The sequence below is a fragment of the Ciceribacter sp. RN22 genome, from assembly GCF_024054295.1.
Classification (GTDB): Bacteria; Pseudomonadota; Alphaproteobacteria; order Rhizobiales; family Rhizobiaceae; genus Allorhizobium; species Allorhizobium lividum.
The window spans coordinates 1,330,921-1,386,332 of sequence record NZ_JAMXLD010000001.1; the positions used below are offsets into that span (position 1 = coordinate 1,330,921).

55 protein-coding genes (2 of these 55 only partly in view) are annotated in these 55,412 nt (G+C 64.3%); 29 read left to right on the forward strand and 26 right to left on the reverse strand.

What is annotated here, in order from left to right; genetic code table 11:
• A protein-coding gene (locus NHF53_RS06645) for an SDR family oxidoreductase (protein WP_252833587.1) crosses the window boundary here: on the reverse strand, positions 1–668 show its 5' portion. 97 nt of this gene lie to the left of the window's left edge; only the first 668 of its 765 coding nucleotides appear in the window; its start codon is at positions 666–668; its stop codon lies beyond the left edge, outside the window.
• 368 nt (positions 669–1,036) lie between these two features.
• Between NHF53_RS06645 and NHF53_RS06650 the strand changes: the two genes are divergently transcribed.
• Entirely contained in the window at positions 1,037–1,678 is a 642-nt protein-coding gene (locus NHF53_RS06650) for an outer membrane protein (protein WP_252833588.1), read from the forward strand.
• An 81-nt stretch (positions 1,679–1,759) separates the two neighbouring features.
• On the opposite strand, the gene NHF53_RS06655 is transcribed toward NHF53_RS06650, so the two are convergent.
• The 4 genes from NHF53_RS06655 to NHF53_RS06670 all read right to left on the reverse strand — a co-directional run bounded on the left by NHF53_RS06655 (position 1,760) and on the right by NHF53_RS06670 (position 4,389).
• Positions 1,760–2,356, reverse strand: coding sequence for a glutathione S-transferase (locus NHF53_RS06655; protein WP_252833589.1), 597 nt, complete (start codon positions 2,354–2,356; stop codon positions 1,760–1,762).
• 20 nt (positions 2,357–2,376) lie between these two features.
• Positions 2,377–3,048: a ribonuclease T2 gene (locus NHF53_RS06660; RefSeq protein WP_252833590.1), complete on the reverse strand. Its 672-nt coding sequence runs from the start codon at positions 3,046–3,048 to the stop codon at positions 2,377–2,379.
• A 4-nt stretch (positions 3,049–3,052) separates the two neighbouring features.
• Positions 3,053–3,457 carry a hypothetical protein gene (locus NHF53_RS06665; protein WP_252833591.1) on the reverse strand — a complete coding sequence of 135 codons (405 nt, stop codon included), beginning with the start codon at positions 3,455–3,457 and terminating at the stop codon, positions 3,053–3,055.
• An 80-nt stretch (positions 3,458–3,537) separates the two neighbouring features.
• Positions 3,538–4,389: a 23S rRNA (adenine(2030)-N(6))-methyltransferase RlmJ gene (locus NHF53_RS06670; protein WP_114362013.1), complete on the reverse strand. Its 852-nt coding sequence runs from the start codon at positions 4,387–4,389 to the stop codon at positions 3,538–3,540.
• 76 nt (positions 4,390–4,465) lie between these two features.
• On the opposite strand from NHF53_RS06670, the gene NHF53_RS06675 reads away from it, so the two are divergent.
• Together NHF53_RS06675 and NHF53_RS06680 are read left to right on the forward strand one after the other, a co-directional pair.
• On the forward strand, positions 4,466–6,586 hold the full coding sequence (locus tag NHF53_RS06675; protein ID WP_252833592.1) for a molybdopterin-dependent oxidoreductase: 2,121 nt from the start codon (positions 4,466–4,468) through the stop codon (positions 6,584–6,586).
• Positions 6,583–7,206 carry an NUDIX domain-containing protein gene (locus NHF53_RS06680; protein WP_252833593.1) on the forward strand — a complete coding sequence of 208 codons (624 nt, stop codon included), beginning with the start codon at positions 6,583–6,585 and terminating at the stop codon, positions 7,204–7,206. Before NHF53_RS06675 ends, NHF53_RS06680 begins: the two co-directional genes overlap by 4 nt.
• Positions 7,207–7,251: 45 nt before the next feature.
• Here the strand turns inward: NHF53_RS06680 and NHF53_RS06685 are convergent, their stop codons facing one another.
• Positions 7,252–8,202: an omptin family outer membrane protease gene (locus NHF53_RS06685; protein ID WP_252833594.1), complete on the reverse strand. Its 951-nt coding sequence runs from the start codon at positions 8,200–8,202 to the stop codon at positions 7,252–7,254.
• Between the two features lie 238 nt (positions 8,203–8,440).
• Here NHF53_RS06685 and NHF53_RS06690 point away from each other — a divergent pair, with 238 nt between their 5' ends.
• Positions 8,441–9,241, forward strand: a complete 801-nt coding sequence (locus NHF53_RS06690; protein WP_252833595.1) for an SDR family oxidoreductase — start codon at positions 8,441–8,443, stop codon at positions 9,239–9,241.
• Between the two features lie 20 nt (positions 9,242–9,261).
• Here NHF53_RS06690 and purN read toward each other — a convergent pair whose 3' ends face one another.
• Together purN and purM are read right to left on the reverse strand one after the other, a co-directional pair.
• Positions 9,262–9,918, reverse strand: a complete 657-nt coding sequence (purN, locus tag NHF53_RS06695) for a phosphoribosylglycinamide formyltransferase (RefSeq protein ID WP_252833596.1) — start codon at positions 9,916–9,918, stop codon at positions 9,262–9,264.
• Complete coding sequence (gene purM, locus NHF53_RS06700) at positions 9,915–10,988, reverse strand: phosphoribosylformylglycinamidine cyclo-ligase (protein WP_252833597.1); 1,074 nt, start codon at positions 10,986–10,988, stop codon at positions 9,915–9,917. Before purM ends, purN begins: the two co-directional genes overlap by 4 nt.
• Positions 10,989–11,208: 220 nt before the next feature.
• Here purM and queC point away from each other — a divergent pair, with 220 nt between their 5' ends.
• The 7 genes from queC to ppx all read left to right on the forward strand — a co-directional run bounded on the left by queC (position 11,209) and on the right by ppx (position 18,771).
• Positions 11,209–11,919 (forward strand): 7-cyano-7-deazaguanine synthase QueC, encoded by a 711-nt coding sequence (gene queC, locus NHF53_RS06705; RefSeq protein WP_252833598.1) that lies wholly within the window; start codon positions 11,209–11,211, stop codon positions 11,917–11,919.
• On the forward strand, positions 11,919–12,275 hold the full coding sequence (queD, locus tag NHF53_RS06710) for a 6-carboxytetrahydropterin synthase QueD (protein ID WP_114362025.1): 357 nt from the start codon (positions 11,919–11,921) through the stop codon (positions 12,273–12,275). The genes queC and queD overlap by 1 nt, the downstream gene beginning before the upstream one ends.
• On the forward strand, positions 12,272–13,006 hold the full coding sequence (gene queE, locus NHF53_RS06715) for a 7-carboxy-7-deazaguanine synthase QueE (RefSeq protein WP_252833599.1): 735 nt from the start codon (positions 12,272–12,274) through the stop codon (positions 13,004–13,006). Before queD ends, queE begins: the two co-directional genes overlap by 4 nt.
• A 136-nt stretch (positions 13,007–13,142) precedes the next feature.
• Positions 13,143–14,267 (forward strand): AI-2E family transporter, encoded by a 1,125-nt coding sequence (locus NHF53_RS06720; protein ID WP_252833600.1) that lies wholly within the window; start codon positions 13,143–13,145, stop codon positions 14,265–14,267.
• Complete coding sequence (gene hdaA, locus NHF53_RS06725; RefSeq protein WP_252833601.1) at positions 14,268–14,981, forward strand: DnaA regulatory inactivator HdaA; 714 nt, start codon at positions 14,268–14,270, stop codon at positions 14,979–14,981.
• 87 nt (positions 14,982–15,068) lie between these two features.
• Positions 15,069–17,240 carry an RNA degradosome polyphosphate kinase gene (locus NHF53_RS06730; protein WP_112687278.1) on the forward strand — a complete coding sequence of 724 codons (2,172 nt, stop codon included), beginning with the start codon at positions 15,069–15,071 and terminating at the stop codon, positions 17,238–17,240.
• Between the two features lie 10 nt (positions 17,241–17,250).
• Positions 17,251–18,771 (forward strand): exopolyphosphatase, encoded by a 1,521-nt coding sequence (gene ppx, locus NHF53_RS06735; RefSeq protein ID WP_252833602.1) that lies wholly within the window; start codon positions 17,251–17,253, stop codon positions 18,769–18,771.
• 8 nt (positions 18,772–18,779) lie between these two features.
• Here the strand turns inward: ppx and NHF53_RS06740 are convergent, their stop codons facing one another.
• Positions 18,780–19,571 (reverse strand): AraC family transcriptional regulator, encoded by a 792-nt coding sequence (locus NHF53_RS06740; protein ID WP_252833603.1) that lies wholly within the window; start codon positions 19,569–19,571, stop codon positions 18,780–18,782.
• A 112-nt stretch (positions 19,572–19,683) separates the two neighbouring features.
• On the opposite strand from NHF53_RS06740, the gene NHF53_RS06745 reads away from it, so the two are divergent.
• Both NHF53_RS06745 and NHF53_RS06750 read left to right on the forward strand, forming a co-directional pair.
• Positions 19,684–20,091 (forward strand): DUF2000 family protein, encoded by a 408-nt coding sequence (locus tag NHF53_RS06745; RefSeq protein ID WP_252833604.1) that lies wholly within the window; start codon positions 19,684–19,686, stop codon positions 20,089–20,091.
• Between the two features lie 145 nt (positions 20,092–20,236).
• Positions 20,237–20,506 (forward strand): hypothetical protein, encoded by a 270-nt coding sequence (locus NHF53_RS06750; protein ID WP_252833605.1) that lies wholly within the window; start codon positions 20,237–20,239, stop codon positions 20,504–20,506.
• Positions 20,507–20,592: 86 nt separating this feature from the next.
• On the opposite strand, the gene NHF53_RS06755 is transcribed toward NHF53_RS06750, so the two are convergent.
• The 6 genes from NHF53_RS06755 to NHF53_RS06780 form a co-directional block, all read right to left on the reverse strand.
• Positions 20,593–21,603, reverse strand: coding sequence for a small ribosomal subunit Rsm22 family protein (locus NHF53_RS06755; protein ID WP_252833606.1), 1,011 nt, complete (start codon positions 21,601–21,603; stop codon positions 20,593–20,595).
• A gap of 9 nt (positions 21,604–21,612) precedes the next feature.
• Positions 21,613–22,095, reverse strand: a complete 483-nt coding sequence (locus NHF53_RS06760) for a GNAT family N-acetyltransferase (protein WP_252833607.1) — start codon at positions 22,093–22,095, stop codon at positions 21,613–21,615.
• Between the two features lie 3 nt (positions 22,096–22,098).
• On the reverse strand, positions 22,099–23,244 hold the full coding sequence (rnd, locus tag NHF53_RS06765; protein WP_252833608.1) for a ribonuclease D: 1,146 nt from the start codon (positions 23,242–23,244) through the stop codon (positions 22,099–22,101).
• A gap of 135 nt (positions 23,245–23,379) precedes the next feature.
• On the reverse strand, positions 23,380–24,264 hold the full coding sequence (locus NHF53_RS06770) for an MBL fold metallo-hydrolase (RefSeq protein WP_252833609.1): 885 nt from the start codon (positions 24,262–24,264) through the stop codon (positions 23,380–23,382).
• 35 nt (positions 24,265–24,299) lie between these two features.
• Complete coding sequence (locus NHF53_RS06775; RefSeq protein WP_252833610.1) at positions 24,300–25,712, reverse strand: multicopper oxidase family protein; 1,413 nt, start codon at positions 25,710–25,712, stop codon at positions 24,300–24,302.
• Between the two features lie 104 nt (positions 25,713–25,816).
• Positions 25,817–27,052 carry an MFS transporter gene (locus NHF53_RS06780; RefSeq protein ID WP_252833611.1) on the reverse strand — a complete coding sequence of 412 codons (1,236 nt, stop codon included), beginning with the start codon at positions 27,050–27,052 and terminating at the stop codon, positions 25,817–25,819.
• 221 nt (positions 27,053–27,273) lie between these two features.
• Between NHF53_RS06780 and aspS the strand changes: the two genes are divergently transcribed.
• Positions 27,274–29,064: an aspartate--tRNA ligase gene (gene aspS, locus NHF53_RS06785; protein ID WP_114362042.1), complete on the forward strand. Its 1,791-nt coding sequence runs from the start codon at positions 27,274–27,276 to the stop codon at positions 29,062–29,064.
• Between the two features lie 70 nt (positions 29,065–29,134).
• Here the strand turns inward: aspS and NHF53_RS06790 are convergent, their stop codons facing one another.
• From NHF53_RS06790 to NHF53_RS06800, 3 genes are all read right to left on the reverse strand, one after another.
• Positions 29,135–30,142: a lysophospholipid acyltransferase family protein gene (locus tag NHF53_RS06790; protein ID WP_252833612.1), complete on the reverse strand. Its 1,008-nt coding sequence runs from the start codon at positions 30,140–30,142 to the stop codon at positions 29,135–29,137.
• Between the two features lie 12 nt (positions 30,143–30,154).
• Complete coding sequence (locus NHF53_RS06795) at positions 30,155–31,564, reverse strand: cytochrome P450 (RefSeq protein ID WP_252833613.1); 1,410 nt, start codon at positions 31,562–31,564, stop codon at positions 30,155–30,157.
• 158 nt (positions 31,565–31,722) lie between these two features.
• Positions 31,723–32,916 carry a hypothetical protein gene (locus NHF53_RS06800; protein ID WP_252833614.1) on the reverse strand — a complete coding sequence of 398 codons (1,194 nt, stop codon included), beginning with the start codon at positions 32,914–32,916 and terminating at the stop codon, positions 31,723–31,725.
• Between the two features lie 217 nt (positions 32,917–33,133).
• Here NHF53_RS06800 and parC point away from each other — a divergent pair, with 217 nt between their 5' ends.
• Complete coding sequence (gene parC, locus NHF53_RS06805; protein WP_252833615.1) at positions 33,134–35,410, forward strand: DNA topoisomerase IV subunit A; 2,277 nt, start codon at positions 33,134–33,136, stop codon at positions 35,408–35,410.
• Positions 35,411–35,412: 2 nt separating this feature from the next.
• On the opposite strand, the gene NHF53_RS06810 is transcribed toward parC, so the two are convergent.
• Both NHF53_RS06810 and NHF53_RS06815 read right to left on the reverse strand, forming a co-directional pair.
• Positions 35,413–35,802: a type II toxin-antitoxin system death-on-curing family toxin gene (locus tag NHF53_RS06810; RefSeq protein ID WP_114362050.1), complete on the reverse strand. Its 390-nt coding sequence runs from the start codon at positions 35,800–35,802 to the stop codon at positions 35,413–35,415.
• Complete coding sequence (locus tag NHF53_RS06815; protein ID WP_114362052.1) at positions 35,799–36,020, reverse strand: AbrB/MazE/SpoVT family DNA-binding domain-containing protein; 222 nt, start codon at positions 36,018–36,020, stop codon at positions 35,799–35,801. The genes NHF53_RS06810 and NHF53_RS06815 overlap by 4 nt, the downstream gene beginning before the upstream one ends.
• Positions 36,021–36,272: 252 nt before the next feature.
• On the opposite strand from NHF53_RS06815, the gene NHF53_RS06820 reads away from it, so the two are divergent.
• A complete protein-coding gene (locus tag NHF53_RS06820; RefSeq protein WP_252833616.1) occupies positions 36,273–37,388 on the forward strand; it encodes a nitroreductase family protein in 1,116 nt (371 codons plus the stop codon).
• Between the two features lie 236 nt (positions 37,389–37,624).
• Here the strand turns inward: NHF53_RS06820 and NHF53_RS06825 are convergent, their stop codons facing one another.
• The 4 genes from NHF53_RS06825 to hemB all read right to left on the reverse strand — a co-directional run bounded on the left by NHF53_RS06825 (position 37,625) and on the right by hemB (position 41,972).
• Positions 37,625–38,383, reverse strand: a complete 759-nt coding sequence (locus tag NHF53_RS06825) for an arginyltransferase (protein ID WP_252833617.1) — start codon at positions 38,381–38,383, stop codon at positions 37,625–37,627.
• A gap of 27 nt (positions 38,384–38,410) precedes the next feature.
• Positions 38,411–40,240, reverse strand: a complete 1,830-nt coding sequence (locus NHF53_RS06830) for an SLC13 family permease (RefSeq protein WP_252833618.1) — start codon at positions 40,238–40,240, stop codon at positions 38,411–38,413.
• 180 nt (positions 40,241–40,420) lie between these two features.
• Positions 40,421–40,879 (reverse strand): RDD family protein, encoded by a 459-nt coding sequence (locus tag NHF53_RS06835; protein ID WP_252833619.1) that lies wholly within the window; start codon positions 40,877–40,879, stop codon positions 40,421–40,423.
• A 79-nt stretch (positions 40,880–40,958) separates the two neighbouring features.
• Positions 40,959–41,972, reverse strand: a complete 1,014-nt coding sequence (gene hemB / locus NHF53_RS06840; protein ID WP_252833620.1) for a porphobilinogen synthase — start codon at positions 41,970–41,972, stop codon at positions 40,959–40,961.
• Between the two features lie 209 nt (positions 41,973–42,181).
• Here hemB and NHF53_RS06845 point away from each other — a divergent pair, with 209 nt between their 5' ends.
• The 7 genes from NHF53_RS06845 (at position 42,182) to NHF53_RS06875 (ending at position 48,581) form a co-directional block, all read left to right on the forward strand.
• Positions 42,182–42,619 (forward strand): DUF6163 family protein, encoded by a 438-nt coding sequence (locus NHF53_RS06845; RefSeq protein WP_114362312.1) that lies wholly within the window; start codon positions 42,182–42,184, stop codon positions 42,617–42,619.
• Positions 42,620–42,750: 131 nt separating this feature from the next.
• Positions 42,751–43,260, forward strand: coding sequence for a transcriptional regulator LdtR (gene ldtR / locus NHF53_RS06850; protein ID WP_112687282.1), 510 nt, complete (start codon positions 42,751–42,753; stop codon positions 43,258–43,260).
• Positions 43,261–43,573: 313 nt separating this feature from the next.
• Positions 43,574–44,911 (forward strand): murein L,D-transpeptidase, encoded by a 1,338-nt coding sequence (locus NHF53_RS06855; protein ID WP_252833621.1) that lies wholly within the window; start codon positions 43,574–43,576, stop codon positions 44,909–44,911.
• Between the two features lie 167 nt (positions 44,912–45,078).
• Positions 45,079–46,368, forward strand: a complete 1,290-nt coding sequence (gene glyA / locus NHF53_RS06860; protein ID WP_114362063.1) for a serine hydroxymethyltransferase — start codon at positions 45,079–45,081, stop codon at positions 46,366–46,368.
• 9 nt (positions 46,369–46,377) lie between these two features.
• Positions 46,378–46,854 (forward strand): transcriptional regulator NrdR, encoded by a 477-nt coding sequence (gene nrdR, locus NHF53_RS06865; protein WP_112687028.1) that lies wholly within the window; start codon positions 46,378–46,380, stop codon positions 46,852–46,854.
• A 3-nt stretch (positions 46,855–46,857) separates the two neighbouring features.
• On the forward strand, positions 46,858–47,943 hold the full coding sequence (gene ribD, locus NHF53_RS06870) for a bifunctional diaminohydroxyphosphoribosylaminopyrimidine deaminase/5-amino-6-(5-phosphoribosylamino)uracil reductase RibD (protein WP_308218634.1): 1,086 nt from the start codon (positions 46,858–46,860) through the stop codon (positions 47,941–47,943).
• Positions 47,943–48,581, forward strand: a complete 639-nt coding sequence (locus NHF53_RS06875) for a riboflavin synthase (RefSeq protein ID WP_252833622.1) — start codon at positions 47,943–47,945, stop codon at positions 48,579–48,581. The genes ribD and NHF53_RS06875 overlap by 1 nt, the downstream gene beginning before the upstream one ends.
• Positions 48,582–48,672: 91 nt before the next feature.
• Here the strand turns inward: NHF53_RS06875 and NHF53_RS06880 are convergent, their stop codons facing one another.
• Positions 48,673–49,014 (reverse strand): hypothetical protein, encoded by a 342-nt coding sequence (locus NHF53_RS06880; RefSeq protein WP_252833623.1) that lies wholly within the window; start codon positions 49,012–49,014, stop codon positions 48,673–48,675.
• Positions 49,015–49,315: 301 nt separating this feature from the next.
• Here NHF53_RS06880 and NHF53_RS06885 point away from each other — a divergent pair, with 301 nt between their 5' ends.
• From NHF53_RS06885 to NHF53_RS06900, 4 genes are all read left to right on the forward strand, one after another.
• A complete protein-coding gene (locus tag NHF53_RS06885) occupies positions 49,316–49,774 on the forward strand; it encodes a 6,7-dimethyl-8-ribityllumazine synthase (RefSeq protein ID WP_114362068.1) in 459 nt (152 codons plus the stop codon).
• 3 nt (positions 49,775–49,777) lie between these two features.
• Positions 49,778–50,263 carry a transcription antitermination factor NusB gene (gene nusB, locus NHF53_RS06890; protein WP_114362070.1) on the forward strand — a complete coding sequence of 162 codons (486 nt, stop codon included), beginning with the start codon at positions 49,778–49,780 and terminating at the stop codon, positions 50,261–50,263.
• Positions 50,264–50,285: 22 nt separating this feature from the next.
• A complete protein-coding gene (locus NHF53_RS06895) occupies positions 50,286–51,509 on the forward strand; it encodes an MFS transporter (protein WP_252833624.1) in 1,224 nt (407 codons plus the stop codon).
• A 179-nt stretch (positions 51,510–51,688) separates the two neighbouring features.
• Positions 51,689–53,827, forward strand: coding sequence for a sodium-translocating pyrophosphatase (locus tag NHF53_RS06900; RefSeq protein ID WP_114362072.1), 2,139 nt, complete (start codon positions 51,689–51,691; stop codon positions 53,825–53,827).
• A 116-nt stretch (positions 53,828–53,943) separates the two neighbouring features.
• Here the strand turns inward: NHF53_RS06900 and NHF53_RS06905 are convergent, their stop codons facing one another.
• The gene (locus NHF53_RS06905; RefSeq protein ID WP_114362314.1) at positions 53,944–54,438 is read right to left on the reverse strand and encodes an outer membrane protein assembly factor BamE; all 495 of its coding nucleotides are present in this window, start codon (positions 54,436–54,438) and stop codon (positions 53,944–53,946) included.
• Between the two features lie 195 nt (positions 54,439–54,633).
• On the opposite strand from NHF53_RS06905, the gene NHF53_RS06910 reads away from it, so the two are divergent.
• Both NHF53_RS06910 and NHF53_RS06915 read left to right on the forward strand, forming a co-directional pair.
• A complete protein-coding gene (locus tag NHF53_RS06910) occupies positions 54,634–55,242 on the forward strand; it encodes a ubiquinol-cytochrome C chaperone family protein (protein WP_252833625.1) in 609 nt (202 codons plus the stop codon).
• Positions 55,239–55,412: the beginning of a DUF177 domain-containing protein gene (locus NHF53_RS06915; protein WP_252833626.1), read on the forward strand. Its footprint extends 390 nt past the window's final position; only the first 174 of its 564 coding nucleotides appear in the window; the start codon lies at positions 55,239–55,241; its stop codon lies beyond the right edge, outside the window. Before NHF53_RS06910 ends, NHF53_RS06915 begins: the two co-directional genes overlap by 4 nt.

Sequence of the window (55,412 nt, forward strand, 5' to 3'; positions counted from 1 at the left end):
AAGCGGATCGTTCGCCCGAATTCCGCAAGCTCCGGTCCGCGGCCGAGCGGCAGGGCATCGATCTGCGCCTGGAAGTCCGCTTCCTCCTGCCGGGTGCTCCGGAAGGTCGGCCCCGGGCCGATGCCGTTGACGCGGACCTTCGGTGCGAAAGCCTGCGCCATCGTGCGAGTCGCCGCAAGCAGGGCCGATTTCGACAGCGTATAGGAATAGAAGGAGGGCGTGGGTGCCAGCACCCGCTGGTCGACGATGTTGACGATCAGCCCCTGTGCGTCGTCCGGCACCTGCCGGAAGAAGGCCGCGCCGAGGATCGACGGTGCGCGGACATGCAGGTCGAAATGGGCGGAGAAGCTCTCCGCATCGAAGGTGTGGGCCGCGTCTTCCAGGAACACCGAGGCGTTGTTGACGAGCAGTCCGATCGGGCCGAGAGCGGCATTGGCGGCACCCATGAGCGCGGTCGTCTGTCCGATGTCGCGGAAGTCGGCGGCAAGTACTGCTGCCCGCGCGCCGTCGCGCCGCAGGGTGTCTGCAAGCGCTTCGGCTTCGTCCACCGAACCGTTGACGTGGATGGCGACGGCGAAACCTTGGCGCGCCAGATCCTCGACGATCGCGCGGCCAAGTCTTTTTCCCGAACCGGTGACGAGGGCGGTCTTCGCTATGCCTTTTTCCATTTCCGCTCTGCTTTCGACTTCCGATGAACTGCCTCGCATATATGTCGTATCGCTCACTCTTAAATAGGGACTGCAGATTCTTTTCGGCATCCCGTCATTCGTTCTACTTGGTAAGACTGGAGATGTTTTTCGACGTTAATCAGTATTAATCGAAATCACAGCAAACATAGTTAACAAAAAGTTTGTTGCTGATTAGCAACATCTAATTTCTGTCATTTCTGTGCCACAATGAATTCACAATTCGGCTCTTTCAATTCCTCAATTGGCCGCCACATTTACTCTCAGGACGGGCGAGATAACCCGCTCAATTGTTCCAGCCGCCACTTCGATATGTTCGCCTGCGGCAACGGACTGAAAAGGAGACTAGTATGCGTAAACTCGTTATGATCCTCATGGCAACCGCCGCCGGTGTCGCGGCGTTCTCGACCGCTCAGGCCGCCGACGCCGTCGATCAAATCCCCGAGGCTCCTGCCGCGACCGAAAGCTACAGCGCGCCCGTCAGCAACTGGGCCGGTGCCTATGTCGGTGCGACCGCCAACTACGACTGGGGCCGCTTCGGCAGTGGCGACTACAACGCCAAGGGCTTCGGTGGCTCGCTCTATGGCGGCTACAACTTCCAGAACGGTCAGATCGTCTACGGTGCGGAAGCCGACATCGGCTACACCGGTGAAGACGGCAGCGCAGGCACCGGCCTGACCGGCAAGCAGGGCGTGAACGGGTCTGTCCGTGGCCGCGTCGGCTACGACATGAACCCCTTCCTGATCTATGGTACGGCCGGTCTCGCACTTTCGAACAACAAGCTCGAGAGCGCCACGGACTCGGATGAGAAGATCGCTGCCGGCTACACCGTCGGTGCCGGTGTCGAAGCCAAGGTCACCGACAACATCATCGCTCGCGTCGAGTACCGTTACAGCGACTACCAGAAGCGTGACTTCAGCCTCGACGGCACGACCGTTTCGCGCGGTTTCGACGATCACAGCGTCAAGGTCGGTATCGGCGTCAAGTTCTGATCGCTGAAAGACGACATCACGAGAAAAGCCGGGCCCAGCGCCCGGCTTTTTTGTTCTGCGTTGGCGTTGTCGCCGCCGGCACTATACCTGCGGCTTCAGCTCCGCATAATCCTCGAAACGCTTCTCGAACTTCTGCGGCCAGGCGGCAAGTGCCGTGCGTCCATCCTCCCACTCGCCGGGGAAGCGGAGCATCAGGTAGCCGATCAGCGCGGCGAGGGAAAAATGCCCGCCATGGAGCGACTTGCCGGTCTTCGGCAGGTTGGCGTTCAGGTAATCAAGCCCACGGCTCACCTTCTGCCATTGCCTGTCGATATGGGGCTGGTGCACGCGCTCTTCCGGGCGCTGCCGCCGCTCGTAGACGATCGCGACGAGGCAGTCGGTGATGCCGTCGCAGAGCGCCTCCAGCACCTCGGCCTCGGTACGCTTGCGGTTCTTGCGGGGGTAGAGGCCGCCCTTCGAGCGACGGTCGAGATAGTGCATGATGGCGCGGCTGTCGAAGATCGGGCCGTCCTCGCCGGTGAGAAGCGTCGGGATCTTGCCGAGCGGATTGTTGTCGATCAGTTCCGGCGGGTCCTCGGTGGCGGCGACCCGCACCACCTCTGCTTCCATGTCGAGATAGCGGAGTGCCATGCGCACTTTCGAGGAATAGGGCGAGGTGGAGGAGCAGAGGAGCTTCATCGTTCTTCCAGTTCGGTTGTTCACCGTGCCGGCGGCACGGTGACGGAGGGGAGGGAGCAGGCCTGTGCGTCGATCGCCGGGCAATCGCGGAAGGCAAGCTCCGGTGTCAGGCAAACGCGGATTTCCGAGAGCTTGCCGCGTTCGCAGGTGATCGCCAGTGCCTGGCGAGAGAGGCCGGCATTGGCGCGCGTGAACTGCGTTTCGATCGCATCGACGTCGACGGTCATCGTTTTCTCCGCCGCTTTCAGCGCGTCGGGGATCCGGATGCGTTCGTAGGCCGCGCGGGTGAGTGCGAAATAGTCCATCTGGCTGAGTCCGGAACAGGTGCCGTGCTTGCGCCACTGGTGGCCGATCAGTCCCATGCTCGGCATGATGTCGAAGAGCGTGCGTCCGAGCTTGTCCGGCACGCGCCGCGGCTGGTCGGTCGGGCAGTTTTCGGGATAGCCGCGTTCGTTCTGCGGCCAGAGCCCGTGCACAACGAGCCCGTAGCGCTTTCCGTCACCGCACTGGTCCCGGTTGCCGGCGGCCTTGGCGCTTGCGCAGAAGGTCGGCGACCAGGAGAGCGCCAGCACATAGAAGTCGAAACGGGAAGGCTTCGGAGGCCCGTCCGCTCCCGCACCGTTCGGGAGGATGACGATGGCACCGGCGAGAGCGGCCGCGCGCAGCACGTTCAGTCGAGCTGACGTTCGCATCGATTCAGCGCAGGGACGCACAGCGGGCGCCGTAGACGTGCCACGGGTCGAGGCCGTCGGTGCAGAACTCGACGGACGAACCGAGACCCGCAAAGCCCCATGTGCTTTCGATCAGATACCAGAGATTGCGGCCGAGGCCGTCGCTGGTGGTGACCGTCGCATGGCAGAAGCGCCGTTCGACGCGATGTGTCTCGTCGGTCGGCCGGAAACCGGTCTCGCGGATGATGCCGAAGTCGGCGATCGAGAGATCGATCTTCAGGAATTGCCGGTTGTTGCGGGTGAACCGGCTTTCGACCGACCCGACGACGGCGGCGTCGTCGCAACGCGGTGTCGCGGCCTGGCTCTCGGTTGCCGAAAGCGCCGTGGCGACGACCGCGAGGCATGCGCTGACGAGGATTTTCGCACCCATGGCTCTCTCCCGTTTGCGGCAAGAATGTTGTCAAACCGGCAAGAGGTCAAGGGCGATCGACGCCGCAGGAAGCGGCTTCCTCAGTTCTCTCCGCGCAGCCAGAAGCAACGTTGCGAGGCGTAGCGATCCTGCGCGAGGACGCGCTTCAGTTCGGGCAGCAGCAGATGCAATTCGTCCTTCAGCGTGAAGGGCGGATTGACGATGACGAGGCCGGAGCCGGAGAGCCCCGTCGTCTCGCGGTCGCTGCGCACCGAAAGCTCGGCACAGAGCATTTTCGGGATTTCGAGGGCTTTCAGCGCCTCGTGGAATTCGGCGACCGGCGCGCCCTTCTTGATCGGATACCAGAGGCAGTAGGTGCCGGTCGCGAACCGGCGATAGGCCTTGGCGAGGCCGTCGACCAGCCGCTCGTATTCGCCCGCCTCCTCGAAGGGCGGATCGACGAGCACGATGCCGCGCTTTTCCTTCGGCGGCAGGTGCGCCCCGAGCGCGAGCCAGCCGTCGAGTTCGGTCACCCGCACCTGGTAGTCGCCCTCGAAGAGGCGGGCGAGCGCGCGGTTGTCGTCTGGATGGAGCTCCATCGCCGAAAGCCGGTCCTGAGGACGGAAGAGCATTCGCGCGAGCTTCGGCGAGCCGGGATAGAGGGTGATCGGTCCTTGCGGATTGAGCGTGCGGATGGCGTCGAGATAGGGTGCGAGCAGGGCCGCGACGCCCTCCGGAAGATCGGCCTCCATCAGCCGACCGATGCCGTCCCGCCACTCGCCTGTCTTCTGTGCCTCCTCGGAGGAGAAGTCATAGAGCCCGATGCCGGCATGGGTGTCGAGCACGCGGAAGGCCTTGTCCTTCTGCTGCAGATAGACGATCAGGCGCGCCAGCACGGCGTGCTTCAGCACATCGGCGAAATTGCCGGCGTGGTAGATGTGGCGGTAGTTCATCTGTGTTTCCGATGGTTCTTATGAATTCTTGGAATGGACCTTTAAGGCGCCTGCCGCTTGCCATATACATGCGGGCATGAACTTAGCGAGCCCCATCCGAACCCGTTCCGTCGGTCATACGGCCTGTCCGCACGACTGTCCATCCACCTGCGCGCTCGACGTCGATATCGACGAAAACGGCCGCATCGGACGCGTCCGCGGGGCCGCCGACAACGATTACACCGCCGGCGTCATCTGCGCCAAGGTCGCCCGCTACGCCGAGCGGCTCTACCATCCGGGCCGCCTGCTGACGCCGAAGCGGCGCAAGGGCAGCAAGGGCGAGGGCGCCTGGCAGGAGGTTTCCTGGGACGAGGCGCTCGACGAGATCGCCGACGCCTTCGTCAAGGCCGAGCAGGCGTACGGCGGCGAGGCGATCTGGCCCTATTTCTACGCCGGCACGATGGGGCAGGTGCAGCGCGACTCGATCGAGCGCCTGCGCCATGCCAAGCGCTATTCCGGCTTCATGGGCACGATCTGCACCAATATGGCCTGGACCGGCTATGTGATGGGCACCGGGGCGCTGCGCGGCGTCGATCCGCGCGAGATGGCGAAGGCCGATTGCGTCGTCATCTGGGGCACCAATGCGGTCGCCACCCAGGTCAACGTGATGACGCATGCGACCCGCGCCCGCAAGGAGCGTGGCGCCAAGATCGTCGTCGTCGACGTCTACGACAATCCGACGATGAAGCAGGCGGATCTCGGCCTCGTTCTTCGGCCCGGAACCGATGCGGCGCTCGCCTGCGCGGTCATGCACATCGCCTTCCGCGACGGTCATGCCGATCGCGCTTACATGGATAAGTTCACCGACGATCCGGCGGGGCTGGAGGCGCATCTCGAAACCCGCACGCCTGAATGGGCGGCAGCGATCACGGGACTGTCGGTCGAGGAGATCGAGGCCTTCGCGCGGCTCGTCGGCACGACCAAGAAGACCTTCTTCCGGCTGGGCTACGGCTTTGCCCGCAGCCGCAACGGCACGGTGTCGATGCATGCGGCGCTCTGCGTCCCGACCGTCCTCGGCAGCTGGCAGTACGAGGGCGGCGGCGCCTTCCACAACAACGGCGACATCTTCCGTCTGAACAAGGCGGAACTGACGGGCACCTCCTATCTCGATCCCGATGTCCGCGTTCTCGACCAGTCGCAGGTCGGCCGGGTGCTGACCGGCGACGCGGAGGCGCTGCGCCACCGCGGACCGGTGACGGCGCTCCTGATCCAGAACACCAATCCGGCCAATGTCGCGCCGGAGCAGCGCCTCGTGAAGCGCGGCTTCCTGCGCGATGACCTGTTCGTTGCAGTCCACGAGCAGTTCATGACCGAGACGGCCGAGCTCGCCGACATCGTGCTGCCGGCGACCATGTTCGTCGAGCACGACGACATCTACCGTGCCGGCGGGCAGAGCCATATCCTGCTCGGCCCGAAGCTCGTCGAGCCGCCGGCGACGGTGCGCACCAATCTCTTCGTCATCGAGGAACTCGCCAAACGCCTCGGCGTCGCCGACCGTCCGGGCTTCGGCCTGACGGAGCGCGAGCATATCGGCCGCATGCTGAAGGCGAGCGGCAAGCCGGGCCTCGACGTTTTGACCGAGGAGAAATGGCTGGAGTGCCAGCCTCCGTTCGAGGAGGCACATTTCCTCAATGGTTTCGGGTATCCCGACGGCAAGTTCCGTTTCCGTCCCGATTGGGCGGGCGCCCCCGCGCCGAACCGGCCGCCGGCCTCGGTCGGCATTCTCGGGCCGGTCGATCAACTCCCGACCTTCCCCGATCAGGTGGACGTCATCGAGGTGGCGGATGCCGAACATCCCTTCCGGCTCGCGACCTCTCCGGCGCGCAACTTCCTGAATTCGAGCTTCTCCGAGACACGGACCTCGGCCGAGAAGGAGGGCAGGCCGGAAGTGATGGTCAATCCGTCCGACGCCGCACGTCTCGGCATCGAGGCCGGTGATCTCGTGCGTCTCGGCAACCGTCGCGGCGAGCTGCGCATCCATACCCGCGTGACCGAGGCGGTGAAGCCGGGCGTGCTGGTCGCCGAGGGGATCTGGCCGAACAAGGCGCATGTTGACGGCGAGGGCATCAATGTGCTGACCGGTGCCGACGCCGTCGCGCCGCATGGCGGCGCGGCCTTCCACGACAACAAGGTATGGCTCGTCAAGGACCCGGCATGAGCAAGTTCGACCGCACCGGGATCACCGTCCGCAAGGACGAGACGCTCTGGAAGGGCTGGAGCCATCTGCGGCGCGTCACCTTCGACTATCGCCGCGACGATGGCCGTGAGACCGAACTCGTCTGGGAGGTCTTCGACCGCGGCCGCGCCGTGGCGATTTTGCTGTTCGATCCGACGCGCGAGACGGTCGTGCTCGTGCGGCAGTTCCGCATTCCCGTCCACCTGATGGGCGATCCGGCGTTCCTGCTGGAGGTCCCGGCCGGCGGTGTCGAAGAAGACGCACCCGAATCGGCGGTTTGCCGCGAGGTGCTCGAGGAAACAGGCTACCGGATCGACAAGCCCCGCTTCCTGTTCGCTGCCTACACCTCGCCCGGATCGCTCACGGAGAAGGTTTATTTCTACGTCGCGACGGTGACGTCCGTCGACAAGGTAGCCGACGGCGGCGGGCTCGACCACGAACACGAGGATCTGGAACTCTCGGAGATCCCGCTCGACGAGGCGCTCGAAATGATCGGAACGGGTGCGATCTGCGACGCCAAGACGATCATGTTGCTGCAATGGGCGGCCCTGAACCGGGAAAGTCTTCTCCGGGCAGTGGCGTTGCAGGCCGAGCAGGGCTAGCGGAAGGAACAGGGGCGGAGCCTTTCGCACCGCCCCCGAGACCTGTCAGAATGTGCCCTTGAGGCCGAAGGAAATCGACATCGACTGGAAGGTTGCGCCGGCGGCGTCCTTTTCCGAACCCACGAGGGTGTCCGTCGTCGTGTCGTAGTACTTCATGTCGCCATAGGCGTGGAATACCTGCTGGTAGGCGCCGGAGACGTAGAGAGAGGCGCTCTCGGTCAGCGCGTAGTCGACGGAGACCTTGGCGCCGAGCATCGGGGCCACCTTCATGCTGTCATAGAAGCGCAGGTCACGCTGCCAGTGATCGTCGATGTCCTCGATGCCGAAGCTCAGGCCGCCTTCCAGGCCGCCGCTGATCGTGAACTTGCCGACCTTGTGCTCGCCGTTGACGCTGAGGAAGCCGACCGGGATCTGCTGCTGGTAGCTGATGCCCTTTTCACCGGGCGTGAAGGTGCCGGCCAGGTCGCGGAAGAGCGGGTCGCCGCTCGAATAGATGTAGGAGCCGCCGTATGCGGTCCACTTGACGTCCGTGTAACGGAAACCGAGGCCGACGGCGAGATTGGTGCTGTCGTCGCTGTAGACGGCGCGGTCGACTTCCAGCGAGCCGCTGAAATAGTGGTCCAGCTGGGTATCGGGGTGGGTGGAGCGATCGCTCCAGTCGTCGTGCGTCGCGCTCATCCAGTCGTAGTCGACCATGTGGCCGTCGCCGCCGGTGCCGACGTTGAAATCGCCGCGGATGCTCCAGTTCTTGTCGAGCTGGGCGTCGGCTCCGAGGGTGAAGAGCGTGATGCCCTTGCTTTCCCAGTTGAGCTCGCTGAGCTTCTTGCCGTTGTTGTAGACGAATTCGTCGGCCTTGACGTTGGCGAGCCCGACGCCGCCGAAGATCACGAAGCTGCCGTCGGACGAGGAGAACAGTGTGTCCTCTGCGAGCGCCGCAGTCGGTGCGGTGAGCAGGAGGCAGCAGGCCGCTGCCGATTTGAAGTTCCGGTAATGCATTGAAAGACCCCCACGGCTGAACATTTCGTGCATTCTTAATACGAGAGGAAGGCCTTTATCATCAACGGCTTGCAGGGGCCATATCTGGGTTTGTTGCCGTCCAAAACTGGACCTAAACCTACTTTTCGGTGGCAGACGGGACGCAACGGCCCGCTGTGGTGTGTCGTGACAGTTGCTGTTGACGCTCCCGCCGCGGCCGTTATCTTGCGGCATCTCCCTCGATCGGAAGGAAACGGTTATGGCGGACGGCACGCCGAAATGGGCTCTTGTGACGGGAGCGACGGGCGGGCTCGGACGCGCCTTCTGCGAGGCGCTCGCCCGGCGCGGCTATAATCTCGTGGTGTCGGCAAGGCATACGGCCCACCTCGAGGAACTCGCCGAAGCGCTTCGTTCCGGCCACGGCGTCGAGATTGCGGTCGAGCCGGCCGATCTCACCGCCATCGGTGCAGTGCAGGCTCTCAAGCGCGCCGTCGACGCGCGCGGCATCGTGATCGAGACACTGATCAACAATGCCGGCTTCGGGCTCCACGGACGCTTCCACGCCCAGCCGGCCGAGGCAGTCGGCGGCATGGTGGCGGTCAACGTCGGCGCACTCACCGAACTCACCCACGCCTTTGCCGCAGACATGGCCGAGCGTGGCGGCGGCCATGTTCTGCTGGTCGCAAGCACCGCCGCCTTCCAGCCGATTCCCGGTTACGCGGTCTATGCCGCCAGTAAGGCCTATGTGCTCTCGTTTGCGCATGCGCTGCACGAGGAACTGCGCCGGCGCAAGGTCGTCGTCACCGTGCTTTGTCCGGGACCGACGGAAACGGACTTCTGGGCGCGCGCTGGCCATATTCTGAAATGGGGCGCCCGTGCCGACCTCATGCAGCCGGAACCCGTGGTGGACGAGGGGCTTCGGGCGCTCTATGCCGGCAGGCCGGCGGTCGTCACCGGCCTTGCCAACCGCATCATGGCGTTTTCGACGCGACTTGCCCCGCGCAGCCTGCAGGCGAAGGCGGCGGAGGTCTTCATGGGATCACGCAAGAAGAAGGGGTAGCGCGTCGGCGCGCCCCGGCGTCAGGCGGAAACGAGCGTCGCGGACGGATCGCCGGAAAAGCCGGCCCGTTCGACCGTGCCGTCGGCGCGCATGTGCACCTTGCCCTCGGCGACGAGTTTCAGTGCCAGCGGGTAGGTCCGGTGCTCGACGGTGAGCACGCGCGCCGCCAGGCTGTCCTCCGTGTCGTCGGGAAGGATCGGCACCACGGCCTGGGCGATCACCGGCCCTTCGTCCATGCCGGCAGTGACGTAGTGCACGGTGCAGCCGCTGACACGCATACCGGCGTCGATCGCCCGCTGGTGGGTGTGCAGCCCCGGAAAAAGCGGAAGCAGGGAAGGGTGAATGTTGAGGATGCGCCCCTCGTAGGATCGGATGAAATCGGCCGACAGAAGGCGCATGTATCCGGCGAGGCAGATCAGGTCCGGCGCGAGTTCGCCGAGCTTCGCGAGGATCGCCGCCTCGTGTTCCGCTTTCCCTGCATAGGCCTTGCGTTCGAAAACGAAGGTCGCAATGCCCTTCGCCGCCGCCTTGGCGAGGCCACCGGCCGAGGCCTTGTCGGAGATTACACCGACGATTTCGGCGGGAAAATCCGCGGCTTCCGTTGCGGCAAGCAGCGCCATCATGTTGGAGCCGCCACCGGAAATGAAGACGACGACGCGTTTGCGCGGGGCGGTCATAGGGCGAGCGTGCCCTTGTAGACGGTGCCCGGTGCGCCGTCCGCTCGGGCGACCATGCGGCCGAGGGTGACGACCGTCTCGCCTTCGCCGGCGAGGACTTCGGCAACGCGGGTGGCGTCCGTCTCGGCGACGACCACGATCATGCCGATGCCGCAGTTGAAGGTCCGCAGCATCTCGTTCTGGGCGACGCCGCCGGCCTTCGAAAGCCACGAGAAGACCGAGGGTACGCGGAAGGCGCCGAGGTCGATTTCCGCGGCAAGGTGCTTCGGCAGCACGCGCGGAATATTTTCCGGGAAGCCGCCGCCGGTGATGTGGGCGAGCGCCTTGAGGGCGCCGGTCTCGCGGATCGCCTTCAGGAGCGGCTTCACGTAGATGCGGGTCGGCGCAAGCAGCGCCCGGCCGAGGCTTACGCCTTCGGCAAACGGGGCCGGAGCGTCCCAGGAGAGGCCGGAAAGTTCGACGATCTTGCGCACCAGCGAGAAGCCGTTGGAATGGACGCCGGAGGAGGAGAGGCCGAGGATCACGTCGCCTTCGGCGATGTCGCCGGCCGGCAGGAGCTGGCCGCGTTCGGCCGCACCGACGGCGAAGCCCGCGAGGTCGTAGTCGCCGCCGGCATACATACCGGGCATTTCGGCGGTTTCGCCGCCGATCAGCGCGCAACCGGCTTCCCGGCAGCCGTCGGCAATGCCGCCGACGATCGCCGCACCCTGGTCGGGATCGAGCTTGCCGGTCGCGAAATAGTCGAGGAAGAAGAGCGGCTCGGCGCCCTGGACGACGAGGTCGTTGACGCACATCGCGACGAGGTCGATGCCGACGGTGTCGTGGATGCCGGCGTCGATGGCGATCTTGAGCTTGGTGCCGACGCCGTCGTTGGCGGCGACGAGGACCGGGTCCTTGAAGCCTGCGGCTTTCAGATCGAAGAGGCCGCCGAAGCCGCCGATCTCGCCCTCTGCGCCGGGGCGGCGGGTGGAGCGGACGGCGGGCTTGATCTTCTCGACCAGCAGGTTGCCGGCATCGATGTCCACACCGGCGTCGCTATAGGTCAGACCGTTCTTGCCGTTCTCGGACATGGGGCTCTCCAATCGGGTGTCGTCGTTCTCCCGCGCAATGGCATGACCGGGCCGGGGATTCAAGGGAAATACCGGCAAATCCCGGTGAAAAAGCAGGTATGCCGGCGTCTGCGCGGCGGCGGGGGAAGATTTTCGTTCACAAACTGCCGGCCATGAGGTAAGGAGCGCGCCGTAACGCATACCGGTCGCAGCCTACCCGGTCAAAACAAGGACGAACATCATGAAAACCATCGTGGTCTGCTCCGGCGGACTGGACTCCGTTTCGCTCGCCCACAGGATCGCGGCGGAACACGAACTTCTGGCCCTCATCTCCTTCGACTATGGACAGCGTCACCGGAAGGAGCTCGACCATGCGGCCGAATGCGCCGCCCGGCTCGGCGTGCCGCACGAGATCATCGACATTTCCGCCGTCGGCCGGCATCTGAGCGGCTCGGCGCTGACCGACACCATCGACGTGCCGGACGGCCACTATGCCGAGGACACGATGAAGGTGACCGTCGTGCCGAACCGCAACGCCATCATGCTGGCGATCGCCTTCGGCGTCGCTGCTGCCCGCAACGCGGATGCGGTCGCCGTGGCGGTGCATGGCGGTGACCACTTCATCTACCCCGACTGTCGTCCGGGCTTCATCGACGCCTTCCAGGTGATGCAGGATGCGGCGCTCGACGGCTATGCCGCGGTGCGGCTCTACGCGCCTTACGTCAACGCCTCGAAGTCGGACATCGTCGCCGATGGTGCGCGGCACGGCACGCCCTTCGAGCGGACCTGGTCCTGCTACAAGGGCGGCGAGCGCCATTGCGGCCGCTGCGGCACCTGCGTCGAACGGCGCGAGGCCTTCCATCTCGCCGGCGTGAGCGACCCGACGGACTACGAGGACCCGGATTTCTGGGTGGCGGCGACCGGCGCGTTCAGGGCGGAAGAGGTCCGCTGATGTACCGTATCACCAAGGAATTCCATTTCTCCGCCTCGCACCAGTTGAAGGGCCTGCCGGCGGATCATCAATGCGCGCGTCTGCATGGCCACAACTATGTCGTCGAGGTGGAGCTTTCGGCCGCCGAACTCGACGAACACGGCTTCGTGCGCGACTATCACGAGCTGGCGCCGCTGAAGCGCTACATTGACGAGGTCTTCGACCACCGCCACCTGAACGACGTGCTCGGCCACGACAAGGTGACGGCCGAGTGCCTCGCCCGGCATTTCTACGACTGGTGCAAGGTGCGGCTGCCGGAAACCTCGGCGGTCAGGGTAAGCGAGACACCGAAGACCTGGGCGGAATACCGGCCATGATGGAGGCATCTTCCTCGACCGTGCTGGTGAGCGAGATTTTCGGTCCGACGATCCAGGGCGAGGGGGTGTTGATCGGCCTGCCGACCGTCTTCGTCCGCACCGGCGGCTGCGACTACCGCTGCAGTTGGTGCGACAGCCTGCATGCGGTCGAGAGCCGGTTTCGGCACGACTGGAAGCCGATGTCGACGGAGGACATCTGGAGCGAGGTCACGCGGCTGTCCGGCGGCAAGCCGCTCACTGTTTCTCTGTCCGGCGGCAATCCGGCGATCCAGCCGCTCGGTGCCCTGATCGATCGCGGTCATGGCGAGGGCTATCGCTTCGCGCTCGAAACCCAGGGATCGCTCGCAAGGCCGTGGTTTGCCCGGCTCGACACGCTGGTGCTCAGCCCCAAGCCGCCGTCGAGCGGCATGGTGTGCGATCTGGCCGTTCTCGGGGAGTGCGTCGCAGCGGCAGGAGAGGGGCCGCAGACCGTCCTGAAATTCGTCGTCTTCGACGCGGACGATTTCGCCTTCGCGCGCAATGTCGCGGCACGATTTCCGGCGCTCCCGGTCTACCTGCAGCCGGGCAATCACACGCCGCCGCCGGCAGACGGCGAAGGGAACGTCGATATCGACGGGCTGACGGAGCGGATGCGCTGGCTGGTCGACGCGGTGGCAGGCGAGCGCTGGTTTTCCGCTCGTGTGCTGCCGCAACTCCACGTCATGCTCTGGGGCAACCGGCGGGGCGTCTGAACACCTCCTCGTCGGCGGAGATGGGACGGCCGCACTGCGGCGGTGGAAGTGACCAAGGATGGCTTCAGGCGGCCCTTGACCCTTGAGCCCCAGCCATTCTACTTCCTATCCCGACGATCGCAGCGGAGCTTCGAGCATGACCCAGCACATATCCGGCGTTACCCTGAAGCGGCAGGCATTCTTCGGGCTCGCGACGCTTGCCGGTTTCATCCTGTTCCTGTTCCTGTTCCGCACCATTCTCCTGCCGTTCATCGTGGGCATGGCGCTCGCCTATTTCCTCGACCCCGTCGCCGACCGCCTGGAGCGGCTCGGCCTCAACCGGTTCATGGCGACGACGCTCATTCTGGTCGCCTTCATCTTCGTCTTCGTGCTCGCACTGGTGATCATCATTCCGGTGCTCGCCACCCAGCTCAATGATTTCATCCAGCATGTTCCGGGCTATGTCAGCGAGTTGCAGAACTTCATCGCAACCTCCAACGCCCGCTGGCTGCCGGGATGGCTCGACGGCCAGATGGCGACGATCAAGGAGAATTTCTCCAAGCTGCTGACCGAGGGCGCCGGCTTCGCCGCCACGCTGGTGGCGCAGATCTGGAACTCCGGCAAGGCGCTCGTCGACATTGCCGCGCTCCTCGTCGTGACCCCTGTCGTTGCCTTCTATCTCCTGCTCGACTGGGACCGGATGGTGGCGAAGGTCGACCACTGGATCCCGCGCAACCAGGTCGGTGCAGTCCGCGAGATCGCCACCGAAATGGACAAGACGATCGCCGGCTTCGTGCGCGGGCAGGGATCGCTCTGCCTCATCCTCGGCATCTATTATGCCGTCGGCCTTTCGCTGATCGGCCTCAATTTCGGGCTGCTGATCGGCTTCTTTACCGGCATGATCAGCTTCATTCCCTATGTCGGCTCGACCGTCGGCCTGGTGCTCGCCGCCGGCGTCGCGCTCGTGCAGTTCTGGCCCGATTACGTCCACGTCGTCATCGTGGTGATCTTCTTCTTCTCCGGCCAGTTCCTAGAAGGCAACATCCTGCAGCCGAAACTCGTCGGCCAGAGCGTCGGGCTGCATCCGGTGTGGCTGATGTTCGCCCTCTTCGCCTTCGGCGCGCTCTTCGGTTTCGTCGGCGTGCTCGTCGCCGTGCCGGCGGCGGCGGCGATCGGCGTCCTTGTCCGCTTTGCCCTGGGGCGGTATCTTGAGAGCGATCTGTATTATGGACAGGCGCCCGGCCGCGGTGGCGAGCAGGAGCCCGGTGCTTCAGAGAAGTAGATGAGTGAAAACAAGAAGTTTGGGGCGAAGCTGAAAGTGGCGGAGCAGCTTCCGCTGGTGTTCGGCCATGCCGCTGCGACCGGCCGCGACGACCTGCTGGTCTCAGGCCGCCTGGAAGCGGCCGTCGCCATCATCGATTCCTGGCCGCACTGGCCGTCGCCGGTGGTGATCCTCGCAGGCCCTGCCGGCTCGGGGAAGTCGCATCTCGCCGAGATCTGGCGCGAGCAGAGCGGCGCTGTCGATATCCATCCGGTCGCCGGCGCGGAGGCTGCCCTTGCCGCCGCCGCGGGTCCGGTCCTCTTCGAGGATGCCGAGCGGCGAGGCTTCGACGAGGTCGAGCTTTTCCACGTGATCAACAGCGTGCGCGAGAACGGCACCAGCCTGCTGATGACATCCCGCACGTGGCCTCTGTCCTGGGCCGTCGCGCTGCCCGACCTGCGCTCGCGGCTGAAGGCCGCCACCATGGTCGAGATCGGCGAGCCGGAGGAGGAACTCCTTGCGCAGCTCATCGTCAAGCTCTTCGCCGACCGCCAGCTCGTGATCGATGACCGCATCGTCGGCTACATCGTGCAACGGATGGAGCGTTCCTTCGCCGCCGCCCAGGACGTCGTCGACCGCATCGACCGGCTGGCTCTGGCGCGTCGGGCGAAGATTTCGCGGGCGCTGGTCGCGGAGGTCCTCGACGAACTCCACGGCGACGACCATCACGATTGAATTGTCACAGTGACGTCTTGAAGCTGTTATAATGGGCGCCAGAGCGCGAACATCAAGGACGGAATCATGGATCACGTTGCAACCGGGATGGAAACGGTCGGGGCCGATGCGGGTGCCGAAACGGAAGATTTGATGACCAGTCCTTCGCGCTTCATAAACCGCGAATTCTCCTGGCTGCAATTCAATCGCCGCGTCCTCGAAGAGACGCTGAACACGGCCCATCCGCTGCTCGAGCGGGTCCGCTTCCTGTCGATCTCCGCGACCAATCTCGACGAGTTCTTCATGGTGCGCGTCGCCGGCCTCGAAGGGCAGGTGCGCCAGGGCATCACCATCAGGAGCCCCGACGGCAAGACGCCGCTCGAACAGCTCGAGGAGATCCTGAAGGAGATCGACAATCTGCAGATGGAGCAGCAGGCCTCGCTGGCCGTCCTGCAGCAGTATCTCGCGAAGGAGGACATCCTCATCGTCCGTCCGGCCGCCCTCTCTGACGAGGACCGTCTCTGGTTGGAGACGGAATTCGAGGAATCGATCTTTCCGGTGCTGACGCCGCTTTCGATTGACCCGGCGCACCCGTTCCCCTTCATCCCGAACCTCGGCTTCTCGATGGGGCTGCAGCTCGAACGCAAGCAGGGCCGCGAGCCGATGACGGCGCTCTTGCGCCTGCCGACCACGCTCGACCGCTTCATCCGGCTGCCGGACGACAGCAACACGCTCCGTTACATCACGCTGGAAGATGTCGTCGGCATGTTCATCGACCGGCTCTATCCGGGTTACGAGGTCATGGGTTTCGGCACGTTCCGGATCATCCGCGACAGCGATATCGAAGTCGAGGAAGAAGCCGAAGATCTCGTGCGCTACTTCGAGACCGCGCTGAAGCGCCGCCGCCGCGGTTCGGTGATCCGCATCGAGACGGATTCGGAAATGCCCGCGGCGCTGCGCCAGTTCGTCGTCCACGAACTCGGCGTGCCGGAGAACCGGGTGGCGATCCTGCCCGGCCTGCTGGCGCTCAACACGCTTTCCGAGATCGCCAAGGCGCCGCGCGACGACCTGCGCTTCGAACCCTACAATGCCCGTTTCCCCGAGCGGGTTCGCGAACATGCCGGCGATTGCCTTGCGGCGATCCGCGAGAAGGACATGGTGGTCCACCATCCTTATGAATCCTTCGATGTCGTCGTGCAGTTCCTGCTGCAGGCGGCGCGCGATCCGGACGTGCTGGCGATCAAGCAGACGCTCTACCGCACCTCAAACGACAGTCCGATCGTCCGCGCCCTCATCGATGCGGCCGATGCCGGCAAGTCGGTGACGGCACTGGTCGAGCTCAAGGCGCGCTTCGACGAAGAGGCGAACATCCGCTGGGCGCGCGACCTCGAACGCGCCGGTGTGCAGGTGGTCTTCGGCTTCATCGAGTTGAAGACGCACGCCAAGATGTCGATGGTGGTGCGCCGCGAAGAGGGCAAGCTCAGGACCTACTGCCACCTCGGCACCGGCAACTACCATCCGGTCACGGCGAAGATCTATACGGATCTCTCCTTCTTTACCTGCAATCCGAAGATCGCCCACGACATGGCGAACGTCTTCAACTTCATCACCGGCTATGGCGAGCCGGAGGAAAGCATGAAGCTGGCGGTATCGCCCTATACGCTTCGTCCGCGTATCCTCAAGCATATCGCCGAAGAGATCGAACACGCCCGGGCCGGCCGTCCTGCGGCGATCTGGATGAAGATGAACTCGCTCGTCGATCCGGAGATCATCGACGCGCTTTACCGCGCAAGCCAGGCGGGCGTGGATGTCGACCTCGTGGTGCGCGGCATCTGCTGCCTGCGTCCGCAGGTGCCGGGGCTTTCCGACAATATCCGGGTGAAGTCTATCGTCAGCCGCTTCCTGGAGCACAGCCGCATCTTCTGCTTCGGCAACGGCTATGGCCTCCCGTCGGAAAAGGCGCTCGTCTACATAGGGTCCGCGGACATGATGCCGCGCAACCTCGACCGGCGCGTCGAAACGCTGGTTCCCCTGATAAATCCGACGGTTCACGAGCAGGTTCTTTCACAGATTATGCTGGGCAATCTGATTGACAACCAGCAGAGCTACGAGATACTGCCCGACGGTACCTCCCGCCGCATGGAAGTGCGCCCGGGAGAAGAACCGTTCAATGCGCAACAGTATTTCATGACCAATCCCAGCCTCTCCGGCCGGGGCGAAGCGTTGAAATCGAGCGCGCCGAAGCTGATCGCCGGCCTGATATCCGGCCGAAAGAAATAACTGGTACTTCATGACACGATCAGAAGCGCAGGGACGTTTACCCGGTATCGCCCCTGTCTCCGTCATCGACATCGGCTCGAACTCGATCCGCCTCGTCGTCTATGAAGGGCTTTCCAGGTCGCCGGCCATCCTGTTCAACGAAAAGGTTCTCTGCGGCCTCGGCAAGGGGCTCGCTTCGACCGGGCGCATGGATGAGGAAGGCGTGCGCCGTGCGCTCGCGGCACTCCGCCGTTTCCGTGCGCTTTCCGAGCAGGCGCAGGCAACCTCCATCTACGTACTGGCGACCGCGGCCGCGCGGGAGGCTGCCAACGGCCCGGATTTCATCCGCGAGGCCGAAGCGATCCTCGGGCACGGCATCGAGGTGCTGAGCGGCGAGCAGGAGGCGCTCTATTCGGCGCTCGGCGTCGTCAGCGGCTTCCACGATCCGGACGGCATCGCCGGTGACCTCGGCGGCGGATCGCTCGAGCTCATCGACATTCGCGGCCGGGACCTCGGCAAGGGTATCACGCTGCCGCTCGGCGGCCTTCGCCTGTCCGAGACGGCCGAGGGCTCGATCGTCAAGGCCCGCACCATCGCCCGGCGGCTGATCCGGGAAACCACCATGCTGGAGAAGGGCGAGGGGCGCACTTTCTATGCCGTCGGCGGGACCTGGCGAAACGTTGCCAAGCTTCACATGGAGAAGCGCGACTATCCGCTCCACATGATGCAGGGCTACGAACTGCCCTATGACGAGATCGTCCGTTTCCTCGACGAGATTATCGCCAGCGGCGACAACCGCGATCCGGCCTGGCAGGCGATTTCCAAGAGCCGCCGCGCCCTTCTGCCCTACGGCGCGATCGCCATGCGCGAGGTGCTCGACGCAATGAAACCGGCGAAGGTCTCCTTCTCGGCGCAAGGGGTGCGCGAAGGCTATCTCTATGCGCTGCTTTCGGAGGAGGACCGCGCCGCCGATCCGCTGCTCGCCGCCGCCGACGAACTGGCGATCCTGAGAGCCCGTTCGCCGGAACACGCGCGTGAGCTCGCCGACTGGACCGGTCGCATGATGCCCTTCTTCGACATCGACGAGACGGTGGAGGAAGGCCGCTACCGGCAGGCCGCCTGCCTGCTCGCCGACATCAGCTGGCGTGCGCATCCGGATTACCGCGGGCTTCAGGCGCTGAACATCATCGCCCATTCGTCCTTCATCGGGATCACCCATCCGGGACGCGCCTTCATCGCGCTCACCAATTACTACCGCTTCGAAGGGCTCAACGACGACGGTCAGACCGGCCCGCTCGCGGCGATTGCGACCGAACGGTTGCTGCAACGGGCAAAGCTCGTCGGCGGTCTGCTGCGGGTCGTCTATCTCTTCTCCGCCTCGATGCCGGGCGTCGTCGACAATCTCACCTTCGCGCGGTCGGCGAAGCCGGACCTCGACCTCGAATTCGTCGTGCCGCCGCAGTATCGCGGCTTTGCCGGCGAACGGCTCGAAGGACGCCTGCAGCAACTCGCCCGGCTGACCGGCAAGCGTCTGGCCTTCCGTTTCGAGTAGACTCAAGCTCACCGTCCCGCCGAAACGAGCGCCTGCCAGCGGCCGGGTGTCATGCCGTAGGCCTGCTTGAAGTGGCGGGTGAAATGGGGCTGGTCGGAGAAGCCCGCGGCAAGGGCGACCTGCGCCAGTCCTTCGCCGTCCCGGATGAGCGAGCGCGCGAGATCCAGCCGCCGCATCACCAGATAGCGATGCGGGCTCGTGCCAAAGGCGCGGCGGAACTGCCTGGCGATCGTATAGCAGTCGAGGCCGGCGATCGCTTCGAGTTCCGCAGAACGGACCTCCCGCGTACAGTGAGCAGCGAGAAATTCCCGGCAGGCGGCGATGCCTGCCGAAACGCCTCGCGTCACCGATCCACCGCCCTCGTCACAGTGACGCTTGAGGCTATCGGCGATCATGGCGATGACGTCGGAGATGGCGAGTTCCGACGACGTGTCGTCGAGCTGGTTGATTGCGTCTGCAAGTTTGAGGCGAAAGCCCGGATCGTTGACGACGGGATCGGCGACGAAGGGCAGGGAGCCCTTTCTTCCAAGGGCGTCCGAAATCCTCTCGGGAGCGACGTAGATCATCCTGTAAGACAGGCCGCTTTCGGTCCCGGCTGCGCCGTCGTGCAATTCATCGGGATGCAGGACGATGATGTTGCCCGGAAGGCTCGCTCGGCGTGATCCCCGATACTGAAAGGTCTGCACGCCCGAGAGCGTTACGCCGATGCCGTAGGTATCGTGGCGATGCGGGGAGAATCCGTCGCCCCTGAAGGCGGCCTCGATGTGCTCAAGCCCCGCCGAGCCGCCGAGAAGGCGCAAGCGGTCCTCCGTTACCGAGGTGCAGGATCGTTCAAGACCGTCCGTACAGTCCCTCGCTATAGCGGCGGTCCGGCCAGTCTGGCCCATGAAACCGCGAAGGGAATTGTCGTCCATGTTCGATACCAAGATTGTCGTCATCCTCAGGGAGGATCTTGCCAGTTGGCAGAAGCTCAACGTCACCGCCTTCCTGACGAGCGGGATCGTCGCGCAGGAAACGTCCGTAATTGGTGAACCTTACCGCGACGCGGCCGGCAACGTCTACAATGCCATGGCCAGGCAGCCGATCGTCGTGCTCTCGGCGAACACGTCGACGCTTTCGACGATCCACCGCCGCTCGCTCGAACGCGGCGTGACCTCGTCGCTCTACATCGAGGAAATGTTCTCGACGGGTCACGACGCCGCCAACCGGGCCGTCTTCGCCGAGTTTGCGCCCGACAATGCGAAGGTGGTCGGCATCGGTCTCAGGGCCGAGAAGAAGCTCGTCGACAAGATCACCAAAGGCGCCAGGCTGCACGGCTGACGAGCACCGGCCGTTGGGCTCGCAGGCGCTCCGTTATCCTTGCCGTAACCCTGTATCTTTCCTCGAAAGTGCACCCATTTTCGGCCGTTGTGTCTCGCGTCTTGCGGCGTAATTTGCCGTCATCGAACACAGCGAGGTAGTTATCGTGTCGACCTACAGCATCAATTTCAACAACAACGCCGGCTCGTCCGGCATCACGATCTATCAGAGAACTCCGAAGACGGGCGATCAGTCCAGCATCGCCTGGCAGACAATATCGCCGAGCGAAAGCTCGAAAACCCAGGTAGACTGGACGGTGGAGTACACGACGAGCGGTCCCTCGACCGAGCCGGGCGCATCGGGTGCCGCTCTCTACGATCCGAACGGCGCGCTCAAGTCGCTGGAGAGCGGATCGACCTTCGTCCTGAAACTCTGAACCGGGCGGATCGTCAGCATTCGCAGGAGCCGGTGCAGGTCAAGCGCCGGCTCTTTTGATTCCGGCGGTGGCTTTCATGCATCGGTTCACGCGCCGTCGTGGCCGTCGTCTTCCACACTGTCCTCGTCTTGCGGGAGATGGAAGCCGTCGGCCCAGTCGGCCCGCCGCGCCTCGCGGAAAAGGTCGCCGTCGCGCCGGCTGACGACGAGTTCCCCGATGCCGCCGTCCGAACGGCAGAGCTTCAGACCTACGAGGCCGCTTGCGACGCGCGGTGGCGCAAGAATCCGCGCCGGGGGCGGCTCGGCCGGCGTCCGCGAGGCGGCAATGAAAATGTACTTCTCGTCTTCCCAGGGCACGTCCGCCTGCTTCGCCAGCCGGTGAAGGCGGGAGCGCGCCACGCGCCGCGAAAAGTGGCACCAGTCGCTGCCGGCGATCGCACAAGGGGCGGCGTGCGGGCAGGGCGCAACCAGATGGGCGCCGGCCTTGATCAGCGTGTCGCGGACGATCTGGATACGGCGCCAGCCGGCGGGCGTGCCGGGCTCGACGATGACGAGTGTCTGGCCGGTGAGCGCCCAGAGCTTGCCCGTGACGTCCGCAATGGCGCCTTCGGCGATCTCGTCGAGCACATAGGCAAGCGTCACGAGGTCCGCCGGAGCCGTGACGGGAAGCGCGCCCGTGACATCGCCGGCAAGCCATGTCGAGGCGACGGTCGAGGATCTTGCGAGCGCCTCGCCGACAGTGCGGATCGATGCACTCGCCTCGACGATCGTCGCCTGATGGAGCTCCGGCCAGCAGTCGGCGGCCGCCCAGAGCGCGGTGCCGGGGCCGGCGCCGATATCGAGCAGCGTTTGCGGCGCGAAGGTGGACGAGGCCTCGGCCACCATGTCGAGCGCGGCGCGGACGGCGGCAAACGTCGCCGGCAGGCGGGTGGTGAGATAGGCCTTGGCCGCGAGCGCCCCGTCGATATGGAAACGCCCGTCGCGGACTTCGCGGCGGTAGCGGTCGGAAAGGGTCTGGCTGGCGCGGGTCAGGCGGTCGAGCGGTTCGCCTTGGAGGGCATCGTCGACGGCGCGGCGCAGGGCGGCGGGCAGTTCCATGGGGCGACCTTAGCCTTGCCGCGCTGCCCATTCAGGGCGCAAAATTGAGAGATTTATCAGGTTGAAACGACTGCCGTCCGGCCGAAGACCGGCTTCACGCTCAATACCTTCGTGCTGAAAGCCGAAGCGCGCATAAAGCCGTGCGGCTTTGGTATTGCCTTCCACGTGATGTAAATAGAGTCGATGGGCGGTTGTCTCCAGGAACACCTGATTCAGGACCAGCGGCAATAGGGCACTGCCGAGGCCGACTGAGGTCTCTGTCACGATGAAGCGCTGCAGGCACAGATTGCCGTCGCGACTTTCCACGCCGTGCAACAAGGCCAGCCCCATGCCCTCATGCATGAGATAGAGCCAATTCGGGTCGTCGAGGTGGGCACGATGTTCGTTCTCCTCGAATCGTCCGACGGTCCGGTCATAACCGGGCTTCCGCTCGGTCTCGATGATGAACGGGATATCGGCCTGCGTGGCGCGGCGCAGGGACAGCGCCGGCACCGATCAGAACTCCACCGCTTCTACGCGCTTGTCGACAAAGCGCAATGCGACCTTGCCGGCGATCAGCTTCAGCGCCACGTCGCCGAAGAGTTCGCGGCGCCAGCCGTGCATGGCGCCGACATCGGCTTTGTCGCCCTCGGCGGCAATCTTTTCCAGATCTTCGGTGTTGGCTATGACCTTGGTGGCGACGCCGTGCTTTTCCGAGGTGAGACGCAAGAGCACCTTGAGAAGCTCGACGGAGGCGGCCGCCCCGTCGGGCGCATGAGCGTGGCGATGCACATGCGGCATGTCGGCCTTCGGAAGGGCGAGCGCCTCCTTCACCGCCTCGACGATGGCGGTGCCCGCATTCGAGCGTTCCCAGCCCTTCGGGATGGTGCGTAGCCGGCCGAGCGCCTCGGCATCCTTCGGCTGCTGCTGGGCGATTTCGTAGATCGCGTCGTCCTTCAGCACGCGGGAGCGCGGGACGTTGCGGTTGCGGGCCTCGCGCTCGCGCCAGGCGGCGACATACTTGATGACGGCGAGTTCCTGCGGCTTCCGGAGACGCATCTTCAGCCGCTGCCAGGCATCGTCCGGGTGCAGGTCGTAGGTTTCCCGCGATTCGAGGATGTTCATCTCCTCGGTGAGCCAGCCGGCACGTCCTTCGCGCTCGAGTTCGTCCTTGAGCTTCAGGTAGACGTCGCGCAGGTGGGTGACGTCGGCGAGCGCATATTCGAGCTGCTTGTCGGAAAGCGGCCGCCGGCTCCAGTCGGTGAAGCGCGAAGTCTTGTCGATGTGGACGTTCTTCACCTTCTGCACGAGCTGGTCGTAGGAGACCGAATCCCCGAACCCGCAGACCATCGCCGCAACTTGCGTGTCGAAGATCGGGTGCGGGATGAGATTGCCGAGATGGAAGATGATCTCGATGTCCTGGCGGGCGGCATGGAACACTTTCACGACCGAAGTGTCCGCCATCAGCGCGAAGAAGGGAGCGAGATCTATGCCCTTGGCGAGCGGATCGACGATCACTTCGAGGTCCGGGCTCGCCATCTGGATCAGACAGAGTTCCGGCCAGAACGTGGATTCACGCAGGAATTCGGTGTCGATGGTGATGAAGTCGGACTTGGCGAGCTGTTTGCAGGCTTCCTCGAGGGCAGCGGTCGTTTCGATCATGTCGTCTCGGTCTTGATGGAATTTGCGATCCACCTTCCTTCCGCGTTCGCCCCGCGATGTCAATATGAACGGCCGGTTCCGGTCGCCGCAGCGGCATTTCGGGGCGAAGTGACGCGGCAAAACGACAGAAGAAGATCAGCGCGCCACCTTGCGCAGGGCCTCGATGTTTTCCCGGTGCACCTCTTCGTAGGGGGCGAAATAGCCGATCCAGCCCTTTTCGATCTCCGGCGCGACGAAGGCGGCGAGCGGTTCGGTATCGATTGCCGGGTCGTCGAGTCGGGAAAGCAGGCGTTCGAGATAGGCCCTGGTCGCGGAAATCAGGCTGGCCTCGTAGCCGCCGCCGGCGATCACCGCCTCGGCGCCGTGGTTCGGCAGAATGCGGCGGAAGGGAAGGGCCGCCAGCCGGTCGAGTTCGGCAATGTGGGTGCGCGTGTGCTCGGGTTCCGAGACGTAGGTGATGGTGTCCTCCAGCGTATCGCCGGCAAGCAGCACGCCGAGACGGGGAATGAGGATCACGGTGCCGTCGGCGCTGTGGATGTCGAAACGCATCAGCCGCAGTTCGAGCCCCGCAAGGTCGAGCGTGAGCTCGTCCTCGAAAAGGTGCGTCGGAAGGACGAGCGGCGCGATCGGCGGCGTTTCTGCCGCAAGCGCCTCGCGGTTTGCCACCATCGCCTCGTGGGTCAGCCGGTTGGCGATGATCTCGCAATCGGAAAAGACCGCATTGCCGGCGATGTGGTCTGTGTGCCAGTGGCTGAGCACGACCCGGATCGTCTCGACGCCGAGGCCTACGAGATGCGCACGGATCGCGCGGGCATGGTCGAGCGAGACGTGGGTGTCGTAGACGACGGCCTCCTTGCCGGAGACGATCGAGAAACTGGCGATACCGAGCGAATATGCTCCGTCATCGACCCAGTTGCGCTCCGTCGACCAGAGCCGCACGCCTTCGATCCGGCCGTCGTAATAGGCGAAGACGCTGGGATAGGGTTCGTGGATGCGAAGGGTGTCGGTGAGCGACGGCATGGAACGGCTCCGGTCGGGAAGGGCGGGAAGCCCCGCTATACCACCCGCACGAAACTCGTCATACCCGTCTTCTGGTGCTCGATGATGTGGCAGTGGAGCACCCAGTCGCCCGGATTGTCGGCGACGACGGCGAGCTGCACCTTCTCATCGGGAAGCACGAGATAGGTGTCGGAGACGAGCGGCAGGACCTTCCGCGTCGACGAGGAGATCACCTTGAAGTTCATCCCGTGCAGGTGGATCGGATGGGCGTGCGGCGTGACGTTTTCGAGATTGAAGACATAGGTCCTGCCGCGCTTCATTTCCGCAAGAGGCGCCATCGGATCGGCGCTGTCGCCGGGATAGGGCACCTTGTTGATCGCCCAGAACGAATAGCCGAGCGAGCCGCAGATCGAATCCTTCGCCGCCTGTTCGGCGGTGGCGCTGAGGATGAGCGGCACCTCGGTCGCCGTGGAAAGATCGGGCTCGGTCTGCGGATTGGCGGCAAGCGGCGGCACGTCGCCGAGGCTCCGCTTGAGCGATGCTCCGACAGCCCTGAGCCGCGCGACTGTTTTCGGCGTCGACGGCCGGACATCCTCGATTGCGACTGTCGCGCCTTCGTCGTCGGGCATGCGCAGGACGAGATCGAGGCGCTGGCCGGGCGAGACGACCGCCATGTCGAGCGGTATGATCGAAGGCACCGGCTGACCGTCGATGGCGACGATCACCGCCTCAGCACCGGCAAGCCTCAGGTTGAAGATGCGCGTGACGTCGGAGGCGAGGAGACGAAGCCGGATGAGACCGCCGGCCGGTGCATCGTAACTCGGCTCCACCTGCCAGTTGGCGGTGCGGACCGTGCCGAAGGTGCCGGCCTTGGCGGCGTCGCGCGCCCTGAACTGCTCGATGAACTGCGAATTGCCGCCGAGCCGCCAGTCGCGCAGGTTGAGCGCGATCTCACCGTCGAATACGGGGTCGTTCGGGTCTTCGACGACGAGCATGCCGGCAAGTCCACGGCCGATCTGGGTGAGCGTATTGCAGTGGGGGTGGTACCAGAAGGTGCCGGCATCGGGCGGCGTGAAAGTGTAATCGAAGCCGTCGCCCGGATAGACGTAAGGCTGGGTCAGGAAGGGAACGCCGTCCATGGCGTTTGCGATCCGCAGTCCGTGCCAGTGCACGGTCGTCGGCTCCTGGAGCAGGTTCTCGAACCGCACGGAGAACGGCTCGCCGCGCCGCGCCCTGAGAACCGGCGGCGCTACATCCGCCGGCGAAGCGGACGTTCGGTAGCTCATCACGCCCTTGCTCGGGGCCTTGCCGTCGATCATCGCCGTCAGCTCGTAGGCTTCGAGCAGCAGCGGGTCGGTCGTCGCACCGGCGAGTGCGCGGGTGATGCCGGGTGCAAGCGCGACACCCGAGGCATAGGCGCCGCCGACAGCGGCGGCCTTGAGGAGATTGCGGCGGGTCAGCGGGAGCATTCGGGATACCATACGGATGAAGATGTCTCCCTTTTAAAGTTGAGAACGAAATTCATCAATACGGCTTCGGCCGCCAAACTGCCGCAGGCTCGGGGTGATCGGCGCTAGTCCTGTTTTTCGGAAGGTGGTGCCGCAAGCTTGCTGAAGAAGGTCGAGGTGCGCAGGAGGTTGCGGAAGCGCGGTCGCCGCGAGGTGGCCGGCACCCCTTCGCGGACGGTCATCCTGAGCAGCGTGTAGACCATGAAGACGCCGAGCACGACGGTCGTGTAGATGAAGAGCGCCTGCGGCCCGAAGTGATCGAGCATGAACGAGGCGAAAAGAGGCCCGACCACGGCGCCGGCCGACCAGAAGAACAGCGTGCCGGCCGAAACGAGCGCATGCTGACCGGGTGCCGCGTGGTCGTTGGCATGCGCCGAGCAGAGCGAATAGAGCGGCATCGCGAAGGCGCCGAAGATGAAGATGCCGACGTAATTCAGCAGTTCGTTCGAGCCCGCGACGAAGGTGATGAAGAGCCCGGCCGCGAAGGCGCCGAAGGTGGCAACCAGGATGATTCGCCGGCGGTCGAGCTTGTCGGAATAATGCCCGAGCGGATACTGCAGCACGACGCCCGCGAAGATGCCGAGGCTCATGAAGGTGGCGATCGAGGTTACGGAAAAGCCGATGCCGTCGGCATAGACCGGCCCGAGCGAACGGAAGGTCGAATTGGTGAGCCCGACGACGACGCAGCCGACGGTCGCGAGCGGCGAGACCTTCCAGAGCAGTTTCAGATCGAAGCGCACCGCCTCCGGTGGTTCGGGGCTCGATCGGTCGGCAAACGAGATCGGGACGAGCGAAAGGGTGAGTGCCATCGAGACGATCGCGAAGAGTTCGAATCCGCTGATGCCGACGGCAGGGATCAGGTATTGCGCGAGCGTCACGGAGCCGAGGTCGACGAAACGGTAGACGGAGAGCGTGCGGGCGCGCGTGGCATTGGTGACGCGGGCGTTGAGCCAGCTTTCGACCACGGCGAAGAGGCCGGCGAAGCAGAGGCCCTGCAGAAGCCGCATCGCGAACCACGACGCCGGGTTGATCGCGAGCAGCATCGAGATCGAGGCGGCGGATGCGATCGCCGCGAGCGCCGAAAAGGTGCGGATATGGCCAATCGAACGGATGATGCGGGTGACGTAGATGCAGCCGATCGCGAAGCCGATATTGTAGCCAGTGCCGATCACCCCGATGGTGGAGGTGTAAAACCCCTCCTGGAGCGCCCTGAGCGAGATGAACGTGCCCTGCAGGCCATTGCCTCCGATGAGGATGCCGGCGGTGACGAGAAGGGGGATGAGGGGACGGATATCGTTCATGTGGGCCTGAGCGGAGTGGCGTTGCCGTCTTTGAGTCGCTGCCAAGACAGGATGCCATATCTAGACCAGCCGCTTCTGCCGTTATAGCCGAAATAGCGACCATATCTGCTCCAGCCTTGACAAATCGGACGGCACGTGCGCTTTTCCGCCCGATTTTCTCTCGGCAGTTCGGGGCGCTTTTTCGCCTTTCTTGCCGGCGCCCAAGTCCAGGATTTAGCAAAATGCATCGTTACCGCAGCCACACCTGTGCCGCTCTCCGTAAGTCCGATGTCGGCAACACCGTCCGGCTTTCCGGCTGGGTTCATCGCGTTCGCGACCATGGCGGCGTGCTCTTCATCGACCTGCGCGACCACTACGGCATCACCCAGGTCGTCGCCGACCCGGACAGCCCGGCCTTCAAGCTCGCGGAAACCGTGCGCGGCGAATGGGTCATCCGCATCGACGGCCTCGTCAAGGCCCGTTCGGAAGACACGATCAACAAGAACATGCCGACCGGCGAGATCGAGCTTTACGCCCAGGAGATCGAAGTCCTGTCGGCGGCCAAGGAACTGCCGCTGCCGGTCTTCGGCGAGCCGGACTATCCGGAAGACGTTCGCCTGAAGTATCGCTTCCTCGACCTACGCCGCGAGACGCTGCACCGGAACATCGTCAAGCGCACGCAGATCATCGCCGACATGCGCCGGCGCATGGGCGAGATCGGTTTCGCCGAATATTCGACGCCGATCCTGACCGCCTCCTCGCCGGAAGGGGCTCGCGACTTCCTCGTGCCCTCCCGTATCCACCAGGGCAAGTTCTTCGCGCTGCCGCAGGCCCCGCAGCAGTACAAGCAGCTGCTGATGGTTGCCGGCTTCGACCGCTACTTCCAGATCGCCCCGTGCTTCCGCGACGAGGACCCGCGCGCCGACCGCCTGCCGGGCGAATTCTACCAGCTCGACCTTGAAATGAGCTTCGTCACCCAGGAAGACGTCTGGACGACCATGGAGCCGGTCATGCGCGGCGTCTTCGAGCAGTTCGCCGAAGGCAAGCCTGTGACGCAGGAGTTCCCGCGCATCCCCTATGACGAGGCGATCCGCAAATACGGTTCCGACAAGCCGGACCTCAGAAACCCGATCGTCATGGAGAGCGTGACCGAGCATTTCGCCGGCTCCGGCTTCAAGGTCTTCGCGAACATGATCGCCTCCAACCCGAAGGTCGAGGTCTGGGCGATCCCGGTGAAGACCGGCGGCTCGCGCGCCTTCTGCGACCGCATGAACGGCTGGGCGCAGCAGCAGGGCCAGCCGGGTCTTGGCTATATCTTCTGGCGCCAGGAAGGCGCGGTTCTCGAAGGGGCCGGCCCGCTCGCCAAGAACATCGGCGAAGAACGCACGGAAGCGATCCGCACCCAGCTCGGCCTCGATGAAGGCGACGCCTGCTTCTTCGTCGCCGGCGAACCGGCGAAGTTCTACAAGTTCGCCGGCGAAGCGCGCAACCGCGCCGCCGAGGAACTGAACCTCATCGACCGCGACCGCTTCGAACTCTGCTGGATCGTCGACTTCCCGTTCTTCGAATGGAACGAGGAAGAGAAGAAGATCGACTTCGCCCACAACCCCTTCTCGATGCCGCAGGGCGGCATGGAGGCGCTGGAAGGTCAGGATCCCCTGTCGATCAAGGCCTACCAGTACGACATGGTCTGCAACGGCTTCGAGATTGCCTCCGGGTCGATCCGTAACCAGTCGCCGGAGCTGATGGTCAAGGCCTTCGAGATGGTCGGTCTTTCGAAGGCCGACGTCGAGGAACGCTTCGGCGGCATGTACCGTGCCTTCCAGTACGGCGCCCCGCCGCACGGCGGCATGGCGGCCGGCATCGACCGCGTGGTGATGCTGCTCGTCGGCGCGAAGAACCTGCGCGAAGTCACCCTGTTCCCGATGAACCAGCAGGCGCAGGACCTGCTGATGAACGCGCCTTCGGAGGCGACCCCAACGCAGCTGCGCGAGCTGGCGCTGCGTGTCGTGCCGCAGCCGAAAAAGGACTGAACCGATTTTCTTACCGAAATGAGGAAGGCCCCGGAAGCTGTTGCTTTCGGGGCCTTTTCTGTTCTGCGTATCAGCTCTTGGGCAAGGCGTTGTCGAGGAAGAACCACTGGTCCAGGTGTTCGCGGATCACCGGTTCGATCGCGTCGTTGAGGAGCTGGATGTCGTCGAGCAGGCGCTCGCCGGATTTCGTCTCCGGCGGCAGCACGATCGGCGGTAGCGCATACGCCGCGAAGCGGAAGCCGTCGGTGCGCAGATTGTACCATGGACAGAGGGTGGCGCCGGTCATCCGGGCGAGCCGCACGGTCATCGCGAGATTGCCTTCCAGATGCGGCTTGCGGCCGAAGAGGGGGCCGCGCAGCTTGCCACCGACGCCTTCGTCGCAGAAAGCGGACACGATGCCGCCTTTCTTCAGAGCGCTGACGGCAGGGCGGATGCCCTGGAGCCCAGGGGGCAGGAAGTTCAGTCCGTTCTTGCGCCGGACACGCTCCGAGATCCACGCCTTGGCACGGCCAGGTGGTGGTGTGTAATTGATGTAGGGAACGAGACCCGCACGTTGCAGCACGATCGGCCCGATCTCCCAGTTGCCGAGGTGCATGCCCACGAAGATGACCGGGCCGCGTTTGGCGGCGTCGAGCACCCACTCCATGTTGTGGACCTCGATGCGTTCGGGATGTTTCGCAAGACGGTTTACGACCGAAAACTCGGTCATGATTCGCCCCTGCGAGCGGCAGTTCTCGATGAACAGTGCCTCCTGCTCCGCAGGGCTGAGGTGCGGGCAGAGCGCCGCGATCGTCGCACGGGTTCTCTTCTCCGCCGCCTTGTGGAAGCGCGGGATGGCAAAGACGCCGAGCCGTGCACCGAAGGCCGAACATGCGTCCATCGGCAGCAGCTTCAGCCCGAAATGTCCGGCGAGGTGCAGGAGGTTCCAGACGTTGTCCGAAAACCAGTAGCGGACGAAGCGCTTGCGCCGGTCGCCGCCGGCGAGCCAGTCAGCGAATGCGGGCCGTTGTTCCTCGGCATAGACCCAGGCCTTGCGCTTGGCCGCCTTCACATCCGGCGCCTTGTCGTCCGTTGCCATTGTCGACCTCCTTCAGCGCCGATGCAGCGTCACCGGCAGCCCGCCCTTCGGGCGCAGGGTGAGGCGGCAGAGCGGCTCCACCTTGTGGCCGGCATCGACACGCACGCGGAAGCGCTGAGCGAGGACCGCAAGGCAGAGGATCGCTTCGGTAAGGCCGAAATTCATGCCGGGGCAGACCCGTGGGCCGCTGGCGAACGGAATGTAGCTGTAGGGGACCGGCCGGCGGTCGCCGAGGAAGCGCTCGGGCCGGAAGAGATGCGGGTCCTCGAAGAGGCTCGGCGTGCGGTGCAGCAGCCAGGGCACGATGAGCACGAGCGACGCCGGTTCGACCGGCAGGTCGCCGATCGTGTCGGCCTGCTTGGTCTGACGGGCGAGAATCGGCACCGGCGGATAGAGCCTCAGCGTCTCCTCGATCACCGCGCGGCAATAGTCGAGCTTCGGCACATCGTCGATCGTCGGCGTGCGATCGCCGCAGACGCGGGCGATCTCCTCGTGCACGGCCTGTTCCGCCCAGCCGGCACGCGACAGCAGGTACCAGGCCCAGGTGAGCGTCGCGGCGGTGGTCTCATGGCCAGCCATGAAGATCGTTGCCGCCTCGTTGCGCAGCGCGACGAGGTCGAGCTTCAGCTCCGGGCTGCGCTCCTGACGGCGGATCAGGAGTTCTACCATTGAGTTGTGGTCGCCGCGCCCGGCGAGATGGTCCTCGACCACCTTGTCGATGATCCGGTGGATGCGCTTGACCGACCGGCGGAGCGAGGGCGTGCGCAGCACCGGCAGGCCTTCGTCGAAGCCGATGAAATAGCCGAGATTGATGGAGTCGATCAGCGACTGATAGCTCGTGAAGGCGTCGGTGACGGCATCGGCGCTCTCCTTGCCGAGATTGTTGCCGAAGACGCTGCGCGAGATGATCTCGGCCGTCAGTCCGGCCATCTCGTGCAGGACATTGACGCTTGCCCCGTCCGGCATGCTGTTCCAGCGTTCGACGAGCTCGCCGGCGGTCTTCTCCATCACCGGCCCGAAGCTCGGCACACGGTTGGTGTGGACGATGTCGTTGACGAGCGCGCGCCGCTGCTTCCAGGTCTCGCCGTCGGAGATGAAGAGGCCGTCACCGAGCAGGTATTCGAGCGCCCGACGCATCTGCGGGCTCTTGCGCTCGTAGTTCTCGTGGCGCTTCACGACGACCTGACGGATCAGGTCGGGCGCGTTGACGAGCACGATCTGCCGGCCGAGCACGCGGGTGGCGGTCACTCGTTCGGTGAAGTCGGCGGGGCGCCAGATCGACAGGAAATCGACCCGGGCCTGCAAGAGGAGCCGCAGCCAGTCGCCGCTCTTGCCGTCATAATAGGCGGCGTGCGCGGGTTCGAACGAGGTGTCGTTCAGTTTTTCGGTGATTTCGACCGGTCGGGGTCGCCAGGCAAACATTGCGCGATAGATCCATGGTTGTCGATGAGCAACCAAGGATTGACGGGGCGGGTCGGTCCCGTCAATCGCGCGGCGCTGAAACTACCACTATCCGCGACGAAAGGGCGCGGCAAGCCGCGCCCTTTCGAGAGCAACAAATGATTTGCCGAAAAGGCGCGTCAGTCGTTCGCCGTAACCTTGGCGCCGAGCACCTTCGGCAACGTGTCCGGCGCACCCATGGCCGCACCCATGATCATCGGGAAGGGCACGGCCTTTTCCGGCGTGGCGGAGATCGTCAGGCTCTTCGGATCGTCGATATAGCTGTTGACGGCTGCGGAGACCTCGTTGGCGAAGGCGCCGAGATTGGCCTGGGCGAGCATCATCGGCACCATGGCCTTCACCATCTGTGCCATTTCCGCGCCCGAGCTACCCTGCTGCTTGCCGGCGTAGTCCAGGCCGCGGCTGGTGATTCCGTCGTCCTCGAAGCGGATTTCGGCGTTGTTGAACGACATCTGCTGCAGTAGCCCGAGCATGGCGAGGCCGGCGGCCTGCTGCGCCTGCTCGTTCTGCGGCTGGGATTGCATCGTGCGGGCGGTCTCCTGCAACTGCTTGACGAGGTCCATGGTGTAGCCCGAGACGCTGAAGGCGAGGTTCAGCATGCCGATATTGGCGAAGTCGAAGGCGTATTCCTCGACCTTGATTGTACCGGTGGCGAGCTCCCAGCTGCCTTTCATGGTGACGTCGCCGTCGATCGTCTTCAGATTGAGGGCTTCGATGGCTTCCTTGCTCTCGGCGTCCTTGACCAAGGCGAGATCGGCCTTGATGCCGGTGATGTCGGCCTCGAAGCTCATCGACTCCTCGTCCTCGGCGACATCGAGCGTGCCGCTCGCTTCCTCCATGGAGAAGACTTCCTTGCCGTCGAAGATAACCTTGATCGGTCCGCTATGGGCCTCTTCGTAGAGCATCATCGAGGAAAGATCGTTGCCTTCGGTGCTGGCGGGCACCCAGACGCCGGCGAGGTAGAGGTCGTCGACCGTCACGGACGACTTCTCTTCGGTGAAATTGACCGGAGGAAAGTTGATACGCTCGATGGAATAGGCCCCACCGTCTTCCTCGGAGACATTCGTCAGCGTCAGGTCACCGAGATTGACGCTCGACTGCTTCTCGCCGAGCGTCGTAAACTTGGCGCCTTTCAGGACGACGTCGCTGCCATCCACCTCGACCGACTCGGCCGAAATCGTCGCGCTGCCGCTTGCATAGGCGGCATTGATCTTCTTGAGCAGATCCTGACCATCAAGAGCCCAGGCATGGCCGGAGAGAGATGTCAGGAAGGTTCCGGCGAGGAAAAGCTTGGTCGCCCGGGACTGTGTCATAATGAATCCTCTTGAAATCGGTGTAATCATTGAAGCTTTTTCGGCGTCGGAGCCTACTGTCTGTTTCGGGAGAAGTATAGCGGGAAAGTTGGGCCGTTTCGGCAAGGTTAATCGTCCCGCGGACGTCGCTGCGGCGCGTTGTCCAAAACGGCCGTAATCCACAATCGGATCGGCCGGATTCCTTGCCGTCCGGGGCCATCTCCGCTAGCAAGGGGGCATGGGAAAGAGCCTTTTGCCGCCCGGTGACGGTGGCGACAATATTCAACCGGTGGATTTGAGGGCAGCGCTCGAAGAGCGCTACCTTGCCTATGCGCTGTCGACGATCATGCACCGTGCGCTCCCCGACGTGCGCGACGGTCTGAAGCCGGTGCACCGGCGCATCATCCATGCGATGAGCGAGATGGGCATCCGGCCGAACTCGGCGTTCAAGAAGTGCGCCCGCATCGTCGGCGACGTCATCGGTAAGTTCCATCCGCACGGCGACCAGTCAGTCTACGATGCGCTCGTGCGTCTCGCGCAGGATTTCTCGCAGCGTTATCCCGTCGTGGACGGGCAGGGCAATTTCGGCAACATCGACGGCGACAGCGCTGCCGCCTATCGTTACACCGAAGCGCGGATGACCGAGGTCGCGGCGCTTCTGCTCGAAGGCATCGACCAGGACGCGGTCGACTTCCGACCGACCTACAACGAGGAAGACGAGGAACCGGTCGTTCTGCCGGGCGCCTTCCCGAACCTTCTCGCCAACGGTTCCTCCGGGATTGCCGTCGGCATGGCGACCTCCATTCCGTCGCACAATGTCCATGAGATATGCGACGCGGCGCTCTATCTGATCAAGAATCCTGGCGCCACCGTCGAGGAACTGATCGCCGATCCGGCGAACCCGCAGCGCGGCGGCATCGAAGGCCCGGATTTCCCGACCGGCGGCATCATCATCGAGAGCCGCGAAAGCATGGTCGAGACGTATCGCACCGGCCGCGGCGGTTTTCGCGTCAGGGCGAAATGGGAGACCGAGGACCTCGGCCGCGGCGGCTACCAGATCGTCGTCACGCAGATTCCCTACCAGGTGCAGAAGTCGCGGCTCATCGAGAAGATCGCCGAGTTGCTGATCGCGCGCAGGCTGCCCTTGCTGGAGGATATCCGCGACGAGTCGGCCGAGGACGTGCGCATCGTGCTGGTGCCGAAGAGCCGCACCGTCGACGCCACGCTGCTGATGGAGTCGCTGTTCAAGCTGACGGAACTCGAAAGCCGCATTCCGCTGAACATGAACGTGCTCTCGATGGGCAAGGTGCCGAAGGTCATGGCCCTGAACGAGGTCCTGACCGAATGGCTCGACCACCGCAAGGACGTGCTGGTGCGCCGTTCGCGCTTCAGGCTCGCGGCGATCGACCGGCGTCTCGAAATCCTTGGCGGCCTGCTGATCGCCTATCTCAACCTCGACGAAGTGATCCGTATCATCCGCGAGGAGGACGAGCCGAAGCCGGTCATGATCGCGAGATGGGACCTGACCGACGTGCAGGCGGAGGCGATCCTCAATATGCGGCTGCGCAATCTGCGCAAGCTCGAGGAGTTCGAGATCCGCAAGGAGCATGAGGAACTCTCCGCCGAGAAGGCCGAGATCGAGTCCCTGCTCGCCTCGGACGACAAGCAGTGGCAGACGGTTGCGTGGGAGATCGGCGAGGTCAAGAAGAAGTATGCCAAGGCGACGGAACTCGGTCGCCGCCGCACCACCTTCTCGAATGCGCCGGAGGCCGATATCGAGGCGATCCAGCAGGCGATGATCGAGAAGGAACCGATCACCGTCGTCGTCTCGGAAAAGGGATGGATCCGCGCCCTCAAGGGCCATATTTCCGACACGTCGAGCCTCACCTTCAAGGAGGGCGACGGCCTCAGGGTCGCGTTCCCGGCACAGACGACCGACAAGATCCTGCTCGTCACCACCGGCGGCAAGGTCTTCACACTCGGCGGAGACAAGTTGCCCGGTGGCCGCGGCCACGGCGAGCCGATCCGCATCATGGTCGACATGGAGAACGATCAGGATGTGCTGACGGCCTTCGTGCACGACCCCTCACGCAAGCTCCTGCTCGCCTCCACGGCAGGCAATGGTTTCGTGATCCCGGAAAGCGAGATGGTCGCCAATACCCGCAAGGGCAAGCAGATCATGAACGTCGGCATGCCGGACGAGACGAAGCTCGTCGTGCCCGTCACCGGCGACCACGTCGCCGTCGTCGGCGAGAACCGCAAGCTCCTGGTCTTCCCGCTCATGCAGGTGCCGGAGATGTCGCGCGGCAAGGGCGTGCGCCTGCAGCGCTACAAGGACGGCGGTATCTCGGACGTGAAGTGCTTCGCGATCGCCGACGGTCTGACCTGGGAGGACAGCGCCGGCCGCGTCTTCACCAAGAGCAAGGACGAACTGGTCGAGTGGATGGGCGACCGCGCCTCCGCCGGACGGCTGGTGCCGAAGGGCTTCCCGCGGAGCGGCAAGTTCTCCGGCTGAGATCAGCGACGGGGCAGGGTGTGATCGGCTAGAAAACGCCGGGCACCGTCCTCGTCGATCTCGCCGGCCGCGACGGCCATGACGAAGGCGTAGAGTTCGGCGTCGGTTGCCTCGATCTCGTAGCCGTTTTCGATCAGAAAGACGGCGGCAGTCACGATCGCGATACGCTTGTTCCCGTCGATAAATGCGTGATTTCTCGCCAATCCGAAAAGGTAGGAAGCGGCCAGTTCGCAAGGGTCGCTGGAGCCGTAATGCGCGCGGTGGACGGGCCGTGCCAGTGCCGACTCCAGAGCCCCGCCGTCACGCAGGCCGTCGGCGCCACCGAAACGCTCGATCTGCATCCGATGCAAGGCCTCGACGAGAGGGCGTGAAAGAAAGACGAAGTCCGTCATTCCGCAAGCTTCTTCAGCGCAGTCTTGTATTTCTCCATGAAACGCTCGGCGTGAGCGATCTGCCGCGCGAAGTCATCATCCGTGGACCTCAGCAGCAAGCCGTCCTGATTTTCGGTAAGCTCGACGATGTCGCCCGCCTTGAGGCCCAGCCGGTCGAGGACTTCCTTCGGGATGATGATGCCTTCCGAATTGCCGATCTTGCGAATGGTGATGTTCATGGCCGAGATCCTGGTGTTGCAACGACGTTATAACATGGCTATCGTCTTGCCGTAAGACAAAGCCACGCCCTTCTGCCTTGCCCTTGTGCAGGGCGCGGCGGTTCGCCGGCTCCGGAATCCGGGCAACTGCCGTTCGGCGGCTCCACCGTCAATATTGCCGGTGAGTTTTCCTCTCGTAGGGGTTGATCGCCGCCGCCGTATCGTTATCCTTCGGTTGTATTGTTTCTCCTTTGATCGACGGAAGGTAGCCGGATGCTGACGCGACGTGGAATCTTGACCGGAGGCTCCGCGGCACTGGCGCTCGGCGGCGCCGGCATCGTCGTGGAGGCGAGGCGCGCGGCCGCTCGCTACGCCCGCTATTCCAGGGATCTGCGCGTTCCGCCGATGCCACCAGTAACGGATCGCGGCCTCGTTCGTTATGCCACGCTCGCAGCCAACGGCCACAATACGCAGCCGTGGCGCTTTCAGATGTCGGATCGCGGCATTGCCATCCGGCCGGACTTCTCCCGTCGCACGCCGGTCGTCGATCCTGACGATCACCATCTCTATGTCAGCCTCGGCTGCGCCGTCGAGAATCTCGCCATCGCCGCGATCGCGACGGGTCGCCCCGGCGCGGTCGCGGTGACGCGGGACGGTAATGAAACGGGAGCATCGCTGGCTTTCATCAGCGACGGTATGGCGGCCGATCCCGATACCTGGAAGATGTTCACCGCCATCCCGAGGAGACAGTCGACACGCAGCGTCTATGACGGCCGGCCGGTGCCATCCGCCGACCTCGAGCGACTCCGCAAGAGTGCCGATGTCGATGGCGTCCATCTGGCTCTGCTGACCGATCAGGGTGCGGTCGGCCGGATGCGGGACCTCGTGATCGCCGGCAACGACGCGCAGATGGCGGATCGTGCCTTCGTCGCCGAACTCAAGCGATGGATCCGTTTCAGCCCCTCGGCGGCAATCGGGAGGGGGGACGGACTGTATGCTGCGGCGAGCGGCAATCCGGCCCTGCCGGAGTGGCTCGGGCCGCACGCCTTCGAGATGGCGTTCAAGCCCCGCTCCGAGGCCGACAAGTACGCGCGCCAGATGGACAGCTCCGCGGGAATTGCGGTCTTCTCCGCCGCGCCGGAAAATCCGGCCGGATGGATCGCCGCAGGGCGCGCCTGCCAGCGCTTCTGCCTGACGGCGACGGCGCTCGGCATCCGGACCGCCTTCGTCAACCAGCCGGTGGAGGTCGCCGCGCTGCGTGCCGATGTGGCGAGTGTCGCGGGACTGGACGGACGCCGTCCCGATCTCGTACTCCGCTTCGGCTATGCGCCGGCCTTGCCCTATTCGCCGCGTCGGCCCGTGGAGGCCGTCATCCTGCGCAACGCCTGAGCCCAGACGCCGGGCTGTCCGCGGCGGCAGATCCGGAACGGCAGCCGGCCGTCACCGGTGCGGTACGGCGGGCGTGGCACGGTTGGGTCTTGTCGCCGGACAAGGAGGAATTTCCGGCGTGGAGCCTACCCCACAACGCCGTTCCGACGCATCCGGCGTAAAGATCCGCCGCGTCCCGAAGGGATATGGCGAAAATCGCTCATGTCGGCGCTGCAAAACCTCGACGGAAACCGGCCCTAGTCTTCGGAGGGTGTGTAACGCTGCCAGCCCTGGCTCAGGAGGTGCTCCTGCGGCTGGAAGCGGATCTTGTAGCCCATCTTGTCGGATCCCTTGACCCAGTAACCGAGATAGACATGCGGCAGGCCGAGCGCCTTCGCCCGGTTGACGTGGTCGAGGACCATCAGTGTGCCGAGCGAGCGTTGCTCCATGGCCGGATTGAAGAACGAGTAGACCATGGACAGCCCGTCGCTCATGAGATCGCTGAGCGCGACCGCGACCAGTTCGCCCTTCGGCTGCGCTTTCAGCCCGTCGCCGGGTGCGCGCAGGCGGTATTCGATGATCCGGGTTTGCACATGGGTGTCCTCGACCATGATTGCATAGTCGAGTGCCGTCATGTCGGACATGCCGCCGCTCTGGTGGCGATGATCGAGGTAACGGCGGAAGAGGCTGAATTGTTCGGAGGAGGGCTGCGCCGGACAAGCCGTCGCGACGATGTCGCGATTGGCGGCGAGCACCCGACGGAAGGATCGGCCGGGCGTGAATTCCTGGGCCAGGATACGCACGGAGATGCAGGCGCGGCAGGATTCGCAGGCCGGCCGGTAGGCGATGTTCTGCGAGCGGCGAAAACCGCCCTGCGTCAGAAGGTCGTTCATCTCGGTCGCCCGTGGCCCGACGAGATGGGTGAAGACCTTTCGCTCCTTCTCACCCGGCAGGTAGGGACACGGCGCCGGCGCCGTGAGGTAGAACTGCGGGGAAGGGGACGTCTGGGTGTTCATCGTGGCCGGGGCCCGATCCTTTCGCGACTACAGTCCATAATACCATGGCGCAAGAATGGAAAACGTCAACCATATGATGACGACGAGCGGTGTGCCCGCCTTCACGAAATCGGCGAACCGGTAGTGGCCAGGTCCCATCACGAGCAGGTTGGTCTGGTAGCCGACGGGGGTCGCGAAGGAACAGTTGGCGGCAAAGATCACCGCGGCGGCAAAGGCGCCGGGCGGTGCGCCGACGCGATGGGCGACGTCGAGCGCGATCGGCATGAAGAGCGCGGCGACGGCGTTGTTCGAGAGGATGTTGGTCAGCACCGCCATCAGCAGGAAGAGCACGGAAAGCAAGACGGCGGTCGGCGCGCCATCCATCAGGGCGATCGTCTCCTGCGCAATCAGCGAGGCCCCGCCGGTATGCTCAAGCGCGGTCGCGAGCGCGATCGCAGTGCCGATCATCAGGTAGATCTGCTTGTCGAAGGCGCGGCTTGCCTGATTGAGCGTCAGGCAGCCAAGCGCGATCATCAGGCCGGCGCCGACGATGGCGTTGACCACGATCGGGGAGATGTCGAACGCCGAGAGCAACACGATGCCGGCGAAGATTGCAGCGGCGATCCTCGCCTTGCGCTTCTGCGGCACGGATTCGGCGGAGTACTCGAGCAGGAGGATGTCGTGGTTGCCCCGCATCGCGGCGAGGGCGTCCATCGTGCCACCGATCAGGAGCGTATCGCCGGCTTCGAGCCGTATTTCGGAAAGGGCGGTGCGCGCCATGCGGCTCTTGCGCTGCACGCCGAAGACGGCGACGTCGAACTGTGCCTGAAGCCCGGAGAGCTGGATCGTGCGGCCTTCGTAGCGCGAGCCGGGGGCGATCACCGCTTCGATGATGTGGTAATGGGCGCCGGGCGGCACGACGTCGATGTTGCTGCTGTAGCCGTCCTCGCCCTCTAGTCCTGTCGTTCCCTTCTCGCCCTTGGCGATTGCATCCATGAAGGCCTTGCGCGTTCCCGTCACGATCAGAATGTCGCCCGGCATCAGGGTGATGTTCTCGAAGGGCGGGCGGATCGGAACGTCGCGGCGCAGGAGCAGGCGTGGCGTCAGATCACGAATTTCCGGAAAGAACCCGGCCTTGGCAGTCATGCCGATATAGCGGTGGCCCGCCGTCAGGAGGATCTCGCCGACGAACTGCGTGCCGGTGACCTGGTTCTCGCGTGACGCCGCCGATATGCGGTCCTTGAGAAGGCGCGGCATGAGGATGAGCACGTAGACGCTGCCGACGGCGGCGAGCAGTGCGCCCATGCCGGTCAGGTCGAAGAAGCCGATCTGGAGGCCCTGCTGCGCCGCGAGCCCGGCCGCGATCATGTTGGTCGAGGAACCGATGATGGTGGTCATGCCGCCCAGGATGGTGATGAAGGAGAGCGGCATGAAGATCTTGTAACTCGGCACCCTTTGTTGCGCCGCGACGACCGTCAGGATCGGAATGAAGATCACCACAACCGGCGTATTGTTGAGAAAGGCACTGGTGGTGCCGGTCACGCCGAGGATGATGGCTATGGTGAGCCATGGCCGGTTGGCGCCGAGATTGCCGAGAACACGGGCAGGGCGCTCCAGCGCATCAGTGGCGAAGAGGCCCTGGCCGACGATCAGCAGCGCGATGACGGTCGCAAGCGCCGGATTGCCGAAGCCTGCGAGCAGCGCGTCCGGACCGAGCACACTGCCGTCCGGGGCGCGCATCGGAAAGGCGCCGAAGATCGCGAGAAGCGTGGCGAGCGAACCGAGCGAAACCGCCTCCACCGAATAGCGGTCGCTTGCGAAGGCGATGATCGTGGCAAGGATGACGACGAAAGTGGCGACGAGATGGAAGTCCGGCATTCATTGGTTCCGCTGCAGGGGCCGGCCGATCGGGCTGTCCGGGCACGGCCCTTTATGTCGATCCAAGGGCGAGCGGAACAGTCCTAGCGTTTCAAATGTCGCGAGGTCCAGGAAATATTCTTGCGCGATGGAGAGCCGAGGCAGGTGTCCTGTGCGCCTGCCACGACATCGCGGCCTTCGTCAGGCCGTGCGGATGGTGGCGGTGCCGACGAGGAAATCGTGGACCAGACGCGAGCGTTCGGTGAAGAGGCCGGCAAGGAGAATCAGCGGCGTCAGCACCGAGTTCAGGATCCAGAAGAGCGCGAGATGCGCGATCGCGGTGACGAAGTCGATCTTGCGACCGTCGACCCTCACCATGGCAACTCCCATGGCGCGCATGCCGGGGGTGGCCTGGAACGGGCCCGCGAGCGATATGCCGAAATAGAGGCCGGCGACGATGAAAAACAGGATCGGATAGAGCAGGAAGCCGAGGCCGAGCGTCAGGATGCCGACGAAAAAGACGAGCACGGCCGCCGGGATCCACAGGAGCGCGATGATCAGGTAGTCGATGATGAAGGCGAAGACGCGCCGCGACAGAACCCCGCTATAGGCCCGCCAGTCGTCCGGGGCCGCATAGAGCGGATTTGGATTGTAGGTCATGACATGCGCTCCTTTCGATTGAAGACGCATATGGGGTGTCGGGCGGACGTTGGCAATCCGCCTCGGCGGGGTATCGCCTTTATTTCGCAAGCTTTCTTGCGACGTCCATCGCGAAGTAGGTGAGGATGCCGTCGCAGCCCGCCCGTTTGAAGCAGAGCAGCGTTTCCATCATCGCCTTCTCTTCGTCGATCCAGCCGTTCATCGCGGCCGCCTTGATCTGCGCGTATTCGCCGGAAACCTGGTAGGCGAAGACCGGCAGGCCGAAGGCTTCCTTCATCCGCCAGCAGATGTCGAGATAGGGCAGGCCCGGCTTCACCATCAGCATGTCGGCGCCTTCCTCGACGTCGAGGGCCGCGTCGCGGATCGCTTCCGTGCCGTTCGCCGGATCGATGTAGTAGCTCTTCTTGTCGCCTTTCAGCAGGCCGCCGGTCGAGATCGCCTCGCGGTAGGGGCCGTAGTAGCAGGAGGCGAACTTCGTCGCATAGGACATGATGCCGACCGACTGGTGGCCGGCGGCGTCGAGGCCGCGACGAATCGCGCCGATGCGGCCGTCCATCATGTCGGAGGGGGCGATGATGTCGGAGCCGGCGTCCGCCTGCAGCACCGCCGCCCGGACGATCTGGTCGACCGTCTCGTCGTTGACGATCTCGCCGTCGCGCAGGATGCCGTCATGGCCGTGGCTGGTGAACGGGTCGAGCGCCACATCGGTGATGACGCCGATATTCGGCACGGCCTTCTTGATTGCCGCGGTCGTGCGATTGATGAGGTTGTTGGCTTCGAGGATCTGTGATCCCGTCTGGTCGCGCAGCTCCATCTCGACATTCGGAAAGGTCGCGAGCGCCGGGATGCCGAGATCGGCCGCCGCCTTCGCCGCTTCCACGGCCTTGTCGACGGACATGCGGTTGACGCCCGGCATTGCTGCGATCGGTTCGACGATGCCGGTGCCCGGAATGATGAAGATCGGCCAGATCAGGTCGTCGACGGTCAGCCGGTTCTCGAGTACCAGCCGCCGCGTCCAGTCGGCCTTGCGGTTGCGTCGCATCCGCCGGTGACCGGTGATCTCGTCGACAAGGTGGGTTTTGTCCTGCGTCATGGCACTCGTCCTCGCTTGGTGGCTCAAACCGCCGGCTGCATAGCACGAGAGCAGAGCCGTGCAAAAGCAAACGTCGTCGCAGCCCCTTCGGACGTTGCGGCGCCGGCTGTCGGCACTTCAAACGATGCGCTGTGGGCGAAGACGGGCAGTCCCCGCCTTTTCACTGGAAGTCGCTGGCGGCGGCTTCGGCGTCCGCCTATGTTTTGCGGATGGAAGCTGATTCGCCGCACGTGCCGAAGCGCAGCCTAACGGAGACCCTGTTCGTGACCTTCCTCCGGTTGGTCGCGGTTTCCTGCCTGTGGTTCGGCCTACAGTATTGGGCGATGCTCGTCGGCTATTCGTTCGGCGGCAGCGCCCGCTTCGATCTCCTGAACCTGCCGTGGAAAGTCGCCGCCAGCAGTCTCGCCGTCGTCTTTCCCGTCGCCGCGCTCGGGCTCTGGCTCGCCGTCTCCTGGGGGCCGGTGATCTGGGTCGTCGCGGCCGGCGCCCAGATCCTGATGTACGGTGTCTGGAGCAGCGTCTACGGCAGCAACAATCTCGTCGTTCCGATGCACTCGGCAGTGGTCGTCGCCTACCTCGCGTTCCGTGCCGCGCTCTGGCTGCAACAGCGCCGCAAGGCCCAGGAGATAAGGGTTGATTTACCCTGATCGACACTCGTGTTTCGGTAAGCTCCTGTTAAGCCTGCATTTTAAATAGAATTTTAGGCGCATTCGATAGTGTCCCTCACAAGGCGGGAAGAAAACCAAAAGCCGCCAGACAAACAGTGAGGCAGATCGACATGAACACGAAACTGAAGCCGCAGCCGGCAACACATGACCCGCATGACGATGCAATCCGCTCGCTCTATCTGGAATCGCTCCACCTGGTCGAGCGGCTGCATCGCCGCCTTCTGGACGTCATCAAGGACGAGTTCGACCGTCAGGGTCGCAGCGACGTCAACGCCGTCCAGGCGCTCCTTCTCTTCAACATCGGCAATTCGGAGCTGACCGCCGGCGAGCTGCGCTCGCGGGGCTACTATCTCGGCTCGAACGTGTCGTACAACGTCAAGAAGCTGGTCGACCTCGGCTTCATAAATCACCAGCGCTCGCGCATCGACCGCCGTTCGGTCCGCATCAGCCTGACCGATAAGGGCCAGGAAGTCGCCGAGACCGTCGCCCGTCTTTACGAGCGCCACATCGGCTCGATCCAGAAGGTCGGTGGCATCGGTTCGGACGAGTTCACCCAGATGAACAAGCTCCTGCAGCGCCTCGACCGCTTCTGGAACGACCAGATCCTCTACCGCCTCTGATCCACAAGGGGCACTGCGAGGTACTGCATTTTCCTCCAGTCATGCAGTCGCACGACGAGGCGCCTGGCGGCAGCAATCTGCCCGCCACGGCGCCTGCGTGCGTTCGATGGCGCAAGGCGACACGGATTCGTGAGTGGCGGCCGGTGACACGAATTGGCCATATTGATATGGGAGCGCCGGGGAGGAAGAAGCGCCGCGTGGCCCTCCTGTTCGGATGGCCGATTTCCGGGATGCCGGTCATGCGCATGCGCGTTTGTTAACCATGCCTGTGTATAGCCTGGCTGTCTGTCCTTTTGGGAAAATGGTAGGGAATATGTCGAATAAGCCTGCAGAACTTGCCATGTCGCGTCGTGCTCTGCTGCGAGGTGCCGCTGTCGCCGGTGTCGCCGCACTCGCCGGGCAGGCGGCCGCGCAGACTGCGATCGACGACGTCATCAACGCGCCGCGCCGGGGTAACTGGGACGACCAGTTCGATGCGCAGGTTTCGCGCGCAAACGCCAACGTCGTGTCGAACACGCCGATCCTCAGCCCCAGCAACGTCATGCATGTGCAGCAGGCGATCGCCAACTATCAGGCAATCGTCGCCAATGGCGGCTGGCCGCAGGTCAATCCCGGCGTCAAGCTGCAGCTCGGAGCCATCGATCCGTCGGTGCAGGTGCTGCGTCAGCGCCTGATGATCTCCGGAGACCTGCCGCGCTCGGCCGGGCTTTCCAACTCGTTCGACACCTATGTCGACGGTGCGGTGAAGCGCTTCCAGGCCCGTCACGGCCTTCCGGACGACGGCGTGCTCGGCGAATTCACCCTCAAGGCGCTCAACGTTCCGGCCGATACCCGCCTGATGCAGCTCAACGTCAACCTGCAGCGCCTGCAGGACGTTGTCAGCAAGCAGCTCGAAGCGCGTTACATCATGGTCAACATTCCGGCCGCCTATGTCGAGGCCGTCGAGAATGACCGCGTCGCGTTGCGCAACACCGCGATCGTCGGCCGCATCAGCCGTCCGTCGCCGCTGGTGAGCTCCAAGGTTTCCGACATCATCCTCAACCCGTACTGGACTGCGCCGCGCTCGATCGTCGAGAAGGACATCGTGCCGCTGATGCAGAAAGATCCCACCTATCTGGCGCGCAACAGCATCCGCCTGATCGACGGCAAGGGCAACGAGGTTGCGCCGGAAACGATCGACTGGTTCGCGCCCAAGGCACCGAACCTGATGTTCCGCCAGGACCCGGGCAAGATCAACGCGATGTCCGCGACGAAGATCAACTTCCCGAGCCCGGAAGCGGTCTATATGCACGACACCCCGACCCAGGGCCTGTTCAACAAACTCATGCGCTTCGAGTCCTCCGGCTGCGTGCGCGTCCAGAACGTCCGCGACCTCATCGTCTGGGTGCTGAAGTACACGCCCGGCTGGAGCCGCCAGCAGATCGAGCAGGTCATCGCATCGCGCGTCAACACCCCGATCCCGGTGAGCGACGACGTTGGCGTCCACTGGGTCTATCTGACCGCATGGTCGGCGAAGGACAGTGTCGTCCAGTTCCGCGACGACATCTACCAGCTCGACGGCAACGTCCAGCTCGCGCTCGAAACCAATATCGGCGTCGAACAGGTCGCCGGCTCGATCTCCGTCGACGACGACCTCGTGCCGCAGCAGTAAGGGCGTTTGCCGCTCTCCTTCAAAGCCGCGCCTCTTTCGAGCGCGGCTTTTTTCGTCGATACGGGGCGTTACCGCTCTTTGATGCTCAAATGTCGTAACCCGTATTGCTCTTGATCCTGCAGGAGGCTAAGACCCCTTGGCATCAACCCGTTCAGGAGCTTTCTATTATGTCGAACACCGATGCCTTCTTCTCCCGTCCGCTTGCCGAGGTCGATCCCGAAATCTTCGGCGCGATCGAGAAGGAACTGGGTCGCCAGCGCCATGAGATCGAGCTGATCGCCTCCGAGAACATCGTCTCGCGGGCCGTGCTCGAGGCGCAGGGTTCGATCATGACCAACAAGTACGCCGAGGGCTATCCGGGCAAGCGCTATTACGGCGGCTGCCAGTATGTCGACATCGCCGAGGAACTGGCGATCGAGCGCGCCAAGAAGCTCTTCGGCGTCAACTTCGCCAACGTTCAGCCGAATTCCGGTTCGCAGATGAACCAGGCGGTCTTCCTGGCGCTGCTGCAGCCCGGCGACACCTTCATGGGCCTCGACCTTAATTCCGGGGGGCACCTGACCCACGGTTCGCCGGTCAACATGTCCGGCAAGTGGTTCAACGTCGTTTCCTACGGCGTGCGTGAAGGCGACAACCTGCTCGACATGGATGACGTTGCCGAGAAGGCCCGCAAGCACAAGCCGAAGCTGATCATCGCCGGCGGCACCGCCTATTCCCGTATCTGGGACTGGAAGCGTTTCCGCGAGATCGCCGACGAAGTCGGCGCATGGCTGATGGTCGACATGGCCCATATTGCCGGCCTCGTCGCCGGTGGCCAGCATCCGTCGCCGTTCCCGCACTGCCACGTCGCGACCACCACGACGCACAAGTCGCTGCGCGGTCCCCGCGGCGGCATGGTGCTCACCAATGACGAGGATATCGCGAAGAAGATCAACTCCGCCGTCTTCCCCGGCCTGCAGGGCGGACCGCTGATGCACGTCATCGCCGCCAAGGCAGTCGCCCTCGGTGAAGCACTGAAGCCGGAGTTCAAGGACTATGCCGCGCAGATCGTCAAGAACGCCAAGGCGCTTGCCGATACGCTGACCGCGGGCGGCGTCGACATCGTCTCGGGCGGCACCGACAACCACCTGATGCTCGTCGACCTCAGGAAGAAGAACGCCACCGGCAAGCGCGCCGAAGCGGCGCTCGGCCGCGCCTACGTCACCTGCAACAAGAACGGCATCCCCTTCGATCCGGAAAAGCCCTTCGTCACCTCGGGCGTTCGCCTCGGTACGCCGGCCGGCACGACGCGCGGCTTCAAGGAAGCCGAGTTCCGTGAGATCGGCAACATGATCATCGAGGTTCTGGACGGCCTGAAGGTCGCCAATTCCGACGAGGGCAATGCCGGCGTCGAGGCTTCCGTCCGCGAGAAGGTCGTGGCCCTCACCGGCCGCTTCCCGATGTATCCTTACATGTAAGGAACGCGGATGCGCTGCCCTTTCTGCGGATCGGACGAGACCCAGGTCAAGGACTCGCGGCCGGCGGAGGACAACACGTCCATCCGTCGGCGCCGCATCTGCCCGGATTGCGGTGGTCGCTTCACGACCTTCGAGCGGGTGCAGCTGCGTGAACTGACGGTGGTCAAGAAGACCGGCCGCAAGGTTCCCTTCGACCGCGACAAGCTGGTTCGCTCCTTCGAGATCGCGCTGCGCAAGCGGCCGGTCGACCGCGACCGTATCGAGCGGGCGGTCTCCGGTATCGTGCGGCGGCTCGAAAGCTCCGGCGAGACGGAAATCTCGTCGGAGGCAATCGGCCTGCAGGTCCTCGAAGCGCTGAAGAGCCTCGACGACGTCGGCTTCGTCCGTTACGCCTCGGTCTATCGCGACTTCTCGCATGCCGAGGATTTCGAGCATGTGATCGCCGAAATCAACGCCAAGATCTCCCGCGACCACGGGATGGAGTGAACCGTGGACGCCGCTTCCGACGACCGGCGGTTCATGGAAGCGGCGCTGCGTCTCGCGCTCACGCATCTGGGACGAACCTCCACCAATCCCTCCGTCGGCTGCCTGATCGTCAAGGACGGTGAGATCGTCGGCCGCGGCGTGACGGCCGAGGGCGGGCGCCCCCATGCCGAACCGCAGGCGCTGGCCGAAGCGGGGGAGAAGGCGAGCGACGCGACCGCCTATGTGACCCTCGAACCCTGTTCGCACTACGGCCGGACCCCGCCCTGCGCCAATGCGATCGTTGCCGCCGGCATCGCCCGCGTGGTGATTTCGGTCCTCGATCCGGACCCGCGCGTCTCCGGGCGCGGCGTGAAAATCCTCGAGGACGCAGGTATCGAGGTCGTCACCGGCGTTCTCGAGGAGGAGGGGCGCCGGGCGCTTGCCGCGTATCTCACGCGTCAGATCAAGAAACGTCCGCAAGTGATTCTGAAGCTTGCCATATCGTCCGACGGAATGATTGGCCGGAAGGATGAGGGGCAGATCGCTATCACCGGGCCCGAGTCGCGCGAGCAGGTGCATGTCCTGCGGGCCGAGACAGACGCCATCCTCGTCGGCATCGGCACGGCGCTTGCCGACGACCCGGAACTGACGGTCCGCTTGCCGGGGCTTGAACGCTATTCGCCGGTGCGCGTCGTCCTCGACCGCAATCTCGACCTGCCGCTCACCTCGAAGCTCGTGCGCTCGGCGCGAAAGGTTCCGGTGATCGCGGTCGCCGGCGAAGGCTCCGCCGAAAGCCTGCAAGCCCGCCGCGCAGCGCTGGAGGCCGAAGGCGTCGAGGTGGTGGAGGCGAACGATCTCGAAAGCCTGCTCTTCGGGCTGGTCTCGCGGGGCATCTCTTCCGTCCTCGTCGAGGGCGGCGCAAAGACCGCGAGGGCTTTCCTCGAGGCGGGGCTGGTCGATCGCATCCTGTTGTTCCACGGACCGAGAACGATCGGTCCGGGCGGTATTGCCGCACCGGTCGACACCGACCATATACCGGAAGGTTTCAAGCACGTGCGTTCGGCCGTTTTCGGCGCCGACCGCTTCGACGACTACGAGAGAGGGATCTGATGTTCACCGGCATCGTCACCGATATTGGCACCGTCGAGTCCGTCACGCCGCTGAAGGAGGGCGTCCGGCTCCGGATCGCCACCAGCTACGATCCGGCGACCATCGACATGGGGGCGTCGATCGCCCATGCAGGCACCTGCCTCACCGTCACCGGCCTGCCGGAGCAGGGCAGCAATGCCCGCTGGTACGAGGTGGAGGCCTGGGAAGAGGCACTGCGGCTCACCACCATCGGCAGCTGGACGAAGGGGACGCACGTCAATCTCGAACGGTCGCTGAAGATCGGCGACGAGCTCGGCGGTCATATCGTCTCCGGCCATGTCGACGGCACCGCCGAGATTCTGTCCGTGGCGCCGGAAGGCGAGGCCGTTCGTATCCGCCTCCGGGTGCCGGAGCATCTCGCCCGCTTCGTCGCGCCGAAAGGCTCGGTGGCGCTCGACGGGACCTCGCTCACGGTCAATGCGGTCGACGGCACCGATTTCGACATCCTGCTGATCCGCCACACGCTGGAGGTCACCACCTGGGGCGAGCGCAAGGCGGGTGACAAGGTGAACTTCGAAGTCGATACCATGGCGCGCTATGCCGCGCGGCTTGCTGAATTCCCCGACCGAACGACGACCGGCTCGGTTTCTGCCGGCTGACCCCGGCGCGCCAGTGCGGGGTATGTCGAAATGCGAAGACGCCCCGCGGGAAGACCCGCGAGGCGCCCTTTGATCCTGCCGCAAGGGCTGGTCAGCGGAGATAGAAGACGAAGCTGCCGTCGGCTGCCCGTTCGGCGCCGACGATGTTGCCGATCTCGACGTTCTCGGCGGTCAGTTGCCGGCGAAGGTTGTGGTTCGACTCGATCGATGCCTGCAGGTCGCGGGCGGACATGGAGGCGGGGCTCACGTCCTTGTATTCCGCAAGGCGCGGGCTGCGATGGTCGAGCGACGACAGCTCGACGACGTTGAACGCGGGGTTCGCCGTGGAGCGGAGCGCGTCGTCGACAGCACGCGGTGTCGCAGCGTGGCTGTACCCGGCGGCGGAAAGAACGGCAAACAGGGTGGCGGAGGCAATCTTGGCAAAGCGGTTCATGACTTTTCTCCTTTGATGAAGTCAGCGGAACGGGAGGGTTTCCGTGGCGCTTACGAAGAGAGATATGAGCCGCTTCCAGATCAACTTCCAATCACTAAGCTGTTGAATTCGATTAAACAATCGTAACGATTGTCGCCATGAAATCGCCTCTTTGGAGGCGTCGTCCGCGCGCCATGTCGGCGTCGACGTTTCGCATTTGGGCAGGGCCGGTCTAAAAACACTTGCCAATGGCGGGCGGGCATGGTTTGACCGCGGTCTGTTCGGGCCGCGCCCGATTTTCCCCGTTTCCAGGATCATACCCATGCCACAGACGCAATCGGCCCCCCATCTTCTGATCGTAGAAGCCCGTTTCTACGACGATATGTCGGATGCGCTGCTCGACGGCGCCAAGGCGGCGCTCGCCGAGGCGGGCGCGACCTATGATGTCGTAACCGTTCCCGGCGCGCTCGAGATTCCCGCGGCGATCGCCATGGCGCTCGACGGCGCCGATGCCGGCGGCACCGAATATGACGGTTTCGTCGCGCTCGGCATGGTCATTCGTGGCGAGACCTACCATTTCGACATCGTGTCCAACGAATCCTCCCGGGCACTGATGGATCTGGCGGTGTCGGAATCGCTGCCGATCGGCAACGGCATCCTGACCGTCGAAAACGAGGCGCAGGCCTGGGCGCGGGCCCGCCGCTCCGAGCTGGACAAGGGTGGCTTTGCCGCCCGCGCCGCGCTGACGATGATCGCGCTCAAGCGGAAACTGGGTGGCTGACCGATGGGCAAGGACGAGAAGCAGCAGCCGACGATCAAGGTCGCGAACCAGCGGGGTGCTGCGCGCCTCGCGGCCGTGCAGGCGCTCTACCAGATGGACATCGCCGGCTCCGGCGTGCTCGAAGTCGTCGCCGAATACGAGGCTCATCGGCTGGGGCAGGAGATCGACGGCGACACCTATGTGAAGGCCGATCCCTCGTGGTTCCGCTCGATCGTCTCCGGCGTCGTCCGCGACCAGACCAAGATCGACCCGCTGATCAGCAACGCCCTGCAGGACGACTGGCCGCTGTCGCGCATCGACAGCACCGTCCGCGCGATCCTGCGCGCCGGCACCTTCGAACTCCTTGAGCGCAAGGATGTCCCGGTCGCCGTCATCGCCACGGAATACGTGGAGATCGCCCGCGCCTTCTTCGAAGGGGAGGAGCCGAAGCTCGTCAACGCGGTGCTCGACCGTATCGCCAAGCAGGTTCGCGGACCTGCCGGAAAGTGACGAACGGGCGATAGGAGCCGAAATGAGCGCTGTCGAAGCAGGCGGGCTGGAAACGCAACTGAGCTCAGCCAAGCGCAACGTCTTCATCCTGACGGCCGCCCAGTCGATTCTCGGCTCGGCCGCACCCCTGAGCTTCTCCGTCGGCGGCCTTGCGGGGTTCCAGCTTCTCGGCGCCGACAAGTCGCTCGCCACCGCCCCGCTCACCGGTTTCAACATCGGCGTCGCCATCGGCGCGATCGTCGTCGCCCTGGCTTCACGTTTCCTCGGCCGCAGAACGAGCTTCATGTTCGGCGCGCTCATGGGTGCGCTCGGCGGCACCGTGGCGGCTCTCGCGCTGTTCCGCTCTGAATTCTGGCTTTTCGCCTTCGGCCTGCTGCTGATCGGTCTCTCCGGCGGCTTCACCCAGAAGATCCGCTTCGCCGCGGCGGACGCCTCTCCGACCTTCTACAAGGGCAAGGCCATTTCCTGGATCCTCGCGGGCGGCATCGTCTCGGCGATCGTCGGGCCGCAGCTTGCAATCTGGATGAAGGACTACTTCGCCCCGGTCACCTTTGCCGGCGCCTTCACGGCCATGGTGCCGCTGATGCTTGCCGCGATCGGTGTTCTCTCTTTCCTGAACCTGCCGGCCATGGACAGCCGCACCGGCACCGACGGCGCGCCCGCGCGGCCGCTGCGCGAGATCGTGATGACGCAGCGCTTCATCACCGGCATGATCTGCGGCGTCAGTTCCTATGCGCTGATGACCTTCATGATGACCGGGGCACCGCTCGCCATGGTCGTCGGCTGCGGCTTTTCCTCCGATCTCGCGACGCTCGGCATCCAGTGGCACGTGATCGCGATGTTCGCGCCGAGCTTCTTCACCGGCATGCTGATCTCGCGTTTCGGTACGGAGAAGGTGGTCATCGCAGGCCTTCTGATCCTGATGGCCTGTGCCGTCGTCGCCCATATGGGCGTGGAACTCTGGAACTTCTGGGGCGCGCTGGTCTTGCTCGGTATCGGCTGGAACTTCGGCTTCATCGGCGCGACCGCGATCGTCGCGTCCAGCTATCGTCCGCAGGAGGCCGACAAGGTGCAAGGCTTCCACGACATCATCCTTTTCGGGCTGGTGGCGCTTTCCTCGTTTTCGTCGGGCAAGGTCTTCACCGCTTATGGCTGGTCCTTCATGAACCTCGTCATCTGGCCGGTCACCATCGTCTGTCTGGTGCTGGTGCTGCTGCAGATGCGTGCCGCGCGCGCAAGGGCCTGAAAAAACCGCGACATTTCGCCTGTTTCCATCGCGTCGGCTGCAAAATGCGGCTCTTGACGCCATTCGATCCTCCACGCAATCTCGCGTCCGGGCCGATCAGCTTCTGAGGAGGGGCTTGAGTCCGGCGAAGGGACCGCGCGGCGCGACAGTGCGTCCGGGCGAAATTGGAGGTATTGCGAATGACAGTACTTGTGGGCGTTATTCTATGCGGATTGCTCTCGGTCGCCTATGCGATCTGGGCGACCCGCTCGGTGCTTGCCGCCGACCAGGGCAATACGCGTATGCAGGAAATCGCGGGCTTCATCCGAGAGGGTGCACAGGCCTATCTCGCGCGTCAGTACATGACGATCGCCATGGTGGGGGCCGTGGTGTTCATCGGCACCTGGCTTCTGCTTTCGGGAAGCGCCGCAATCGGCTTCTTGATCGGGGCGGTGCTCTCGGGCGCCGCGGGCTTCATCGGCATGCACGTGTCGGTGCGCGCCAACGTCCGCACCGCCCAGGCGGCCTCGGGCAGCCTTTCGGCAGGCCTCGACATCGCCTTCAAGTCCGGTGCGATCACCGGCATGCTGGTCGCCGGCCTCGCGCTGCTCGGCGTCTCCATCTACTTCTACGTCCTGACGGCGGTGCTCGGCCATGAGCCGGGCTCCCGCGAGGTCATCGACTCGCTCGTCGCGCTCGGCTTCGGCGCCTCGCTTATCTCCATCTTCGCCCGCCTCGGCGGCGGCATCTTCACCAAGGGTGCGGACGTCGGCGGCGACCTCGTCGGCAAGGTGGAAGCCGGCATTCCGGAGGACGACCCGCGCAATCCGGCGACGATCGCCGACAACGTCGGCGACAATGTCGGCGACTGCGCCGGGATGGCCGCCGACCTCTTCGAGACCTACGCTGTCTCCGTCGTCGCGACCATGGTGCTCGCAGCGATCTTCTTCGCCGGCACTCCGGCGCTCGAAACGGCGATGATCTATCCGCTCGCAATCTGCGGCGCCTGCATCATCACCTCGATCATCGGCACCTTCTTCGTCAAGCTCGGAGCCAACGGCTCCATCATGGGCGCCCTTTACAAGGGATTGATCGTCACCGGGCTCCTCTCGCTCCTCGGGCTCGGCGCGGCGACGTCGCTCACCATCGGCTGGGGTACGATCGGCACGGTCGCAGGTGCCGACGTTACCGGATGGAATCTCTTCTTCTGCGGCATTCTCGGTCTCGTCGTCACGGCGCTGATCGTGGTGATCACCGAGTACTATACCGGCACGAACAAGCGTCCGGTGAACTCGATCGCCCAGGCGTCGGTGACCGGCCACGGCACCAACGTCATCCAGGGGCTTGCCGTGTCGCTCGAGTCGACCGCCCTTCCGGCGATCGTCATCGTCGGCGGCATTATTTCGACCTACCAGCTCGCCGGCCTGTTCGGGACCGCAATCGCGGTGACGACCATGCTCGGCCTCGCCGGCATGATCGTCGCGCTCGACGCCTTCGGCCCGGTCACCGACAATGCCGGCGGTATCGCCGAGATGGCGGGCCTGCCGTCCGAAGTGCGCAAGTCCACCGACGCGCTCGATGCGGTCGGCAATACCACCAAGGCGGTGACCAAGGGCTATGCGATCGGATCGGCCGGCCTGGGTGCGCTCGTGCTCTTTGCGGCCTATTCGAACGACCTGCAGTTCTTCGCGACCAACAGCGACCGTTATCCGTATTTCGCGGGCATCGGTGACATCTCGTTCAGCCTGTCGAACCCTTATGTCGTCGCAGGCCTGATCTTCGGCGGCCTCATCCCTTATCTCTTCGGGGGCATCGCCATGACCGCCGTCGGCCGCGCCGCCGGTTCGATCGTCGAGGAGGTCCGCCGGCAGTTCCGCGAGAATGCCGGCATCATGCAGGGTACGGTGAAGCCGGATTACGGCCGCGCCGTCGACATGCTGACCAAGGCGGCGATCCGGGAAATGATCGTGCCGTCGCTGCTGCCGGTGCTGGCACCGCTCGTCGTCTATTTCGGCGTGCTGCTGATTTCCGGCTCCAAGGCCTCGGCTTTCGCCGCACTCGGCGCCTCGCTGCTCGGCGTGATCGTCAACGGCCTCTTCGTTGCGATCTCGATGACCTCCGGCGGCGGAGCCTGGGACAATGCCAAGAAGAGCTTCGAGGATGGCTTCATCGACAAGGATGGCGTGAAGCACCTGAAGGGCTCGGACGCTCACAAGGCGTCCGTTACCGGAGATACCGTCGGCGATCCCTACAAGGACACCGCTGGCCCTGCCGTGAACCCGGCGATCAAGATCACCAACATCGTGGCGCTGCTGCTGCTGGCGATGCTCGCCGCCTGACGAAGGCGTGGGCAACCGACAAAAGAAGAACCCGCGGAAAGCGATTTCCGCGGGTTTTCGCTTGTGTCCGTTCCGGAGCTCGGTCGACACCCGCTCGGGCGCCGGCACGAACCGGATCAGAGATTGCTGAACATGTGCTTGACGGAGTTGGCTGCGCCGCCGCCGCCCGACAGGATCTGCTGCAGGAAGGTGAGGTCCTTGCCGCCCGTTGGCGTGGTGCGGGATATGGTGTCGAAGACCTTCCCGTCCTTGAGCGTGTAGTTGGCGCGCTGGGCGACGACGCCGTCCTTGTCGAAATAGATCGCAAGCACCTGCTGGTCGACCAGCTTCGGCTTCATGAAGGCCGCCGAACGGGTGCGCTTCTGCGAGATGTAGTAGAAGACCTCCGCATCGAAGGTCGCGGTCGTCGAAGGCGTGCCGAGCGACAGGAGAACCTGTTCGCGGCTCGAACCCTCAGGGGCCAGGTCGAGAGCGGCCTGGTCGACGATGTAGCCGTTATGGAAGACTTCGGAGGTCTTGCAGCCGGAGAGACCGCCCACTGCGACGGCGAGGGCGAGGGCGGCGCCGAGAAATCGCCTGTCCGATCTGATGTATCGCATTTCCAACCACACGTCTCCCAATGACTTTTCCGTTGGAGCGCCGGGGCGCCCGCGAACCTGTTGCGCTATCATTGTGGCCTTTCCGGGGAAGACCGGCGGCACAACAAAGCTCCTCGCTTCGGCTCGTCCGGCGCATGGCGTGCATGGCAGGCGGCACAAAACGGCATTGCAATTCGCGTCTGCTTCGGTAAACCAGCTTTCGCAATCATGCAACACGACCATGGGCCGGCGAGGATGTTCCCGCGGCCCTTTTTGGCAGAATCGATGCTATTCGGATTTTTCCGGCAGAAAAAGCACAACCGGCAGATCATGGAACGACAGTATGCGGCGCTCACTGCGGCGGCGCGTACACCGTATTTCTATAGTGACCTCTCGGTTCCCGACACGGTGATGGGCCGTTTCGAGATGCTCTCGATCGTGCTGATTCTATTCTTCAGGCGCACGGCGAAATCGGCGCGCAGCGGCCAGGAACTCGCCCAGGAGATCATCGACGCCTTCTTTCAGGATGTCGATCATTCCATCCGCGAACTGGGTGTCGGCGACCCCGGCGTGCCGAAGCGGATGAAGAAGCTTGCCGGCCGGTTCTATGGCCGCGCCGAATCCTACGGTGCCGCGCTCGACAAAGATGACCACCAGCTGTTGGCGCAGGCGCTCGCGCGCAATATATATCCCGAAAGGGGCGATGACGCCCCCGACATGCAAGGGCTGGCCCGCTGGATGATCGAGGAGGAAGCGCATCTGCGCGACGTTCCCGAAGAAAGCGTGGAAACCGGGTCCGTCACAATGGCCGTTCCCGGAGGGCCGCGACTGCAATGAGTTCACATCACAAGCATGCCGGCGACGCGGCCTTCTCCTATCTGGTGAAGGTCGGCCACGTGTCGGCGAATCCCGTTCAGGTCCATGTCGAGGCCGACGAGCGCGAGCGCCGTGCGCTGGCAGCGCTCTGGAACGTGGAAGCGGTCGAGAGTCTCGGCGCCGATCTGCAG

Bases quoted from the DNA above. Each gene is read 5' to 3' on its own strand.
- NHF53_RS06650 (WP_252833588.1), top strand. From the start codon at position 1,037: ATGCGTAAACTCGTTATGATCCTCATGGCAACCGCCGCCGGTGTCGCG.
- NHF53_RS06655 (WP_252833589.1), bottom strand. From the start codon at position 2,356: ATGAAGCTCCTCTGCTCCTCCACCTCGCCCTATTCCTCGAAAGTGCGC.
- NHF53_RS06660 (WP_252833590.1), bottom strand. From the start codon at position 3,048: ATGCGAACGTCAGCTCGACTGAACGTGCTGCGCGCGGCCGCTCTCGCC.
- NHF53_RS06665 (WP_252833591.1), bottom strand. From the start codon at position 3,457: ATGGGTGCGAAAATCCTCGTCAGCGCATGCCTCGCGGTCGTCGCCACG.
- NHF53_RS06670 (WP_114362013.1), bottom strand. From the start codon at position 4,389: ATGAACTACCGCCACATCTACCACGCCGGCAATTTCGCCGATGTGCTG.
- NHF53_RS06675 (WP_252833592.1), top strand. From the start codon at position 4,466: ATGAACTTAGCGAGCCCCATCCGAACCCGTTCCGTCGGTCATACGGCC.
- NHF53_RS06680 (WP_252833593.1), top strand. From the start codon at position 6,583: ATGAGCAAGTTCGACCGCACCGGGATCACCGTCCGCAAGGACGAGACG.
- NHF53_RS06685 (WP_252833594.1), bottom strand. From the start codon at position 8,202: ATGCATTACCGGAACTTCAAATCGGCAGCGGCCTGCTGCCTCCTGCTC.
- NHF53_RS06690 (WP_252833595.1), top strand. From the start codon at position 8,441: ATGGCGGACGGCACGCCGAAATGGGCTCTTGTGACGGGAGCGACGGGC.
- purN (WP_252833596.1), bottom strand. From the start codon at position 9,918: ATGACCGCCCCGCGCAAACGCGTCGTCGTCTTCATTTCCGGTGGCGGC.
- purM (WP_252833597.1), bottom strand. From the start codon at position 10,988: ATGTCCGAGAACGGCAAGAACGGTCTGACCTATAGCGACGCCGGTGTG.
- queC (WP_252833598.1), top strand. From the start codon at position 11,209: ATGAAAACCATCGTGGTCTGCTCCGGCGGACTGGACTCCGTTTCGCTC.
- queD (WP_114362025.1), top strand. From the start codon at position 11,919: ATGTACCGTATCACCAAGGAATTCCATTTCTCCGCCTCGCACCAGTTG.
- queE (WP_252833599.1), top strand. From the start codon at position 12,272: ATGATGGAGGCATCTTCCTCGACCGTGCTGGTGAGCGAGATTTTCGGT.
- NHF53_RS06720 (WP_252833600.1), top strand. From the start codon at position 13,143: ATGACCCAGCACATATCCGGCGTTACCCTGAAGCGGCAGGCATTCTTC.
- hdaA (WP_252833601.1), top strand. From the start codon at position 14,268: ATGAGTGAAAACAAGAAGTTTGGGGCGAAGCTGAAAGTGGCGGAGCAG.
- NHF53_RS06730 (WP_112687278.1), top strand. From the start codon at position 15,069: ATGGAAACGGTCGGGGCCGATGCGGGTGCCGAAACGGAAGATTTGATG.
- ppx (WP_252833602.1), top strand. From the start codon at position 17,251: ATGACACGATCAGAAGCGCAGGGACGTTTACCCGGTATCGCCCCTGTC.
- NHF53_RS06745 (WP_252833604.1), top strand. From the start codon at position 19,684: ATGTTCGATACCAAGATTGTCGTCATCCTCAGGGAGGATCTTGCCAGT.
- NHF53_RS06755 (WP_252833606.1), bottom strand. From the start codon at position 21,603: ATGGAACTGCCCGCCGCCCTGCGCCGCGCCGTCGACGATGCCCTCCAA.
- rnd (WP_252833608.1), bottom strand. From the start codon at position 23,244: ATGATCGAAACGACCGCTGCCCTCGAGGAAGCCTGCAAACAGCTCGCC.
- NHF53_RS06770 (WP_252833609.1), bottom strand. From the start codon at position 24,264: ATGCCGTCGCTCACCGACACCCTTCGCATCCACGAACCCTATCCCAGC.
- NHF53_RS06775 (WP_252833610.1), bottom strand. From the start codon at position 25,712: ATGCTCCCGCTGACCCGCCGCAATCTCCTCAAGGCCGCCGCTGTCGGC.
- NHF53_RS06780 (WP_252833611.1), bottom strand. From the start codon at position 27,052: ATGAACGATATCCGTCCCCTCATCCCCCTTCTCGTCACCGCCGGCATC.
- aspS (WP_114362042.1), top strand. From the start codon at position 27,274: ATGCATCGTTACCGCAGCCACACCTGTGCCGCTCTCCGTAAGTCCGAT.
- NHF53_RS06790 (WP_252833612.1), bottom strand. From the start codon at position 30,142: ATGGCAACGGACGACAAGGCGCCGGATGTGAAGGCGGCCAAGCGCAAG.
- NHF53_RS06795 (WP_252833613.1), bottom strand. From the start codon at position 31,564: ATGTTTGCCTGGCGACCCCGACCGGTCGAAATCACCGAAAAACTGAAC.
- NHF53_RS06800 (WP_252833614.1), bottom strand. From the start codon at position 32,916: ATGACACAGTCCCGGGCGACCAAGCTTTTCCTCGCCGGAACCTTCCTG.
- parC (WP_252833615.1), top strand. From the start codon at position 33,134: ATGGGAAAGAGCCTTTTGCCGCCCGGTGACGGTGGCGACAATATTCAA.
- NHF53_RS06810 (WP_114362050.1), bottom strand. From the start codon at position 35,802: ATGACGGACTTCGTCTTTCTTTCACGCCCTCTCGTCGAGGCCTTGCAT.
- NHF53_RS06815 (WP_114362052.1), bottom strand. From the start codon at position 36,020: ATGAACATCACCATTCGCAAGATCGGCAATTCGGAAGGCATCATCATC.
- NHF53_RS06820 (WP_252833616.1), top strand. From the start codon at position 36,273: ATGCTGACGCGACGTGGAATCTTGACCGGAGGCTCCGCGGCACTGGCG.
- NHF53_RS06825 (WP_252833617.1), bottom strand. From the start codon at position 38,383: ATGAACACCCAGACGTCCCCTTCCCCGCAGTTCTACCTCACGGCGCCG.
- NHF53_RS06830 (WP_252833618.1), bottom strand. From the start codon at position 40,240: ATGCCGGACTTCCATCTCGTCGCCACTTTCGTCGTCATCCTTGCCACG.
- NHF53_RS06835 (WP_252833619.1), bottom strand. From the start codon at position 40,879: ATGACCTACAATCCAAATCCGCTCTATGCGGCCCCGGACGACTGGCGG.
- hemB (WP_252833620.1), bottom strand. From the start codon at position 41,972: ATGACGCAGGACAAAACCCACCTTGTCGACGAGATCACCGGTCACCGG.
- NHF53_RS06845 (WP_114362312.1), top strand. From the start codon at position 42,182: ATGGAAGCTGATTCGCCGCACGTGCCGAAGCGCAGCCTAACGGAGACC.
- ldtR (WP_112687282.1), top strand. From the start codon at position 42,751: ATGAACACGAAACTGAAGCCGCAGCCGGCAACACATGACCCGCATGAC.
- NHF53_RS06855 (WP_252833621.1), top strand. From the start codon at position 43,574: ATGTCGAATAAGCCTGCAGAACTTGCCATGTCGCGTCGTGCTCTGCTG.
- glyA (WP_114362063.1), top strand. From the start codon at position 45,079: ATGTCGAACACCGATGCCTTCTTCTCCCGTCCGCTTGCCGAGGTCGAT.
- nrdR (WP_112687028.1), top strand. From the start codon at position 46,378: ATGCGCTGCCCTTTCTGCGGATCGGACGAGACCCAGGTCAAGGACTCG.
- NHF53_RS06875 (WP_252833622.1), top strand. From the start codon at position 47,943: ATGTTCACCGGCATCGTCACCGATATTGGCACCGTCGAGTCCGTCACG.
- NHF53_RS06880 (WP_252833623.1), bottom strand. From the start codon at position 49,014: ATGAACCGCTTTGCCAAGATTGCCTCCGCCACCCTGTTTGCCGTTCTT.
- NHF53_RS06885 (WP_114362068.1), top strand. From the start codon at position 49,316: ATGCCACAGACGCAATCGGCCCCCCATCTTCTGATCGTAGAAGCCCGT.
- nusB (WP_114362070.1), top strand. From the start codon at position 49,778: ATGGGCAAGGACGAGAAGCAGCAGCCGACGATCAAGGTCGCGAACCAG.
- NHF53_RS06895 (WP_252833624.1), top strand. From the start codon at position 50,286: ATGAGCGCTGTCGAAGCAGGCGGGCTGGAAACGCAACTGAGCTCAGCC.
- NHF53_RS06900 (WP_114362072.1), top strand. From the start codon at position 51,689: ATGACAGTACTTGTGGGCGTTATTCTATGCGGATTGCTCTCGGTCGCC.
- NHF53_RS06910 (WP_252833625.1), top strand. From the start codon at position 54,634: ATGCAACACGACCATGGGCCGGCGAGGATGTTCCCGCGGCCCTTTTTG.